58 protein-coding genes (1 of these 58 running past the window's edge) are annotated in these 55787 nt (G+C 69.6%); 32 read left to right on the top strand and 26 right to left on the bottom strand.

Annotated features, from left to right (window positions below; genetic code table 11):
• Positions 1–14: 14 nt before the first annotated feature.
• A complete protein-coding gene (locus tag ACI2JZ_RS08900) occupies positions 15–1076 on the bottom strand; it encodes an enoyl-CoA hydratase/isomerase family protein (protein ID WP_404597254.1) in 1062 nt (353 codons plus the stop codon).
• 112 nt (positions 1077–1188) lie between these two features.
• Here ACI2JZ_RS08900 and ACI2JZ_RS08895 point away from each other — a divergent pair, with 112 nt between their 5' ends.
• Positions 1189–3192 (top strand): ATP-binding cassette domain-containing protein, encoded by a 2004-nt coding sequence (locus ACI2JZ_RS08895; protein WP_404597253.1) that lies wholly within the window; start codon positions 1189–1191, stop codon positions 3190–3192.
• Positions 3193–3269: 77 nt separating this feature from the next.
• Here ACI2JZ_RS08895 and ACI2JZ_RS08890 read toward each other — a convergent pair whose 3' ends face one another.
• The 11 genes from ACI2JZ_RS08890 to ACI2JZ_RS08840 form a co-directional block, all read right to left on the bottom strand.
• Positions 3270–3719 (bottom strand): hypothetical protein, encoded by a 450-nt coding sequence (locus ACI2JZ_RS08890; RefSeq protein WP_247624416.1) that lies wholly within the window; start codon positions 3717–3719, stop codon positions 3270–3272.
• A gap of 85 nt (positions 3720–3804) precedes the next feature.
• A complete protein-coding gene (locus ACI2JZ_RS08885) occupies positions 3805–5127 on the bottom strand; it encodes a glutamate-1-semialdehyde 2,1-aminomutase (RefSeq protein ID WP_404597252.1) in 1323 nt (440 codons plus the stop codon).
• 32 nt (positions 5128–5159) lie between these two features.
• Positions 5160–6137: a porphobilinogen synthase gene (gene hemB / locus ACI2JZ_RS08880; protein WP_247633731.1), complete on the bottom strand. Its 978-nt coding sequence runs from the start codon at positions 6135–6137 to the stop codon at positions 5160–5162.
• Positions 6134–6934, bottom strand: a complete 801-nt coding sequence (locus ACI2JZ_RS08875) for a uroporphyrinogen-III synthase (RefSeq protein WP_247624413.1) — start codon at positions 6932–6934, stop codon at positions 6134–6136. The genes hemB and ACI2JZ_RS08875 overlap by 4 nt, the downstream gene beginning before the upstream one ends.
• Positions 6934–7926, bottom strand: a complete 993-nt coding sequence (gene hemC, locus ACI2JZ_RS08870) for a hydroxymethylbilane synthase (protein WP_247957005.1) — start codon at positions 7924–7926, stop codon at positions 6934–6936. The genes ACI2JZ_RS08875 and hemC overlap by 1 nt, the downstream gene beginning before the upstream one ends.
• Positions 7927–7933: 7 nt before the next feature.
• Complete coding sequence (hemQ, locus tag ACI2JZ_RS08865) at positions 7934–8611, bottom strand: hydrogen peroxide-dependent heme synthase (protein WP_404597251.1); 678 nt, start codon at positions 8609–8611, stop codon at positions 7934–7936.
• A 103-nt stretch (positions 8612–8714) separates the two neighbouring features.
• Positions 8715–8984: a hypothetical protein gene (locus ACI2JZ_RS08860; RefSeq protein WP_404597250.1), complete on the bottom strand. Its 270-nt coding sequence runs from the start codon at positions 8982–8984 to the stop codon at positions 8715–8717.
• Positions 8971–9381 (bottom strand): phage holin family protein, encoded by a 411-nt coding sequence (locus ACI2JZ_RS08855; protein ID WP_247633729.1) that lies wholly within the window; start codon positions 9379–9381, stop codon positions 8971–8973. The genes ACI2JZ_RS08860 and ACI2JZ_RS08855 overlap by 14 nt, the downstream gene beginning before the upstream one ends.
• A 2-nt stretch (positions 9382–9383) precedes the next feature.
• The gene (locus tag ACI2JZ_RS08850; protein WP_247624408.1) at positions 9384–9860 is read right to left on the bottom strand and encodes a hypothetical protein; all 477 of its coding nucleotides are present in this window, start codon (positions 9858–9860) and stop codon (positions 9384–9386) included.
• A 124-nt stretch (positions 9861–9984) separates the two neighbouring features.
• Positions 9985–11502 (bottom strand): protoporphyrinogen oxidase, encoded by a 1518-nt coding sequence (gene hemG / locus ACI2JZ_RS08845; protein WP_404597249.1) that lies wholly within the window; start codon positions 11500–11502, stop codon positions 9985–9987.
• 25 nt (positions 11503–11527) lie between these two features.
• Positions 11528–11866, bottom strand: coding sequence for a metalloregulator ArsR/SmtB family transcription factor (locus tag ACI2JZ_RS08840; protein ID WP_247624406.1), 339 nt, complete (start codon positions 11864–11866; stop codon positions 11528–11530).
• Between the two features lie 65 nt (positions 11867–11931).
• Here ACI2JZ_RS08840 and ACI2JZ_RS08835 point away from each other — a divergent pair, with 65 nt between their 5' ends.
• Positions 11932–12840 (top strand): NAD(P)H-binding protein, encoded by a 909-nt coding sequence (locus ACI2JZ_RS08835; protein WP_404597248.1) that lies wholly within the window; start codon positions 11932–11934, stop codon positions 12838–12840.
• 72 nt (positions 12841–12912) lie between these two features.
• Here the strand turns inward: ACI2JZ_RS08835 and hemE are convergent, their stop codons facing one another.
• Positions 12913–13941: a uroporphyrinogen decarboxylase gene (gene hemE / locus ACI2JZ_RS08830; RefSeq protein ID WP_404597247.1), complete on the bottom strand. Its 1029-nt coding sequence runs from the start codon at positions 13939–13941 to the stop codon at positions 12913–12915.
• A gap of 83 nt (positions 13942–14024) precedes the next feature.
• On the opposite strand from hemE, the gene ACI2JZ_RS08825 reads away from it, so the two are divergent.
• From ACI2JZ_RS08825 to ACI2JZ_RS08815, 3 genes are all read left to right on the top strand, one after another.
• Complete coding sequence (locus ACI2JZ_RS08825; protein WP_404597246.1) at positions 14025–15347, top strand: glutamyl-tRNA reductase; 1323 nt, start codon at positions 14025–14027, stop codon at positions 15345–15347.
• 63 nt (positions 15348–15410) lie between these two features.
• Positions 15411–15986 carry an HhH-GPD-type base excision DNA repair protein gene (locus ACI2JZ_RS08820; RefSeq protein WP_404597245.1) on the top strand — a complete coding sequence of 192 codons (576 nt, stop codon included), beginning with the start codon at positions 15411–15413 and terminating at the stop codon, positions 15984–15986.
• 2 nt (positions 15987–15988) lie between these two features.
• Complete coding sequence (locus tag ACI2JZ_RS08815; RefSeq protein ID WP_404597244.1) at positions 15989–16414, top strand: DUF1801 domain-containing protein; 426 nt, start codon at positions 15989–15991, stop codon at positions 16412–16414.
• Between the two features lie 37 nt (positions 16415–16451).
• Here the strand turns inward: ACI2JZ_RS08815 and ACI2JZ_RS08810 are convergent, their stop codons facing one another.
• Positions 16452–16934: a hypothetical protein gene (locus ACI2JZ_RS08810; RefSeq protein ID WP_247624399.1), complete on the bottom strand. Its 483-nt coding sequence runs from the start codon at positions 16932–16934 to the stop codon at positions 16452–16454.
• A gap of 137 nt (positions 16935–17071) precedes the next feature.
• The gene (locus ACI2JZ_RS08805; protein ID WP_247624398.1) at positions 17072–18457 is read right to left on the bottom strand and encodes a glycine--tRNA ligase; all 1386 of its coding nucleotides are present in this window, start codon (positions 18455–18457) and stop codon (positions 17072–17074) included.
• Between the two features lie 135 nt (positions 18458–18592).
• On the opposite strand from ACI2JZ_RS08805, the gene ACI2JZ_RS08800 reads away from it, so the two are divergent.
• The 3 genes from ACI2JZ_RS08800 to ACI2JZ_RS08790 all read left to right on the top strand — a co-directional run bounded on the left by ACI2JZ_RS08800 (position 18593) and on the right by ACI2JZ_RS08790 (position 22036).
• Complete coding sequence (locus tag ACI2JZ_RS08800) at positions 18593–20062, top strand: peptide MFS transporter (protein ID WP_247624397.1); 1470 nt, start codon at positions 18593–18595, stop codon at positions 20060–20062.
• Positions 20063–20132: 70 nt separating this feature from the next.
• On the top strand, positions 20133–20546 hold the full coding sequence (locus ACI2JZ_RS08795; RefSeq protein ID WP_404597243.1) for a VOC family protein: 414 nt from the start codon (positions 20133–20135) through the stop codon (positions 20544–20546).
• A 50-nt stretch (positions 20547–20596) separates the two neighbouring features.
• The gene (locus ACI2JZ_RS08790) at positions 20597–22036 is read left to right on the top strand and encodes an MFS transporter (protein ID WP_404597242.1); all 1440 of its coding nucleotides are present in this window, start codon (positions 20597–20599) and stop codon (positions 22034–22036) included.
• Positions 22037–22061: 25 nt separating this feature from the next.
• On the opposite strand, the gene ACI2JZ_RS08785 is transcribed toward ACI2JZ_RS08790, so the two are convergent.
• From ACI2JZ_RS08785 to ACI2JZ_RS08770, 4 genes are all read right to left on the bottom strand, one after another.
• Positions 22062–22457, bottom strand: coding sequence for a hypothetical protein (locus tag ACI2JZ_RS08785; RefSeq protein WP_404597241.1), 396 nt, complete (start codon positions 22455–22457; stop codon positions 22062–22064).
• A gap of 32 nt (positions 22458–22489) precedes the next feature.
• Positions 22490–23425 (bottom strand): serine hydrolase, encoded by a 936-nt coding sequence (locus ACI2JZ_RS08780; protein WP_404597240.1) that lies wholly within the window; start codon positions 23423–23425, stop codon positions 22490–22492.
• A 111-nt stretch (positions 23426–23536) separates the two neighbouring features.
• Complete coding sequence (locus ACI2JZ_RS08775; protein ID WP_404597239.1) at positions 23537–25501, bottom strand: M13 family metallopeptidase; 1965 nt, start codon at positions 25499–25501, stop codon at positions 23537–23539.
• A gap of 65 nt (positions 25502–25566) precedes the next feature.
• The gene (locus tag ACI2JZ_RS08770; protein ID WP_404597238.1) at positions 25567–26127 is read right to left on the bottom strand and encodes a DUF1992 domain-containing protein; all 561 of its coding nucleotides are present in this window, start codon (positions 26125–26127) and stop codon (positions 25567–25569) included.
• Positions 26128–26344: 217 nt separating this feature from the next.
• Between ACI2JZ_RS08770 and ACI2JZ_RS08765 the strand changes: the two genes are divergently transcribed.
• Both ACI2JZ_RS08765 and ACI2JZ_RS08760 read left to right on the top strand, forming a co-directional pair.
• A complete protein-coding gene (locus ACI2JZ_RS08765) occupies positions 26345–27667 on the top strand; it encodes an MATE family efflux transporter (RefSeq protein WP_404597237.1) in 1323 nt (440 codons plus the stop codon).
• Positions 27668–27784: 117 nt separating this feature from the next.
• A complete protein-coding gene (locus ACI2JZ_RS08760; protein ID WP_247633715.1) occupies positions 27785–27976 on the top strand; it encodes a hypothetical protein in 192 nt (63 codons plus the stop codon).
• Between the two features lie 62 nt (positions 27977–28038).
• On the opposite strand, the gene ACI2JZ_RS08755 is transcribed toward ACI2JZ_RS08760, so the two are convergent.
• Positions 28039–28668, bottom strand: coding sequence for a TrmH family RNA methyltransferase (locus ACI2JZ_RS08755; protein ID WP_404597236.1), 630 nt, complete (start codon positions 28666–28668; stop codon positions 28039–28041).
• A gap of 70 nt (positions 28669–28738) precedes the next feature.
• Here ACI2JZ_RS08755 and ACI2JZ_RS08750 point away from each other — a divergent pair, with 70 nt between their 5' ends.
• From ACI2JZ_RS08750 to ACI2JZ_RS08690, 13 genes are all read left to right on the top strand, one after another.
• On the top strand, positions 28739–30037 hold the full coding sequence (locus tag ACI2JZ_RS08750; protein ID WP_247624387.1) for an Nramp family divalent metal transporter: 1299 nt from the start codon (positions 28739–28741) through the stop codon (positions 30035–30037).
• Positions 30038–30073: 36 nt separating this feature from the next.
• A complete protein-coding gene (locus ACI2JZ_RS08745; protein WP_247624386.1) occupies positions 30074–30373 on the top strand; it encodes a hypothetical protein in 300 nt (99 codons plus the stop codon).
• Positions 30374–30568: 195 nt separating this feature from the next.
• Entirely contained in the window at positions 30569–32014 is a 1446-nt protein-coding gene (locus tag ACI2JZ_RS08740) for an LPXTG cell wall anchor domain-containing protein (RefSeq protein WP_404597235.1), read from the top strand.
• A 98-nt stretch (positions 32015–32112) separates the two neighbouring features.
• A complete protein-coding gene (locus tag ACI2JZ_RS08735) occupies positions 32113–32745 on the top strand; it encodes a metal-dependent transcriptional regulator (RefSeq protein WP_404597234.1) in 633 nt (210 codons plus the stop codon).
• 95 nt (positions 32746–32840) lie between these two features.
• The gene (locus tag ACI2JZ_RS08730; RefSeq protein WP_404597233.1) at positions 32841–33146 is read left to right on the top strand and encodes a hypothetical protein; all 306 of its coding nucleotides are present in this window, start codon (positions 32841–32843) and stop codon (positions 33144–33146) included.
• A complete protein-coding gene (locus ACI2JZ_RS08725) occupies positions 33143–34948 on the top strand; it encodes an alpha/beta hydrolase (RefSeq protein WP_404597232.1) in 1806 nt (601 codons plus the stop codon). The genes ACI2JZ_RS08730 and ACI2JZ_RS08725 overlap by 4 nt, the downstream gene beginning before the upstream one ends.
• 77 nt (positions 34949–35025) lie before the next feature.
• Entirely contained in the window at positions 35026–35616 is a 591-nt protein-coding gene (locus ACI2JZ_RS08720; RefSeq protein WP_404597231.1) for a hypothetical protein, read from the top strand.
• Between the two features lie 161 nt (positions 35617–35777).
• The gene (locus tag ACI2JZ_RS08715) at positions 35778–36287 is read left to right on the top strand and encodes a hypothetical protein (RefSeq protein ID WP_404597230.1); all 510 of its coding nucleotides are present in this window, start codon (positions 35778–35780) and stop codon (positions 36285–36287) included.
• An 87-nt stretch (positions 36288–36374) separates the two neighbouring features.
• Complete coding sequence (locus ACI2JZ_RS08710) at positions 36375–36953, top strand: hypothetical protein (protein ID WP_404597229.1); 579 nt, start codon at positions 36375–36377, stop codon at positions 36951–36953.
• Between the two features lie 35 nt (positions 36954–36988).
• Positions 36989–37615 (top strand): hypothetical protein, encoded by a 627-nt coding sequence (locus ACI2JZ_RS08705; RefSeq protein ID WP_404597228.1) that lies wholly within the window; start codon positions 36989–36991, stop codon positions 37613–37615.
• A gap of 63 nt (positions 37616–37678) precedes the next feature.
• Positions 37679–38491: an HAD-IIA family hydrolase gene (locus tag ACI2JZ_RS08700; RefSeq protein WP_247624381.1), complete on the top strand. Its 813-nt coding sequence runs from the start codon at positions 37679–37681 to the stop codon at positions 38489–38491.
• Position 38492: 1 nt separating this feature from the next.
• A complete protein-coding gene (locus ACI2JZ_RS08695; protein WP_404597227.1) occupies positions 38493–39059 on the top strand; it encodes a YdeI family protein in 567 nt (188 codons plus the stop codon).
• Entirely contained in the window at positions 39056–39223 is a 168-nt protein-coding gene (locus ACI2JZ_RS08690; RefSeq protein ID WP_404597226.1) for a hypothetical protein, read from the top strand. Before ACI2JZ_RS08695 ends, ACI2JZ_RS08690 begins: the two co-directional genes overlap by 4 nt.
• A 14-nt stretch (positions 39224–39237) precedes the next feature.
• On the opposite strand, the gene ACI2JZ_RS08685 is transcribed toward ACI2JZ_RS08690, so the two are convergent.
• The 3 genes from ACI2JZ_RS08685 to pyrE form a co-directional block, all read right to left on the bottom strand.
• Positions 39238–40398, bottom strand: coding sequence for an anhydro-N-acetylmuramic acid kinase (locus ACI2JZ_RS08685; protein ID WP_404597225.1), 1161 nt, complete (start codon positions 40396–40398; stop codon positions 39238–39240).
• Between the two features lie 187 nt (positions 40399–40585).
• Positions 40586–41488 (bottom strand): ROK family protein, encoded by a 903-nt coding sequence (locus ACI2JZ_RS08680; RefSeq protein WP_404597224.1) that lies wholly within the window; start codon positions 41486–41488, stop codon positions 40586–40588.
• On the bottom strand, positions 41485–42045 hold the full coding sequence (pyrE, locus tag ACI2JZ_RS08675) for an orotate phosphoribosyltransferase (RefSeq protein ID WP_247624376.1): 561 nt from the start codon (positions 42043–42045) through the stop codon (positions 41485–41487). The genes ACI2JZ_RS08680 and pyrE overlap by 4 nt, the downstream gene beginning before the upstream one ends.
• A gap of 114 nt (positions 42046–42159) precedes the next feature.
• Here pyrE and ACI2JZ_RS08670 point away from each other — a divergent pair, with 114 nt between their 5' ends.
• On the top strand, positions 42160–43005 hold the full coding sequence (locus tag ACI2JZ_RS08670; protein WP_247633704.1) for an exodeoxyribonuclease III: 846 nt from the start codon (positions 42160–42162) through the stop codon (positions 43003–43005).
• Between the two features lie 10 nt (positions 43006–43015).
• Entirely contained in the window at positions 43016–43828 is an 813-nt protein-coding gene (locus ACI2JZ_RS08665; protein ID WP_404597223.1) for a Cof-type HAD-IIB family hydrolase, read from the top strand.
• On the opposite strand, the gene ACI2JZ_RS08660 is transcribed toward ACI2JZ_RS08665, so the two are convergent.
• Entirely contained in the window at positions 43825–44451 is a 627-nt protein-coding gene (locus ACI2JZ_RS08660) for a dihydrofolate reductase family protein (RefSeq protein ID WP_336641618.1), read from the bottom strand. The two genes, ACI2JZ_RS08665 and ACI2JZ_RS08660, sit on opposite strands and share 4 nt — an antisense overlap.
• A 342-nt stretch (positions 44452–44793) precedes the next feature.
• Here ACI2JZ_RS08660 and ACI2JZ_RS08655 point away from each other — a divergent pair, with 342 nt between their 5' ends.
• The 7 genes from ACI2JZ_RS08655 to ACI2JZ_RS08625 all read left to right on the top strand — a co-directional run bounded on the left by ACI2JZ_RS08655 (position 44794) and on the right by ACI2JZ_RS08625 (position 52556).
• Complete coding sequence (locus ACI2JZ_RS08655; protein WP_404597222.1) at positions 44794–46083, top strand: sensor histidine kinase; 1290 nt, start codon at positions 44794–44796, stop codon at positions 46081–46083.
• A complete protein-coding gene (locus ACI2JZ_RS08650) occupies positions 46080–46781 on the top strand; it encodes a response regulator transcription factor (protein WP_247633692.1) in 702 nt (233 codons plus the stop codon). The genes ACI2JZ_RS08655 and ACI2JZ_RS08650 overlap by 4 nt, the downstream gene beginning before the upstream one ends.
• A gap of 54 nt (positions 46782–46835) precedes the next feature.
• Complete coding sequence (locus ACI2JZ_RS08645; protein ID WP_404597221.1) at positions 46836–48047, top strand: benzoate/H(+) symporter BenE family transporter; 1212 nt, start codon at positions 46836–46838, stop codon at positions 48045–48047.
• An 87-nt stretch (positions 48048–48134) separates the two neighbouring features.
• A complete protein-coding gene (locus tag ACI2JZ_RS08640) occupies positions 48135–49031 on the top strand; it encodes an ABC transporter ATP-binding protein (RefSeq protein ID WP_247624366.1) in 897 nt (298 codons plus the stop codon).
• Entirely contained in the window at positions 49028–50137 is a 1110-nt protein-coding gene (locus ACI2JZ_RS08635) for an ABC transporter permease (RefSeq protein WP_247624365.1), read from the top strand. The genes ACI2JZ_RS08640 and ACI2JZ_RS08635 overlap by 4 nt, the downstream gene beginning before the upstream one ends.
• Positions 50138–50305: 168 nt before the next feature.
• Complete coding sequence (locus tag ACI2JZ_RS08630) at positions 50306–50893, top strand: nitroreductase family protein (RefSeq protein WP_247624364.1); 588 nt, start codon at positions 50306–50308, stop codon at positions 50891–50893.
• Between the two features lie 151 nt (positions 50894–51044).
• Entirely contained in the window at positions 51045–52556 is a 1512-nt protein-coding gene (locus ACI2JZ_RS08625) for an APC family permease (protein WP_404597220.1), read from the top strand.
• Between the two features lie 95 nt (positions 52557–52651).
• Here ACI2JZ_RS08625 and ACI2JZ_RS08620 read toward each other — a convergent pair whose 3' ends face one another.
• Both ACI2JZ_RS08620 and coaBC read right to left on the bottom strand, forming a co-directional pair.
• Complete coding sequence (locus ACI2JZ_RS08620; RefSeq protein ID WP_247633688.1) at positions 52652–54865, bottom strand: ATP-dependent Clp protease ATP-binding subunit; 2214 nt, start codon at positions 54863–54865, stop codon at positions 52652–52654.
• Positions 54866–54965: 100 nt separating this feature from the next.
• Positions 54966–55787: the 3' portion of a bifunctional phosphopantothenoylcysteine decarboxylase/phosphopantothenate--cysteine ligase CoaBC gene (coaBC, locus tag ACI2JZ_RS08615; protein ID WP_404597219.1), read on the bottom strand. Its footprint extends 393 nt past the window's final position; the window shows 822 of its 1215 coding nt (coding positions 394–1215); the start codon falls outside the window, past its right edge; it ends in the stop codon at positions 54966–54968.

Below are 55787 nucleotides of genomic sequence, written 5' to 3'. Positions count from 1 at the left end.
AGCCGGGCTGGCACTCAGAACAGCGGCGTCTCCGGCACGTACGCACGGGCATCCGCCCCGGCATCCGTCCCCAGCTCGGCGAGCGAGGCGGGCTGCCACTTCGGGTTGCGGTCCTTGTCGACCAGCTGAGCCCGGATGCCCTCGACGAGATCCGGATGCTCGTGCACGAACCACAGCACCCGCCGGTACTCGCCCTCGAGCGCCTCGCGCAGCCCGGAGGCCGCCCGCGCCTCGCGCACGGCGTCGAGCGTGACGACCAACCCCGTCGGCGCGAGCCCCTCGAGCAGGTCGGCCGTGGCCGTGGCATCCGTCGTGCCCTGCGCCTGCAACCGCTCGACGATCTCGACGACCGTGTCGGCGGAGAAGGCCTCGTCGATCCACTCCGGCGACGGCGACAGCTCCGAGGGCTCCGGCGTCTCGTCGAACAGCAGCACGATCTCGCTCGGCCCGGTCGGGTCGGCGCGAAACGCGAGGGCCTCGCGCAGGGCGTCGAGATTGGCGGAGGGCACGTAGTAGTCCGCGAAACCGAGGGCGATGGCATCCGCCCCGTTCAACGAACCGCCGGTCAGAGCGAGGTACTCGCCGAGGCGACCCGGCGCACGGCCGAGCAGCCAGGTGCCGCCGACGTCGGGAGTGAAGCCGATGCGCGTCTCGGGCATCGCGAGCTTCGAGCGCTCGGTCACGATGCGGATCGCCGCGTGCCCCGCGAGCCCGATGCCGCCGCCCATCGTGATGCCGTCGGCGAAGGCGACGATCGGCTTCGGATACTCGGCGATCATGGCGTTGAGCGCGTACTCCGCGCGGAAGAACTCGGCGGTGGACTCGGGATGCCCCGACACGATCTGCGCGTGCAGGGCGCGCACGTCTCCCCCGGCGCAGAAGCCGCGGTCGCCCGCACCGTCGAGCAGCACGATCTGCACGTCGGTGTCGGTGCGCCAGGCGTCGAGCGCCGCGGTGAGCGCCTGCACCATGCCCAGGTCGAGGGCGTTGATCGCCTCGGGACGCTGCAGCGTGAGCCGCCCGAGAGCGCCTTCCGTGCGGACGAGGACGCGGTCGGAGGCAGAGGTCTCGGTCACGGGAGCCAGGCTACCCCGGTCGCCGCGAGGGCTCGCAATCCACAGGAAATACGCGATCCGGACGGTTTTCCGGCAGGATAGGGGGAATTGACCAAGCAAGGAGAGGTCGCGCATGACCGACGGACAGGTTCTCGAATTCACGGGCGTGACGAAGCGCTTCAATGAGGTGACCGCCGTTTCCGACTTCTCTGCTCGGATCGAGCCGGGTGCGGTCACCGCGTTCCTCGGCCCCAACGGGGCCGGCAAGACGACGACGCTGCGGATGCTGCTGGGCCAGGTGCGCCCGACATCCGGCACCGCGACGATCGGCGGCCAGTCGTACGCCGAGCTGCGTCAGCCGCTGCGGGTGATCGGTTCGGTGCTCGAGGAGACCGTCTACCGTCCGCGCCGCACCGCGAACCGTCAGCTCACGATCGCGGCCAAGGCCAACGACATCCCGCTCGGTCGCGTCGCCGAGGTGCTCTCCCTGGTCGGGCTCGAGAACGAGGGCGACGCCCGCATCGGCGGATTCTCGCTCGGCATGCGTCAGCGTCTGAGCGTCGCGCACGCTCTGCTCGGCGACCCCGGGGCTCTCGTGTTCGACGAACCGGCCAACGGGCTCGACCCGGAAGGCATCCGCTGGATGCGCCTGCTCATGCGCCGTCTCGCCGACGAGGGCCGCACCGTGCTGGTCTCGTCGCACGTGCTCAGCGAGGTCGAGCAGGTGGCCGACAACGTGCTCGTGCTCTCGAAGGGCCGGCTCGTGCTCGCGAGCGGCATCGAGGAGCTCGCCGATCCCTCGGCCGGTGCCGTCATCGTCGACGCGGCCGATCGTGCCGCGCTCACCGCCGCCCTCGCCGCCGCCGGGTTCGACATCGAGATCCTCCGCTCCGGGCTCACGGTGCGCGGCACCGACGCGCGCCGGGTCGGAGCGGTCGCCGCTGATGCCGGGATCGCCCTCACCACTCTCGTGCAGCGCGGTCCGACGCTCGAAGACGTCTTCATCCAGCTGACCCGTGGCGGCCGGCTCGAGCCGCACGCCGGCCTCCTCGCGACGCAGCTCGTCGCTCCCGCCGCCGCGCCGGCGGCTCCCGTCGAGGAGCCCGTGCACGCGACCGCTCCGGCCGACGCCGAGGATCAGGTCACGACGGACGACACGGCGGCGATGACCGCCTCCGCGATCGCCGCCGACGCCGCCGCAGCCGTGCCCGGCGGTCCCGTCGCGGCGGCAGTGGTCGCCTCCGGAGCAGGAGCCGCGATCGTGAACGACGGCGACGTCGTCGCGGACGAAGCGGATGCCGAGGGAGCGGTCGGCGTCTCCGTCGACGGCGCCGCTGCATCCGACGACGCGGGATCCGACACCGCTGGATCCGACGACGAGACGCCTGCGGACGAGACGCCTGCAGACGGTACGGCCACCGATGCGGATGCCGCGCAGGTCGCACCGGGCCCGGTGTCGGCCGCAGGGCTCCCCTCGTTCGACGACATCCTCTTCGGAAACGGCGACGCCGCCGAGGAGGAGGCCACCTCGTTCCCGAATGCCGAAGCTCCCGCCCACGCCATCGACGGTGAAGCCGCGGGTGTTCCGATCGGCGAGGAGGCCGGGGTCGAGGTGTTCGACGACCTGGGCCCGACCGACGGTGCATCCGATGCGTCGTCGGATGGATCCTCCGACAGCGACGAGGCGGCCGCCGACGAGGACGCCGACCCGCGCTCGGCCGCGGTGAGCTCGATGCTCGCCGACGCCGCGCGCGCCTACTTCGAGGACGAGCCGAAGGACTACCCCCTCGGCGAGGCGCCCTCCGAGTCGGAGGGCAGCGAGACGGACGATGCCGCGCGCTCCGAGCACGAAGCCGACACGCAGGCGGAAGCCGACACGGCGACCGACGAGACCCCGACCGACGAAGCATCCGACAACGAAGCATCCGACAACGAAGCATCCGACAACGAAGCATCCGACGACGAAGCATCCGACGACGCTCCCGCAGATGGCGCCCCCCGCACGACCGTGATCGAGATCATCCCGGAGATCCCGCTCACGGCGACCGACGACGAGCTCGCCAACGCCGACCACTACGACCAGAGCGGCGACGGCGACCAGCACCACGAGCACGGCGAGTACCGCCCCCGCGACTGATCGATCCGCACAGCGAGACGCCCTCCCGACCCGATGGTCGCGGAGGGCGTTTCGCTGTGGTCTGCGAGCGCGGTGGCTCAGGCGGGCCGCGGCCGGATCACCGGGCGCCGGGGTTGCTTGGTCGTGGGGATCGAGCCGGTCGAGACGATCTCCTCGACGTCGGCCGGCTCTTCGGAGACCTCGAGCCGCAGGGCCTGCGTCAGGGCGAGGCCGTGCCGGGTGGTCAGGATGAGACGGCGGTACTGTTCGTCGCCCGTGAGATCGATCACGACGCTCGGCCGGCGCTTGCGGATGAGCACGAAGTCGGTGCTGCCCGCCGCCTTCCACGTGCCGGCGGCGAGGATGCCGGGGATGTGGGTGCCGGGGTTGGGCACGCCGCGCAGCCAGGTCCAGGCGTCATCGGTGAGCTGCACCTTGGTGATCGTCTCGCGCACGATGCGGAGGTTGTCGCGGTGGAAGCTCGCGGCGCGTTCCAGCGGCGAGAGCACGATCTCGAGTTGCGTCTGATCCAACAGCAACGTCACCATGACACCCAGTCTGCCAGCGGCATCCTCCCAGTTGTCTGGATCTTGCTCACAGGAACACAACGATCCGTTGTGGGAATGCGCTCACTCAGGGACGAGCGGATGCCGCGGCGGCGGCGGCGAGGGGCAGCGCCGCCTCGATGCGCAGCAGTTCTTCGTCGCCGTGGGCGGCCGTGAGGAACCACGCCTCGAACACGCTCGGCGGCAGGGCGATCCCCTGCTCCCGCAGCGAGTGGAAGAACGGCGCGTAGCGGAACGACTGCTGCGCCTGGGCCTCGGCGTAATCGCGCGGGGCGGAGGGGCGGAACGAGGCGTTGAAGAGGTTTCCCGCCTTCGCCACCGCGTGCTCGACACCGGCATCCGTGAGCGCCGCGTCGAGCGCACGCGAGAGCCGGTCGGCCGCCGCGTCGATGGTCGCGTAGACCTCGGGCGTCGCGAGGCGCAGGGTGGCGAGGCCCGCGGCGACCGAGAGCGGGTTCCCGGAGAGCGTGCCCGCCTGGTAGACCGGCCCCAGCGGCGCCAGGAGGTCCATCACATCGGCCCGTCCGCCGAGGGCGGCCAGCGGCATCCCCCCGCCGACGACCTTGCCGAAGGTGACGATGTCGGGGAGGTAGTCCTCGCCCTCCGCGGCCTGCAGGCCCCAGAACCCGGCCGGGTGCACGCGGAACCCGGTGAGCACCTCGTCGAGGATCATCAGCGCGCCGTGCGCGTGGGCCGTGTCGGCGATGAGGCGGTTGAACCCGGGGAGCGGGGCGACGACGCCCATGTTCGCCGCGGATGCCTCGACGATGACGGCCGCGATGCGCGGGCCGTGCTCGGCGAACACCGCCGCCAGCGCCTCGGGGTCGTTGTAGTCGATCACGAGCGTCTGCGCGGCGATCGGCGCGGGCACGCCCGCGGAACCCGGCAGCGCGAGCGTCGCGACGCCCGAGCCCGCCGCGGCGAGCAGCCCGTCGGAGTGGCCGTGGTAGTGACCGGCGAACTTCACGAGCAGGTCGCGACCGGTCGCGCCGCGGGCCAGGCGGATCGCCGTCATGGTCGCTTCGGTGCCCGTCGACACCAGGCGCACGCGCTCGATCGGACGGATCTCGCCGAACCGCACGCGGTCGGCGATCAGTGCCGCGAGCTCGACCTCGCCCTCGGTGGGCGCGCCGAACGACAGGCCGCGGGTCGCGGCCTCCTGCACCGCCTGGACGACCTCCGGATGCGCGTGACCGAGCAGCGCCGGGCCCCACGAGGCCACGAGGTCGATGTACGTCGTGCCCGCGGCATCCGTCACCGTCGCACCCTGCGCGGAGGCGAGGAAGCGCGGCGTGCCCCCGACCGACCCGTAGGCGCGGACGGGAGAGTTCACGCCGCCGGGGATCACCGCGCGGGCGGCGGAGAAGAGATCATCGTTGCGATCGGACATGGTGCTTCCTCTCGAAGTGCGGCGGCGACCGATCAGTCGCGCAGCCAGCGGGCGGCCTCGGTCGCCCAGTACGTCAGAACCGCGTCGGCACCGGCGCGCCGGATCGACAGCAGCGACTCGAGGATCGCCGCACGGCGGTCGATCCATCCGTTCGCGGCGGCGGCCTCGATCATCGCGTACTCGCCGGACACCTGGTATGCCCACACCGGAATATGCACGGTGTCTCGCACCTCGCGCAGTACGTCGAGGAAGGCCATCGCCGGCTTGACCATGACGATGTCGGCGCCCTCCTGCTCGTCGACCACGGCCTCGCGCACGCCCTCGCGACGGTTGCCGGGGTCGAGCTGGTAGGTGCGGCGGTCACCGGTGAGCTGCGAGTCGACCGCCTCGCGGAAGGGACCGTAGAACGCGCTCGCGTACTTCGCCGCGTACGACATCAGGATCGTGCGCGTGAACCCCTCGGCGTCGAGCGCCCGGCGGATGGCGGCGACCTGGCCGTCCATCATGCCCGAGAGCCCGAGCAGCTGCGAACCGGCCCGCGCCTGGGCGAGAGCCATCGAGGTGTAGCGCTCGAGGGTCGCGTCGTTGTCGACGGAACCGTCGGCGGCCAGCACGCCGCAGTGGCCGTGATCGGTGAACTCGTCGAGGCACAGGTCGGTCTGCACGACGAGGGCGTCGCCCACCTCGGCCGCCAGCGCCTCGGTCGCGAGATTGAGGATGCCGTGGGGAGCGTCTGCGCCGGAGCCGCGGGCATCGCGCACCGCAGGAACGCCGAAGAGCATGACGCCGCCGACGCCGGCCTCGGCCGCCTCGACCGCCGCGGCGCGAAGCGAGTCCATCGAGTGCTGGACGACACCGGGCATCGATCCGATCGGCGCGGGGTCGGTGAGCCCTTCGCGCACGAACATCGGCAGCACGAGCTGCTGCGGCTGGAGGCTGGTCTCGCGCACGAGCTGGCGCACGGCCGGCGACTGGCGCAGTCGACGCAGGCGCACCTCGGGGAAGCTCACGGCGTGAACTCGTCGGCCGAGTGCGGGAGGGTGAAGTGCGAGACCGCGTCGATGAGCGCGTCGACCGTCTGGCGATCCGCGACCACCGAGACCGACAGTCCGGCGTTGCGGGCATCGCGCGCCGTGCGCGGCCCGATCGCCGCGAGCAGCGTGTCATCGGGGATCTCGGGGAACTGCTCGCGCACCTGCTCGGCGACCGAACCGCTCGTGATGAGGATCGCGTTGATGCGGCCGTTCTCGACGTCGCGCTTGATGCGATCCGTCACCGGTACGCCGACCGTACGGTACGCCACCACGCTGTCGACGTCGTGACCCGCCTCGGTGAGCAGCACGCTCAGCACCGGCTTCGCGATCTCGCTGCGGAGAGCGAGGATGCGGCGCGGTGCGGTCTCGAGCGAGATCATCTGCTGCGCCATGCCCTCGGCGGAGTTGTCCTGCGTGGGCACCAGCGCGACCTCGTACCCGACGGCCTGCAGCGCCGCCGCGGTGGTCTCGCCGACCGCCGCGATGCGCGTCGTGGCCGGCACCACCGCACGGTGCGCGAAGAGCACGTCGACCGTGGTCGCGCTCGTCACCGTGAGCCAGTCGTAGGCGCCGGCGGCGAGCTGCTCCAGGGCGACGTCGAGGGCCGCCTGGTCGGTCGTGGGGGCGAAGTTGATGAGGGGCGCGACGACGGGGACCGCTCCCTGCAGGCGCAGGCTCGCGGCGACGCCGTCGCCCCACGGGCCTCCGCGGGGGACGAGGATCCGCCAGCCGTCTAGAGGCTTGTCGTGCTTCGATTCGGGTGTCGTGGTCATCAGGATTGCTCTCGGGGGACGAGTTCGGCCGCCCCTTGTTCGAGCAGCCGACGGGCGACAGCCAATCCCAGCGATCGAACGGCCTGGATCGGATCTGCACCATCGGCAGCATCCGCATCATTGCCACTGCCGTTCCGTTGAATATACCCCTCGTTCAGGGGTTCGGTGACGTCGAGCCCGATCCGGCGACCGCCATCGGCCGCGTACACGACCGTCCTGACGCGGATCTCGTCGCCTTCGACGACCGCATGCGCGGCCATGGGGGCTTGACATCCGGCGTCCAGACCCTCGAGGATCGCGCGCTCCAGCGTGATCGCGAGGCGGGTGGGCGCATCGTCGAGGACGGCGAGCGCCTCACGCAGCTCGGCCGGGGCATCCGTCGTCGTCTCCACCGCCAGGGCTCCCTGGCCGGGCGCGGTCGGCCACTCGCTCAGCCCCAACTCCTCCCGGTGCAGCGGCGAGTCGGTGCCGAGCCGCGAGAGCCCCGCGGCCGCGAGGATGACGGCATCCAGCTCGCCGGATGCGACGCGCGCGAGACGCGAGTCGACGTTGCCGCGCAGGTCGACGACCGTCGAGTGCGGGGCGCGGCGACGCACCTGGGCGATGCGGCGGGGCGACCCCGTGCCGACCGTGCTGCCGGCGCGTAGCTCGTGCAGCGGAGTACCGCCGCGAGTGATGGCGACATCGCGCGCATCCTCGCGGACGGGCGTCGCCGCGATGACGAGGCCCTCGGGGACCGCGGTGGGGAGGTCCTTGAGCGAGTGCACCAGGAAGTCGCACTCCCCCGCGAGCAGCGCCTCGCGCAGACGCGTGGCGAAGATGCCCTGCCCGCCGATCTCCGACAGCGAGGCGCGATTGGTGTCGCCCTCCGACGTGATCGGGACGAGCACGACGGGGCGGCCGACGACCTTCTCGAGGGCGGCGGCGACGTGACCGGACTGGGCCTGCGCGAGAGCGCTGCGGCGAGTACCGAGGCGGATCGGGGAGCTCACGGCGGGCCTACTGCAGCACGTCCGCGATCTCGTCGAAGCGGAGCCTGCGCCCCGTGTAGAAGGGCACCTCCTCCTTCACGAACAGACGCGCCTCGGTGTAGCGGAGGTCGCGCATCATGTCGACGAGATCGGTGATGTCGTCGGCCTCCATCGGGAGGATCCACTCGTAGTCGCCGAGGGCGAAAGCGGCGACGGTGTTCGCGACGACGCCGGTGAACGCGGCGCCCTTGCGGCCGTGGTCGGCGAGCATCGCGCGACGGTCGGCCTCGGGTGCCAGGTACCACTCGGGCGTGCGCACGAACGGGTAGAGGCAGAGCCAGTCCTTGGGCTCGACCCCCCGGAGGAAGCCGGGCACGTGCGAGCGGTTGAACTCGGCGTCGCGGTGCACGCCCATCACGTTCCAGACGGGCAGGAGCGAGCGCAGCAGCTCGGTGCGGCGCAGACGACGCAGCGCCTTCTGCAGATCTTCGGCGGTGTCGCCGTGCAGCCACACCATGAGGTCGGCGTCGGCCTTGAGGCCCGAGACGTCGTAGAAGCCGCGGACCGTGACCCCGGAGTCCTCGACGTACGAGACGATCGTCTCGAGTTCGGTCGAGTCGGACTCGGTGACGGGCACATCGGGATTGCGTCGCCACACGGCCCAGAGGGTGAAGCCGGACGGGTTCTCTGCGCTCTCATCGGACATGGTCCCAGTCTGCCCCTTTTATCGGACGGCTGCGAATGCGGCCGAGCGTGCAAAAAAACGACGCCCCGGAAGCGGAGTTCCGGGGCGTCGCGAAAAGAAGTGGTCAGCGCGAGATCGCCCGGGCGATCGCCCAGACGGCGCTGCCGACGACGGCCGCCGCACCCACGGCGATCGCGATCGCGCCCGCGGGGTTGCGCTCGGAGAACAGTCGCAGACGCACGGCCGCGCGCTTCGAGGCCTTGTCGAGACGACGCGGCACGTTGCCCTTGATCTCGATCGCGGCGAGCGCCGCCTTGAGCTCTGCCCGCGCCGAGGCGACGGGGTCGACGATGCCGCCGGGGACGGCGGTGATCGGCAGGTCAGAATTCGTCATTGTCGCCGGCCTCCTTCACGATGCGAACGTCTGTGGCGACGGCCTGCGCGGGGTTCTCCCGGCGCAGCACCTTGCGGAACTTGAGAAGACCGAGCAGTGCGAAGAACAGCACGGCGAGGATCAGGATGCCGAAAACCGCCAGCGCCGAGAGCCACACGGGCCACCACGAGGCGATGCCCGCGATGGCGAAGACCAGCAGCACCGGGATCGCCCAGAACAGGAAGAACAGGGCGACGACGAACCAGACGGCGCCGAAGCCCGCGTCCTTCGCGGTGCGCGAGACCCACGCCTTGGCGGCGTTGATCTCGGCCTTGACGAGGTTCGAGACGAGTTCGGGGAGGTCGCCGATCAGCGACAGGAAGCTGTCATCGGCGCGGTCGCGATAGCCGCGGGGCATGGTCAGTTCCCGGTCTTCTTCGCGGCGGGCTTGCGCGTCGCCGGCTTCTTGGCGGCGGGCTTGCGAGCGGCACCGGTCGAGGCCGACGAGTTCGCGGAGGACGTCTTCGACGAAGAGGTCTTCGAAGTCGACGACTTCTTGGCCTCCTCGACGCGGTCCTTCACCTCTTCGGCGGCATCCTCGAGGTCTTCGGCGACGTCCTTGCCCGCGGCGATCACCGAGTCGAGCTTCTGCCCGGGCGTGCCGTCGCTGCCGACCGACTTGACGACCTTGACGGCGCCGTTCCAGAGGGCGCCCGGAACCGCGGCGGCCTTCTGGCCCACGAAGTCCTTGACCTGCTCGACGCGCTCCTGCACGGGGTCGAGATGCCAGACCTTGAGCCACTGCGTCTTGATCTGCTCGTAGCGCTCGCGTCCGGCGCGCGTTCCGAGGACGTATCCCACGCCGATTCCGACGACGAGTCCGATCTTCCCCTTCATGGGGTCTCCTCACGTTGTTCCGGTCGAGCCGCAGGCGTTCGATCCCCGTCGGCCAGGTACCCAGCGTAACCCCATATGCCGATTTCGGCATTGAGAGGGCAGGGGGTTGACAGGCGCGAGGCGCTCACTCCCAGATCAGGGTGCGGCGCAGGCGGTCCGTTTCCTCGGTCGCATCGGGGATCACCTGCGCGAGACCCGTGCCCGCGAGCCAGGCGCCGACCGCCGCGAGGCCAGGAACGGCCTGCACGGCGGAGCGGGCGGCCGCACGACGTTCCGCCGATCCGATCACCGATGCCGGCTGCGCCTGCACGTAGCGCGCACGGTGCGCGGCCACCAGCGCGGACGGTGCCAGATCGATACCCAGAAGAGCGGATGCCTCGCGCAGCGCGAGGTCCGACGCAGCCCCGTCGTCGAGCCCTGCGGTGGCCGCCGGCTCGCCCTGCGCACCGAACGACACCCGCACGACGTGACGACCACCGGCCGCCCGGCGCACCCACTCCCACTTCGCGGTGGAGTGCGTGAGCGCCTTCGCGACATGGCTGCCGGGCACCGTCAGCACGCCCGTACCGCGCGGCGCCGGGTCGAGCGCCGGAGCGTCGAGGAGCAGGGTGACGATCTCGATCTCGGGTGCCGGTACGTCGTCGGTCGGCACGAGTGCGGGCACGGCGTCGGCGAGCAGCGCACGAGCGGTGCGCTCGTCGACGGCGACGACGACGGCATCCGCCTGCCACTCCTCCGCGACCGCGACGACCTCGTCATCGGAGCCCGCGGCGTCTTCGGGCGCGGCTTCGGATGCCGGATCGACGGGCGCATCGGTGACGACGATCCAGCCGTCTCCGTCGCGGGCGATCGCGCGGACGGGCGATGCCGTGCGCACCTCGACACGGAAGTTCTCGAGGTCGGCGAGCAGGGCATCGACGAGGACGGTCATCCCGCCGTCGAGTCCCTCGACCGCGGCGCCCGGCTTCTTCGCGGCGGCGCGGGCCGCTCCCTCGTCGCGCAGCGCGGCCACTGCACCCGACAACGAACCGGTGCGCGTGAGCGCGGCATTGAGCCCCGGTGCGGCGATCTCGACGTCGATATCGGAGGGTGAAGCGGAATACACCCCCGTTGTCACGGGAGCGACGAGGCGGTCGCGCACCTTGTCGCCCATGCGCGTCGAGACGAGCTTGCCGAGGCTGTGCTCGTGGCCGATGGTCAGCGGCGGACGCACCCGATCGAGGTACGCCCTCCAGGCACCCGACCAGCCGATGATGCGGCGCACGTCGTCCTGGAACGGGTTGGCGGGGATGCCGAGCAGCCCGCCGACGGGGAGCGGTGCGGCGCCGATGCCCGGGACCCCGGCGAGCCAGGCTCCTCCGGGAGCGGGTGCGACGACGCGGTCGTCGATGCCGAGTTCGGCGAGGAGCGCGCGCACGTGTCCGCCCCGGGTCGCGAAGCTCTCGGCCCCCGCGTCGAGGGCCACCCCGTCGAGCTCGGCCCGACGGATCGCGCCGCCCACGGCATCCGACGCCTCGAGCACCGTCACGCGCATGCCGACCTTGGCGCACTCACGGGCGGCGATGAGACCGCCGATCCCACCGCCGATCACGACGACGTGCTTCTCGGCGGCGCGGGCGGCGAGTTCGGAGGGCTCGGTCATGCCTTCCATCCTCGCATCGCCCCGCTCAGGCCTCGGCCGGGGATAACCCCTCGTCGGCGCCCCCGCGCTTGCGTATCTCGCGCAGAACGATCTGCTCGGGGCACACCGTCGAGAGGAAGTCGCCGACCGAGAGGGCGAGGCGCTCACCGACCAGCGAGTACAGGATGCGGTTGGCGTCGCGACGCTCGGTCACGAGCCCGGCCTGCCGCAGCACCGCGAGATGACGGGAGATCGTCGGACCGCTCGATGAGAACTTCGCGGCGATCTCGCCGGCCGCCAGCTCGCCCTCTTTCAGGTCCTGCAGGATCTGCCGCCGGGTGGGGTGCGCCAGCGCGGCGAAGATGTCGGTCGCGCTATCTGTCATGTTTGCAATATAGCACCCTTGCTAGATAGCATTTAGCCGTAAAGCTAATGAGCGAAGGAGCAGTCATGAGAGTGGCCATCACCGGAGGCACCGGATTCGTCGGGCGTCACCTCGCCGAGCGCCTCGGCCCCGAAGCATCCGTCGTCGTGTCCCGACGCACCGGCGTCGCGCTCGACGATGTCGACGCGCTCACCGCAGCCTTCGCCGGATGCGATGCGGTCGCGCACTGCGCCGGCATCAACCGCGAGATCGGCGACCAGACGTTCCAGGGCGTGCACGTCGAGGGCACACGCGCCGTCGTCGAAGCCGCTCGTCGCGCCGGTGTGAAGCGCATCGTGATGGTGAGTTTCCTGCGCGCCCGGCCCGACTGCGGTTCGGGTTACCACGAGTCCAAGTGGGAGGCCGAAGAGATCATCCGCTCCTCCGGCATCGACCACACCATTCTCAAGTCCGGCATGATCTACGGTCGCGGCGACCACATGGTCGACCACGTGTCGCGCGCCGTGCGCACGCTGCCCTTCTTCTGGACCGTCGGGTTCCGCGAGCGCCGCGCCCGCCCCGTGCCCGTCGACGACGCGGTCGACCTGCTCGTCGCCGCTCTCGAAGGGCGCATCGCCGAGCCCACGATCGCGGTCATGGGTGCCGACGAGGTCACGCTCGGCGAGGCACTGCGCCGCATCGCTCGGGTCGACGAGCGCAGCCCGCTCTTCTTCCCCGTGCCGCTGTGGACGATCCGCATGCTCGCCCAACTGACCGAGTGGACGATGGTCACCCCTCTGGTGGCGAAGGCGCAGGCTCGGATGCTGGCCGAAGGCGTGACCGAGCCGGCTCCCTACGCGCCCGAGGCTCCCGAGGAGTTCCGACCGCGGCGCGCGTTCAGCGACGAGCGCATCCGCGCCGCGCTCCCGGACGGTCCGTTCACGCTCGACGATCTGCGGGCGGTGCGCTGGCTGCGGGCGCGGCGGGGCGCCTGAGCGCGTGAGGGGTCACAACACGCCGCGCGCGAGACCGCCGGCGCGGGGTGTCTTGACCCTTCGCGGCATCCGTCAGTCGCGCTGCGCGTGCACCAGCTCGACGATGCGCGTGAGCTGATCGGGGTCGGTCTCGGGTGGCACGCCGTGGCCGAGGTTGACGATGTGCGCCCGAGCGGTGCGGCCCCTCCGCAGCACGTCGAGCACGTGCGCCTCGAGCACCGGCCACGGGGCCGACAGCAGCGCGGGATCGATGTTGCCCTGCACCGTCGTGTCGGGGCCGAGGATCGCGGCCGCCTCGTCGAGCGGCTGCCGCCAGTCGACGCCCACACCATCGGCCGCACCGTCGAGACGCATGTCGGCGAGGAAGGGTCCGGTGCCGACGCCGAAGTGGATGGTCGGCAGCCCGATGCCCTCGAGCGCGGTCTTCGAGTGCGGGCGCACGAAGGTGCGGTAGTCGGCGGGGCTCAGACCGCCCGCCCACGAGTCGAAGAGCTGCACGACGGATGCCCCGGCGTCGCGCTGCGCCGAGAGGAAGACCCGCGACACCTGCGCCAGCCATCCGGCGAGGCGGTTCCACGAGTCGGGGTCGGCGTGCATCATGGCTCGCGCGCGCAGATGCTCCTTCGACGGGCCGCCCTCGACGAGGTAGGCCGCGAGGGTGAAGGGCGCTCCGGCGAAGCCGATCAGCGGGGTGTCGCCGAGTTCGGCGACGGTGAGGCGCACGGCCTCGGAGATCGCGGTCGAGTCGAGCGAGGCGGGATCGATCGCCGTGATGCGGTCGACGTCGGATGCCGTGCGCACCGGGTTCGCGAACACCGGGCCGCGGCCAGGCTCGATCTCGACCTCGACTCCTGCCAGGCGCAGCGGGATGACGATGTCGCTGAAGAAGACGGCCGCGTCCACCCCGTGTCGGCGAACCGGCTGCAGCGTGATCTCGGCGGCGAGGTCGGGGGTGAGGCAGGCGTCGAGCATCCGCGTGCCCACCCGCAGCTCCCGGTACTCGGGCAGCGACCTGCCGGCCTGGCGCATGAACCACACCGGGGTCTGAGCGGGGCGTTCGCCCGCGAGGGCGCGCAGGAGCGGAGCGTCGGAGAGGGCCATGCCTCCATCCTCGCATCCGCCCCCGATGCGGATGCTGTGGGCCCGGCGACCTCGGCGTCGGGAGCCTCCGGTACAATCGAAGGGTGCTGCTGTGTGTCACGGCGAGTCACAAGACCGCCAGCTTCGATCTGCTCGAACGCCTGAGCCGCACCCCCGACGACGTCGCCCCCACTCTCGTGGGCATGACGCCGTGCGTGCAGGGTGCGGTCGTTCTCGCGACGTGCAATCGCTTCGAGGCGTACGTGGAAATGGACGAACCCGTCACTGCAGCCGGTGCGATCGGCGTCGAAGCCGTGCTCGAAGCGGTCGAGGCCGCGACCGGCGTTCCCGCCGATGAACTCGACGGCGCCTACACCGTGCACTCGGGCCGCCGCGTCGCCGAGCACCTCTTCTCCGTGGCCTCCGGTCTCGAATCCGTCGTCTCCGGCGAGGGCGAGATCGCCGGCCAGGTGCGCCGCGCACTCAAGTCCGCCCGCAAGGAGGGCACGACCTCCCCCGAGCTCGAGCGCCTGTTCCAGCGCGCCAGCCAGGCGCAGCGCAAGGTCAAGAACGTCACGGCCCTCGGCCGCGCCGGCCGCTCGCTGGTGCGCCTCGCCCTCGAGCTCGCCGACTCCCGCATCGCCGACTGGTCGGCCGAGCGCGTACTGCTCGTCGGCACCGGCGCCTACGCCGCCGTCACGCTCGCCACGCTCCGCGAGCGCGGCGCCGTCGACATCTCCGTCTACTCACCGTCGGGTCGCGCCGAGATCTTCGCCGCGAAGCACGGCATCCGCCCCGTCGCCGAAGCCGACTACGCGCGCACCGCCGCCCGGTCGAGCCTGCTGATCACGTGCACCACCGCCACCGAGCCGGTGCTCGGGCCGCAGCATCTGCAGGCGCCCGCCGGGCTCGCCGCGGCCGCTGCCGCGGGCTGCCCCGTCTCCCACGGCAGCCAGCTGGTCGTCGACCTCGGCATGCCCCGCAACGTCGACCCGGCCGTCGCCACCCTCGAGGGTGTCGCGCTGCTCGACCTCGAGACCATCCGCCTGCACGCTCCGCTCGAAGAGCTGCAGGCCACGGATGCCGCGCGCACCGTCGTTCGCGAGGCCGCGGACACCTTCCACGTCGTGGGCGCCCGCCAGAGCGTGACTCCGTCGGTGATCGCCCTGCGCTCGCACATCTTCTCGCTGCTCGACTCGGAGATCGCCCGCGCCCGCGCGCGCGGCGACGAGGACGGCAAGATCGAGCAGGCACTGCGCCACCTCGCCGGCGTGCTGCTGCACGAGCCGACGACCCGTGCGCACGAGCTCGCCGCCGCCGGCCGCGCCGACGACTTCGCCGCGGCCCTCGAGACGCTCTACGGCCTCTCGCCCGAGCAGCCCGCCGTCTCGGCCATCGACCCGCTCGACGACGCCGCCTCCGCCTGACGCCGGGGGCGGGTACCCATCGCCCAGCGCCCCACAGGAACCGCCCGATGCGAGAATGAACGCATGGCCCTTCACATCACCGGAGACACCGCCGCCGACGCTCTCCTGACCGACAACCCGCTCGCCCTCCTGGTCGGGATGCTGCTGGATCAGCAGGTACCGATGGAGACCGCGTTCGCGGGTCCGTTGAAGATCGAGCAGCGCACGGGCGCGACGGATGCCTCGGCGATCGCGAGCATGGACCCCGAGGAGTTCCTCGAGGCGTTCAAGACGACGCCCGCGGTGCACCGCTTCCCGGGGTCGATGGCGACGCGCGTGCAGACGCTGTGCCAGACGATCGTCGACGACTGGGGCGGAGACGCCGCCGCCCTCTGGACGCAGGGCGAGCCGAACGGCGCCGAGGTGCTCAAGCGCCTGAAGGCGCTGCCGGGCTTCGGCGAGCAGAAGGCGAAGATCTTCCTGGCGCTGCTGGGCAAGCAGTACGGATTCACCGGCGCCGGTTGGCGCGAGGCCGCGGGCGACTACGGCGTCGACGGCTCGTTCCGCAGCGTCGCCGACATCGTCTCGCCCGAATCCCTGACGAAGGTGCGCGAGCACAAGAAGGCGATGAAGGCCGCCGCGAAGGCCGAGAAGGCCTGATCATGAAGCAGACCGGTGACGACGTCGCGGGCCTGATCGCCCGCTCCTCCCCCGCGAAGCGCCGGAGGGATGCCGAGACGCTGACCGCCCTCATGCAGGAGATCACCGGCCGCGAGCCCGCGACCTGGGGCACGATCATCGGGTTCGGGTCGTGCCACTACCGGTATCCGACCGGCACCGAGGGCGACTCCGGGCTGCTGGCCTTCGCGCCGCGCAAGGCGGCGACGACGATCTACCTGCTCGACGGCGTCGCCGCGCACGAGGAGGCCCTGGCGGCACTCGGCCCGCACACCACCGGCGTCGGATGCCTCTACATCACCGACCTCGAGGAGATCGACCTCGACGTGCTCCGGGGCGTGCTCGAACGCTCGCTCGCCTGGGTCGAGGCGGGTGGCACCCCCGAGATGCAGCTCACCGTCACGGGCTGACGCCGCGGCATCCGCTCGTTCCGGCACGGCGCGGCGCTCAGCGCAGCACTTCGACCAGTGCCACCCACGACACGACGATCGCCGAGACGATCGCGAGCAGGCATCCGGCGGCGGCGAGGTACAGCCCCGACGGATGTCCCACCCCCACCAGCACGCCGGCGACGAGATACGCGGCCAGGGGCAGGAAGCCGATCAGATACTTGAGCGGCCGCGCGCGGTCGGCCGGGTTCGGGTCGCCCGCGATGAGCCGCGTCACGTTCACCTGGAACACCGACATCAGCAGTGTCGCCACGACGATGAGCACGCCGTACCAGGTGAGGTCGAGGCCGGGAACGAGCCCGATCGCCGACACGGCGAGCGCGAGCACGAGCGCCGCGATGCCCGCGAGAAGACGTGCGGTGAGCGTGCGCGACTTCACGATCTCGGCGATGTTGACGCTCGCGGCGACGATCACGAGGCCGGCCAGGGCCGCGGTCGCGCCCGCCATCGCGACGTTGAACTCGCTCCACTCCTCGATCATGCGGTCAGCATAGCCCCGCGCCGAACCACCCCTCTAGAGACGAAACACCCCTCTGCGAACGGTGCGCAGAGGGGTGTGTCGGGCGAAGAGGGGTGGCTCTGCATCCGCCCTGGATCAAGAAGAACGGATGCCGCGGCTCACGCGCCCTTCAGGCGCTCGGCCAGGTACTCGTGCAGCTCGTCGATCGAGACGCGCTCCTGCGCCATGGTGTCGCGGTCGCGCACGGTGACGGCGCGGTCGTCGAGCGAGTCGAAGTCGACCGTGACGCAGAAGGGCGTGCCGATCTCGTCCTGGCGACGGTAGCGGCGGCCGATCGCGCCGGCGTCGTCGAAGTCGACCGCCCACGAGCTGCGCAGCGTGTCGGCGACCTCGCGGGCGAGCGGCGAGAGGCGCTCGTTGCGCGACAGCGGCAGCACCGCGGCCTTGACCGGCGCGAGGCGCGGGTCGAGCTTGAGCACGGTGCGCACGTCGGTGCCGCCCTTGGCGTTGGGCACCTCTTCTTCGCGGTACGCGTCGACGAGGAACGCCATCATGGCACGCGTCAGGCCGAACGACGGCTCGATCACGAACGGCGTGTAGCGCTCACCGGTCGCCTGGTCGAAGTAGGTCAGGCTCTGGCCCGAGGCCTCGCTGTGGCTCGACAGGTCGTAGTCGGTGCGGTTGGCCACACCCATGAGCTCGCCCCACTCCTTGCCCGCGAACCCGAACTTGTACTCGACGTCGATCGTGCCGGCCGAGTAGTGCGCGCGGTCGTCTTCGGGCACGTCGAACTGGCGCATGTTCTCGGGATCGATGCCGAGGTCGATGAACCAGTTCCAGCAGGCTTCGACCCAGTGCTCGAACCACTCCTGCGCATCTGCCGGCGGCGTGAAGAACTCGATCTCCATCTGCTCGAACTCACGGGTGCGGAAGATGAAGTTACCGGGGGTGATCTCGTTGCGGAACGCCTTGCCGACCTGACCGATGCCGAACGGCGGCTTCTTGCGGCTGGCGGTGAGCACGTTCGAGAAGTTCACGAAGATTCCCTGCGCGGTCTCGGGGCGCAGGTAGTAGAGACCCGACTCGTCGTCGACGACGCCGAGGTAGGTCTTCACGAGACCCGAGAACGACTTGGGCTCGGTGTACTGACCCTTGGTGCCGCAGTTCGGGCAGGGGATGTCGGTGAGACCGTTCTCGGCCTTGCGGCCCTTGCGCGCCTCGAAGTCCTCGATGAGGGTGTCGGCACGGAAGCGCTTGTGGCAGTGGAGGCACTCGACCAGCGGGTCGGTGAAGGTGGCGACGTGGCCGGATGCCTCCCACACGCGCTTGGGCAGGATGATGCTCGAGTCCAGGCCGACCATGTCGCCGCGACCGCGCACGAACGTCTGCCACCACTGGCGGCGGATGTTCTCCTTGAGCTCCGTGCCGAGGGGGCCGTAGTCCCAGGCCGAGCGCGAACCGCCGTAGATCTCACCCGCTTGGAACACGAACCCGCGGTGGCGGGCGAGGGCGATGACCTTATCGAGGCGGGACTGTTCGGCCATGGTGGCTCCAATGGTCGGATGCGAGTGGGATGCGGCACGCGGATGCCGCGGCATCCCCATTCTATCTGCGGGTCTACGCGAGGTCGGAGCCTTCTGCCCCTCGTGCGCACAGGCCTCGAGGACTACCGTCTAACCATGAGTTCGACCGCCCAGACCCGCCCGCCCCGCGACGAGAACACCCGCTTCTTCGGGCAACCGTGGGCGCTCGTGCACGTGTTCGGCGTGGAGATGTGGGAGCGGTTCAGCTTCTACGGCATGCAGGGCATCCTGCTCATCTACCTGTACTACTCCGTGACCGAGGGAGGCCTCGGCATCCCGCAGGCGGTCGCCGGCGGAATCGTCGGCGCGTATGGCGGCTCGGTATACCTGTCGACCATCCTCGGCGCCTGGCTCGCTGATCGTCTCTTCGGCTCGGAGCGCGTGCTCTTCGTCAGCGCGATGGTCATCGTCGCCGGGCACCTCGCCCTCGCCCTGCTGCCGGGGTTGCTCGGCGTCGGGGTCGGCCTGATCCTGGTGGCGCTCGGCTCGGGCGGGCTCAAAGCCAACGCGACCTCGGTGGTCGGCACCCTCTACGCCCCGGAGGACGTGCGCCGGGATGCCGGCTTCTCGCTCTTCTACCTCGGCATCAACCTGGGCGCGTTCCTGGGGCCCATCCTCACCGGCATCCTGCAGTCGACCCTCGGGTTCCACTACGGATTCGGGTTGGCGGCGATCGGCATGACGCTGGGTCTCGTGCAGTACGCCTTCGGCCGCCGCGCCCTGCCCGACGAGGCGCGGCGCGTGCCGAACCCGCTGCCCGCGGCGCGCTATCCGATGGTGGCCGTCGTCGGCCTCGCCGCCGTCGCCGTCATCGTCGTGCTGGTGCTGCTCGGCGTCATCCGCGCCGACAACCTCGCGCCGATCGTGATCGGTGTGACCGTCGCCGCCGCGATCGCGTACTTCGCGGTGATCCTCTCGAGCCGCCGCATCGACGCCACCGAGCGCTCGCGCGTGTGGGGCTTCCTGCCGTTGTTCGTCACGAGCGTCGCCTTCTGGTCGCTCTACCAGCAGCAGTTCACGGTGCTCACGGTCTACTCCGACGAGCGTCTGAACCGCGACCTCTTCGGCTGGGAGATGCCGGTCTCGTGGGTGCAGTCCATCAACCCCGTCTTCATCATCATCCTGTCGGGCGTCTTCGCCGCGATCTGGACCCGCCTCGGCAAGCGCCAGCCGTCGACGCCGGCGAAGTTCGGCCTCAGCGCGATCATCATGGGAGTCGCTTTCCTGCTGTTCCTCCCGTTCGCGGGCGGCGGGCCGAACTCCACGCCGCTGCTGGCCATCGTCGGCATCCTGTTCGTGTTCACCGTCGCGGAGCTGCTGCTGTCGCCTGTCGGTCTGTCGGTGACGACGAAGCTCGCCCCGAAGGTCTTCCACACGCAGATGGTGGCGCTGTTCTTCCTCTCGGTCGCGCTCGGCACGGCGATCTCGGGCTGGCTCGTCGGGTTCTACAACCCCGACGACGAGGTTCCGTACTTCTCGATCCTGGGCGGCATCGCGATCCTCGTCGGCATCGGACTGCTGCTGTCGATCAAGCCGGTGCTGAAGCTCATGAAGGACGTGCGCTGACGCGCGGGCTTCCGGATGCCGGGCGCAGACGCCGTTCCGGATGTCGGATGCCGGTGACAGACTCGCCTGCATGGAACAACGCGTCAGCTTCATCACTCTCGCCGTGTCCGATCTCGCGCGCACCCGTGCCTTCTATGTCGACGGGCTCGGCTGGGAACCGATGTTCGCCGGCGACGACGTGCTGATGCTCCCGGTCGGCGAGAGGCTCATGCTGTCGCTGTGGTCGATCGAGGGCTTCACCGCCGAGATCGGCGAGGCCCCGGCATCCGGCGTCGCCCCGATCACGCTCTCCCACAACCTCGCCACCCCGACCGAGGTCGATGCGGTCCTCGCCGAGGTCGCGCTGCTGGGCGTTCCGGTGAGTGCGGGGCGCGAGCGCGAATGGGGCGGGTACTCCGGGTACTTCTCCGACCCCGACGGCTTCCGGTGGGAGGTCGCGGTCAACCCCGGCGAGACGGGTGACTTCGTGCTGCCGCCGCTCTGAGATGCGGCACGACGGCCCTCGCCCCTCCCGGACGCCGATAGCCTGAGTCGGTGGGAGCGAACGACGACAAGGCCAGACGACGACTCTCACGGAACACCCCGCGGTGGGCGATCGTCGCGGTGCTCGCGTTCGCGGGCCTGTGCTCGTCGTTCATGTTCACCCTCGTGGTGCCGCTGCAGGCCGAGCTTCCGGCGCTGCTGAACTCTTCGCGTGAAGACACCACCTGGGTCGTCACGATCACGCTGCTCGTCGCCGCCGTCGCGACGCCGATCTCGGGCCGCCTCGGAGACATGTACGGCAAGCGCCGGGTGGCGATCGTGCTGCTCGCCCTGCTGATCGTCGGGTCGCTGATCGCCGCGCTGTCGGGCTCGATCGTCGGCGTGATCATCGGGCGCGGACTGCAGGGCGCGGTCACGGGTGTCGTCCCCCTGGGCATCGCGATCATGCGCGATGTGCTCCCTCCCGAACGCCTCGGCACCGCAGTCGCCCTCATGAGCGCGACGATGGGCGTGGGCGGTGCGCTCGGGATGCCGATCGCCGCCTACCTCGCGGTCAACGCCGACTGGCACGCCCTGTTCTGGCTCGCCGCCGCCCTCGGCGCCGTCGGGCTGCTCCTCATCTTCTTCGTCGTCCCCGAAGACGTGCTCCGCTCCCCCGGACGCCTCGACGTGCTCGGCGCGATCGGCCTCGCGATCGGCCTCACCGGCATCCTGCTCTTCGTGTCGCGCGGCGCGGAATGGGGCTGGACATCGCTCCCGACCCTCGCCTGCATCATCGGCGGCCTCGTCGTGCTGCTGGTCTGGGGCTGGTACCAGCTGCGCACGACCGAGCCCCTGCTCGACCTGCGCGTCGCCGCACGCCCCGCCGTGCTCTTCACGAACATCGCCGCGATCGGCATGGGCTTCGCGCTCTTCGCCTCGAACGTGACCTTCCCGCAGATGCTCGAGATGCCCGCCGGCACCGGCGCCGGCTTCGGCCTCGACATGATCTCGGCCTCGCTCGTGGTCATGCCGGCCGGTCTCGTGATGATGGTGATCTCGCCGCTGTCGGGCTGGCTCGAACGCACCGTCGGTCCCCGCCCGCTCTTCACGGTGGGTGCCGCGGCGATCGTGCTCGCCTACGTCTTCGTGCTGCTGTTGTCGAGCGAGGTGTGGCACATCCTCGTCGGCAACCTGCTCATCGGCGTCGGCATCGGATTCACCTTCGCCGCGATGCCGATGATCATCATGCGCTCGGTTCCGGCGAACGAGACCGGCGCCTCCAACGGCCTCAACGCGCTCTTCCGCTCGGTGGGCACGTCGAGCGCCTCGGCCGTCATGGGCGGGGTGCTCGCGGCGATGAGCATCGACGTCGACGGCGTCGCGGTGCCGACGCACGATGCGTTCCAGGTGTGCTTCTGGTTGGCGATCGCCGCCGGCATCGTGGCCCTCGTGCTGTCGCTCTTCATCCCGAAGCAGCGCGCCGCCGAACAGCATCCGTCGCTGCCCTGAGCGGGCTTCTGTCCGGGGGAGCCGGTCAGAGGGTGCGCGGATCGGGGTCGTCGGCGCGGGGCGGGCGCAGGCGGCTCGGGATCGGCCACGGCAGCTCGAACCGCTCGGTCGGCGGACGGGTGACGTCGCCGAAGTCGTCGACCTTCACCACGATGCGTCCCGGCACGCCGCCTCGATCGGGGGTCACTTCGACGATGCGCACCCGCAGCGGGCGCTCGGCTTCGCCGTCGAGCATCCACGGATCGGCGAGCCAGGCGATGCCCCGCTCTTCGAGGGCGGCCTCGGCGTCGAGCCAGTCGGTGGGAGCGGATGCCGGGCGCCCGAGCACATCGACGGCCAGCCAGTCGTCGCCCGCCGGGTGGATCCAGCCGAGCAGCTCGCCGTCGTCACGGCGGTGCGGGGTCCAGTCGGGTCGGGTCATCCGACGAGCCTAGCGAGGGGCCCTTCGCGGGGTCAGTGCGTGTACTCCATGAGTTCGACTCCGAGCACGCGGAACGCATCGTGGGCGCGCAACCGGTGGGTGATCGAGAGGTCGTCGAAGCAGACGATGAGCGAGTAGGCCACCCCTGCGCGGGGGCCGGCGAGCACGCCCGCCTCGGCGCGCACGCCGCGGTCGCGCCCGGTCTTATTGACGAAGAGGAGGCCGTGCGCGTCGTGGTCGTGCGCGAACGGATCGAGACCGGTGGATGCCGCGACCAGGCTGAGATCCTGGTTGAGGCTGAGCCACTCCGACACGCGGGCGCTGACCGCAGCGTCGACGACGGCAGAGTTCACGAGGGCCGAGAAGAGGCCCGCGAGCTCACGCGTGGAGCCGACGGCGACCTGCGGGGCGTCGTCGGGTCCGCGCTGGTCGCGGAACCGGTCGAGCACCGCGGTGCGCCGCAGCCCGAGCGCTTCGATGCGCTCGCGTACGCGGTCGTGGCCGACCTTGCGAAGCAGGGCGTTGACGGCGATCGGGTCTCCCGCGGTGGCGGCGAGCACGGCGAGGTCTTCGAGCGGCAATGCCGGGGCGTGCAGGTGCCGCCACAGCCCCGAGGACGAGACCTCGTCGACGCTCGATCGGTCGATGATCTCGAGCGGGTCGAGGGCACCGCTCTCGAAGCCGGCGGCGACCTCGATGAGGAGAGGCACGACACCGAGTCCGGCGACCGGCATGGTGACGTGGTCGTCGCCCGCGAGCACGTGCACGTGGCTGTCGAGATCGACGACGTGCACCGACACCTGGGCTCCGGAATCGACCAGATTCTCGAGGGCGCCGAGCGTCGCGGTGAAGGAGCGTCGGCCGACGGCTGTACGCCGAGGACTGCGCCTGCTGGGGCGCTGCGAGCGACGCAGCACCGCGTTCGAGCCGTCGACAGGCTCGGGAATCGAGGGTTGGGGGGAGCCCACGCGTGATCCTTACCGGGGGGATGGATGGCGGGATACCGAGGGGCTCGTCCCCCGCGGCAGGGCTATCGTAACCCCGCCGCGTGGGACGGCCTCACAGACTCCGGTGATTGGTCACCAGATCGTCACGCGTGCGTCTTCTGCGAGCCACAGAGCGTCGCCGGAGGTCACGTCGAACGCCTCGTAGAAGGCGTCGATGTTGCGCACGATCTGGTTGCAACGGAACTCGTTGGGCGAGTGCGGGTCGATCGTGAGCAGGCGCAGCGTCTCGGCATCGCGGCTCTTCTGCTGCCACACCTGCGCCCACGAGAGCAGCAGGCGCTGCACACCCGTGAGCCCGTCGATCACGGGTGCCTCGGCCCCGTTCAGCGAGAGCTCGTACGCCTTGAGCGCGATGCCGAGACCGCCGAGGTCGCCGATGTTCTCACCGATCGTGAGGGCGCCGTTGACGTGGTGCTCGGCGTCGAGCCCCTCGGGCACCAGCGCGTCGTACTGCGCGATGAGGGCCTTCGTGCGCTCTTCGAACGCCGAGCGGTCGGCATCCGTCCACCAGTCCTCGAGGCGACCGTCGCCGTCGTAACGGCTGCCCTGGTCGTCGAAGCCGTGGCCGATCTCGTGTCCGATCACGGCGCCGATGCCGCCGTAGTTGGCGGCCGCGTCGCGGGACGCGTCGAAGAACGGGTACTGCAGGATCGCGGCCGGGAACACGATCTCGTTCATCGACGGGTTGTAGTAGGCGTTGACCATCTGCGGGGGCATGTGCCACTCGGTGCGGTCGATGGGCTTGCCGACCTTATCGATGTTGCGATCGTGCTCGAAAGTCGAGGCCCGGCGCACGTTGCCGAAGAGGTCGTCGCGGTCGATCTCGAGGGTCGAGTAGTCGCGCCACACCTCGGGGTGCCCGATCTTCGGGGTGAAGGAGTCGAGCTTCGCGAGCGCACGCTCGCGCGTCTCGGCCGTCATCCACTCGAGCTCGGTGATGCTCTGCCGGTAGGCCTCGATGAGGTTCGCGACCAGCTCGTCCATCGCGGCCTTGGCCGTCGCCGGGTAGTGCCGCTCGACGTAGACCTTGCCGATCGCCTCGCCGAGGGCCCCTTCCGTGAGCGAGACGCCGCGCTTCCACCGCTCGCGGAGGGTGGGCACGCCGGTGAGCTGGGTGCCGTAGAAGGAGAAGTTCTCCTCGACCAGGTCGTCGGTGAGGTACGCCGCGGCGGCGTGCACGACCTTGGCGCGCAGCCACGCCTTCCAGTCGTCGAGGCGCTCGGCGACGAGCAGCGTGCCGAGGCCCTCGAAGAAGCTCGGCTGCGACACGACGACCTCATCGAAGGCACTCGGGTTCGACGGAGTGACCGCCTCGCGCCACGGCGTCAGGTCGACCCCGGCGAGCTCCTGCAGCTCACTCCAGGTCTTGAGGTTGTAGGTGGCGACCGCGTCGCGGCTGCGCACGTTGTCCCAGTGGTGGCCGGCGAGCTCGGTCTCGAGCGCGATCGCACGATCGGCGTTCGCCGCGGCATCCGTGATTCCCGCCAGCGCCAGCAGGCGCTCGAGGTGCGCGCGATACGCCGCACGCGTCTCGGCGAAGGTGTCGAGACGGAAGTAGCTCTCGTCGGGGAGCGACAGCCCGGCCTGCACCAGCACCGGCACGTAGCGCTCGGGGTTGCCGGGATCGCCGTCGACGTAGAGCCCGATCACGGCGGCGCGGCCGTCGCGGTCGTAGGCGCCGACGGTGCGCAGGAAGGAGGCGACATCGTCGATCGCGTCGATCTCGGCCAGGGTCTCGGCGAGGGGCGCCGTGCCGGCGGCGGCGATGCGCTCGGTGTCCATGAAGCTCGCGAAGAGGTCGCCGATCTTGCGCGCGAGGGTGCCGGGCTCGGCATCCTGCGACTCCTCGATGATGGCTCGAACGTCTTTCTCCGCCTGCTCGGCGAGCAGGTGGAACGACCCCCAGCGAGCCTTGTCGCCGGGGATCTCGGTGCGGTCGAGCCATGCGCCGTTGACGTGGCGATAGAGGTCGTCCTGCGGGCGGATGTCGGAGCTGAACTCGTCGAGGGCAAGGCCCGAAGGAAGCGCATCAGTCATACGCTCCACCCTAGGACGCACCCCCGACATCGTGTCCAGGGCAGGTGCGATTCCGTCACACCGCGTCAGCGTCTGCGCAGTCCGAATCGGCGTCGCCTCGGGGTCTCGGAGGCATTCGCCGCCGCAGCCGCCGCCCGCTCGGCACGGCGTTGCGCCCACGCCTCGACCTCGACCTCCACGTCGCGTGGCTCGGTGACGACGGGCGGTCCGCCCTGGAGCTGCCGACGCGCCTCGCGCACGCGACGGTTGAAGTCCTCGAGCACGGAGCGCACGTCGGCTTCGCGCCCGAGCAGATCGAGCTCGGCATCCAAGCCCCGATCCTCCGTGCGCAGCAGCAGCGCGGGCGGTCCGAGACCGGTGAGGTTCTCGGTCTCGATCTTCCGGCGGATCCACCAATCGGGATCGTGATGGTCGCCGAGCCCCTCGAGCGGCTTGCCGGCGCCCGGCAGATCGTCGAAGTCGCCGCGTCGGATGGCGACCTGGATCGCCGTCTCGATGAAGGCGGCGCGATCGACGGCCGCGGCGATGCCCGGCGCCGCGCCCTCCTCGTCGTCGATCTCCTGACCGTGGCGACGCGCCTGCTGCCGCGCCCGATAGCGTGCGGCCTCCTCACGGGGATCCGTCATGACGCTCCGATCTGCTGCATCCGATCTCTCCCAGCCTACGACCGGCATCCGCCCGGGTCGCGGGATCGTCGCGACCGCACGTTCGGGAGGAGATCTCCTGCAACGTAGGATGCTTCGGCGATAATGATCCTCCGTTCCGTGAGTTCTCCTCCGTCACTCGCGCGGATCGCCCCCGACCGGGCGTCACCATGTCGGCAGCGGCCAATAGGCTCGGAGGATGACCGCGCGCCGCTCCCTCAACCGAGAGATCCTGCGACTCGCCGTCCCCGCGCTCGGTGCGCTGATCGCCGAGCCGGCGTTCCTCATCGTCGACGCCGCTCTCATCGGCCACCTCGGCACGACGCCCCTCGCCGGCCTCGGCATCGCCGGCGCCGTGCTGCAGACGATCGTCGGCCTGATGGTGTTCCTCGCCTACTCCACGACGCCCGCCGTCGCCCGCCGTTTCGGGGCCGGACAGCCGGGAGAGGCCGTCAGCGTCGGCATCAACGGCATGTGGCTCGCGCTCGGACTCGGTGCGGTGCTCGCGGTGGTCGGCGCCGTGTCCTCCCCCTGGCTGGTGTCGCTCTTCGGCGCGAGCGAGGCGGTCTCCGCGCAGGCCAACGACTACCTCGTGATCTCGATGTGGGGCCTGCCGGCCATGCTCATCGTGTTCGCGGCCACGGGCCTGCTGCGCGGCCTGCAGAACACGATGACCCCGCTCTGGATCGCGGGTCTCGGCTTCGGCGCGAACGCGCTGCTCAACGTGCTCTTCATCTACGGACTCGGGTGGGGCATCGCCGGCTCCGCCGCGGGCACGGTCACGGCCCAGTGGGGCATGGTCGGCGCTTACGTACTGGTCGTGCGGCGGCTCGCCGCGAAGCACGACGCCTCGCTGCGGGCGCAGCGCGACGGTCTCACGAGCACCGCGAAGTCGGGCGGATGGCTGTTCCTGCGCACCGTGAGCCTGCGTGTCGCACTGCTCGCCACGGTCGCCGTCGCGACCGCGGTCGGCACCGACGAGCTGGCCGGTTGGCAGATCGTCTTCACGATCTTCTCGGCCGCCGCCTTCGCACTCGACGCGCTCGCCATCGCCGCACAGGCTCTGATCGGCAAGGAGCTCGGCGCCGGTGACGAGCGGCAGGTGCAACGCGTGCTCGGGAGGACGGTGGCGTGGGGTGCCTGGTTCGGGGTGGTCGTGGGCGGTGCGATCGCCGCGCTCTCGGGCGTGCTGGGGATCGTCTTCACGGGCGATGCCGAGATCGCCGCCCTCGTGCAGCCCGCGCTGCTCGTGCTCGCGGTCGCGCAGCCGATCGCCGGCGTCGTGTTCGTGCTCGACGGGGTGCTCATGGGCGCGAACGACGCCCGCTATCTCGCGCTCGCGGGCGGGCTCACCCTCGTACCGTTCCTGCCGACACTGTGGATCATCTCGGTACTCGGCGTCGATGGATCCGCAGGACTCATCTGGCTGTCCGTCGCCTTCTTCGGCGTCTATCTGCTCGCACGACTCGCCACGCTCGGCTGGCGCGTGCGCTCGGGCCGATGGATGACGGCCGGCGTCTAGTCCTGCACATCTGAGTCGTTCGACGCGTTGTCCACAGCTCGCGTTCCGCGCGAAATCTCACCCCGACCCGGCCTGGCAGTCCGAAGCTCCGCGATCGACAATGGAGGAATGCTGAGCATGAACGAACCGCAGGTCTGGGTGCTGATCGGCGTCTTCGCCGCGGCCATGTTCGGCATGATCACGATCGTGTCGACGCTGTTCATCCACGTGATGAAGACCGAGATCCGGAGCGTCCACAGCCGCATCGACGCACTCGACCGCGACGTCAGTGCCCTGTACCGGCACGTCCTCGGCATCGATCGCGACTGATTCCGCCATGACTGCGCGTGAGGGTCGGCGACGAGATCCGGGTCAGCGCTCGACTGGGGTGATCAGTCCGCGTACCGGCGGCACCACTCGTACATGATCACGGCCGCCGCGGCGCTCGCGTTGATCGAGCGCGTCGACCCGTACTGGGTGATCTCGATGTGGGCGGATGCCGCGGCGAGCGCCTCCGCCGACAACCCCGGACCTTCCTGACCGAAGAGCAGCACGCACCGTTCGGGCAATTCGGCCTTGTCGACCGGCACCGAACCCTCGACGTTGTCGACGGCGACGATCGGCATCCCCTCCGCTGCCGCCCACGCCGCGAACGTCTCGATGTCTTCGTGGTGCACGACGTGCTGATAGCGGTCGGTGACCATGGCGCCGCGCTTGTTCCACCGGCGGCGTCCGATGATGTGCACGGTGTCGGCGAGGAACGCGTTGGCGCTGCGCACGATCGATCCGATGTTCATGTCGTGCTGCCAGTTCTCGACGGCGACGTGGAACGGATGCCGATGCGTGTCGAGTTCGGCGACGATCGCCTCCATCCGCCAGTACCGGTAGCGGTCGATGACGTTGCGGGTGTCGCCGTGCTCGAGGAGCTCGGGGTCGTACTCCTCACCGGTCGGCCACTCAGAAGCCCCTCCGGGCCAGGGCCCGACGCCGTGGGTGGTGCGCTCCGGCGTCTGCTCTTCCATCCCGTCAGGCTATCCGTCGTCGGACCCGAAACAGATTTCGGTGCGCCTAAATATCCGCTAGGGTTTCGGTGTGCCTAAAAATTCCTCGCTGATCGACGCCCCGGCCACCCGCACCGCGCCTCCGCGCAGCCTCTGGTTGCTCGGCCCCGCGCTCGTCGCCGGTGTCGCCTATCTCGACCCGGGCAACGTTGCCAGCAACATGACCGCGGGCGCCCAGTACGGCTACCTGCTCGTCTGGGTCGTGGTCGCGGGAAACGTGATGGCCTGGTTGATCCAGTACCTGTCGGCCAAGCTCGGCGTCGTGACCGGCCAGAGCCTGCCCGAGGTGCTCGGGTCCCGCCTGCGCAACCGCTGGGCCCGGCGCTCCTACTGGTTGCAGGCCGAGCTCGTCGCGATGGCGACCGACCTCGCCGAGATCATCGGCGGCGCGGTCGCCCTCAACCTCCTCTTCAACGTGCCGCTGCTGCTCGGCGGGTTCATCACCGGCGCGGTCTCGATGATCCTGCTCACGGTGCAGAACCGCCGGGGCGCACGTCCCTTCGAGTTCGTGATCATCGCGCTCATGGCGATCATCACGATCGGCTTCGTCGCGGGTGTCTTCGTCGCACCGCCGGACCCGGCGGGTGTCGTCGGCGGCCTCGTCCCCCGCTTCGAGGGAACCGGATCGGTGCTGCTCGCGGCATCCATCCTGGGCGCCACGATCATGCCGCACGCCATCTACGCGCACTCCGCCCTGAGTCGCGACCGGTTCGGCGCCAATCCCCGTCTGGCACCCGCGGATGCCGCGACCGAGGCCGCGCGCACCGAGCCCTCGCGCATCCGCCGCCTGCTCACCGCCACCCGCTGGGACGTCACGATCGCGATGATCATCGCGGGCTCGGTGAACCTCGGCATCCTGCTGCTGGCCGCGGCGAACCTCGCGGGCGTGCCGGGCACCGACTCTCTCGAAGGTGCGCATGCCGCCCTGGCCGCGGGTCTCGGTCCGGTCGTCGCCACGTTCTTCGCCGTCGGCCTGCTCGCCTCCGGTCTCGCCTCGACATCCGTCGGCGCCTACGCCGGAGCGGAGATCATGCACGGTCTGCTGCACGTACGCATCCCGCTGCTCGCGCGCCGACTGATCACGCTGATCCCCGCTCTCGTGATCCTGGGACTCAACGTCGATCCGACACTCGCGCTGGTGCTCAGCCAGGTGGTGCTGTCATTCGGCATCCCGTTCGCGCTCATCCCCCTGGTGGCGCTCACGGCGCAGAAGCGCACGCTGGGAGTGTGGGCGAACCGCGCCTGGACCACCGTCGCCGGGGTCGTCGCCTCGGTGCTGCTGATCGCGCTGAACGCCGCCCTGCTCTGGCTGGTGCTCACGGGGGCCTGAACCGCAGGCGCCCGGGGCGCGGATAGGCTCGATGTCATGTCTGCCGACACCGCCCGCCGCAACGTCCGTCTCCTCAGTTGGATCGGACTCGCGACCGGACTGCTCGGGGGCGTGCTGGTCGCCTTCCCGACCGTCATCGGCCTGGCCAGCCCGTGGGTGCAGCTCGCTCTCGGCATCGCGACGCTGGTGCTGGCGTTCCGCGCCCGCAAGATCGGCATCGCCGAGGTGCCCGACTACGACGGGCGCTTGTCGCTGGCCGGGGCGATCCTCGGATTCCTCGTGATCTTCTTCGCCGGTCAGGCCGCGTTCGGCATCCTGGTCGCCGTCGCGAACTGACCCCCGCGCCGAAGGGCGCGTGCTGACGAGACCGCTGACATCGCCTCCGCCTGATTCGGGGGATCAAGACGTCAATGGAGTGAGCATTCAATGCTGCGATACCGCGGCAGATCAGCTCGCCTCACCACGTCGCTTCGTCGCGCCAACCGATGGAATCGGTTCCGTTCGCTGCGCATGAGCCAGAAAGAGATCCACATGAGTCACGCCGCAGAACGCCGAGAGCGATCGCACGCCACCGGTGTCGGGGCCATCATCAGCATCGCTGTCACGGTGCTCGCATCCGCCACGACCACAGCACCGGCGAACGCCACGGATATCGCGGGAGTCACCGACATCGAGATCATGAGCGACGCTCCGTACCTCACCGGGGCCGACTATCAGATCAGCGCGAACTGGGTCCTCCCTGCCGAGGCGTCACCTGGTGACGCTTTCACCCTCGAGCTCCCTGACGCCCTCGCCGCCGATGACGCGATGTTCGACCTGCACGATGCCGACGGCCAGGCGATCAGCAGATGCACCGTCACCAACTCCGAACTCACGTGCGTCGTCGGCCAACTCACCACTGCCTGGGGCGGCGCCACCGGGACACTCTCGTTCACCGCCCGGTTCCTCGAAGCATCGACCGCCGAATCGATCCAGTTCGGCACCGGTGACGGATCGATCAGCGCTCTCGTCCCAGGCGGCGTCCATGACCCCGCGAACGACACACTTCCGCCAGCCGACCGCACTTCTGTACCGAGTGCCGTCACGACGAACGACCAGGCAGAACGTGCGGGCGAATCGTTCACGGTGACGACCAACGTCACCGGGCGAGGAAAGGAACGCGCCGCGACAGTCGACTTCGTCCTCTCCTACACGTATGTCTTCGACTTCCAGACCTTCGACGGCAGCGTCGTGATCAGAGACGGCGCGACCGGAGGCATCGACGGGGTACCCGAGGGCGCCGCCGTCACACTCCGCGAGTATCTCCCCACGACCGTGGGCCTGAACTTCGGCACTCCCGTCTTCGCTGGTCCCGGCGTCACGAGCAACGACGACGGCAGCGCCTCGTTCACCGCCAGCGGCAGCACCACCGCGATCAGCGTCGACATTCCCGCGATCCTGATGGGACGCTACGGATTCGAGCTGGACGCCACAGGCAGCGGGGCCGATCTCGCCGCCGGCACCGCGTACACCGTGACCGCGAGCACCACCTTCGACGGCGAACCCGAAAATCATACTTTCACCATGTACCCCGCCTTCGGTTCGTTCTTCTACACGCAGGAGTACCCGGAAGGAACCGTCGTCACCCTCACCGTGAACTCACCCGCCATCGACGGCGCGACCTCCGGCATCCCGAGGTTCACAGGACCCAGCATCGTCGATCACGGCGATGGCACGGCGACATACACAGTCACATCCAACGCGGATTCCATCGTCGCCATCATTCCCGTGACGGCGGTTCCCCCCACCCCGCCAGCAACTCCGGCACCGGCACCGACGCCGACCCCCACAGCCGGTTCCCCGGTCGTTGGCCATGCGAACAGGACCACGCTTGCACAGACCGGCTCAGACTCCGCTCCTCTCATCGCCGCCGCAGTGGCGTTGCTCCTCGCGGGTGGTTTCGTTCTCCTCGCCCGCCGACGACGCACTACGGTCTGAGCGTATGGAGCCGCGCATCGGCACGGTGGTGCGCGGCTCCGAGGTCACGAACTGACCCCGGCCCGGGCCGCAGGGGTGGCCTCACCTAAACTGGTGCGGTGGCATCCCCGGCAGCAGACGACTACCTGAAGACGGTGTACGCGCACACCGAGTGGCAGGACGCCCCGATCACCCCGTCGGTGCTCGCCGGCAAGCTCGGCATCGCCCCCTCGTCGGTCACCGAGATGGTGAAGAAGCTGGCCGCGGCCGGCCTCGTCTCGCACGTGCCCTACGGCGCGGTGCGCCTGACGGATGCCGGAACCCGCCGCGCACTCGCGATGGTGCGCCGCCACCGGCTGATCGAGACGTGGCTCGTGCAGGAGTTCGGCTACGGCTGGCACGAGGTGCACGACGAGGCCGAGGTGCTGGAGCACACCATCAGCGACCGCCTGCTCGAGGGCATCGACGCCCGCCTCGGGCGCCCGCGTTTCGACCCGCACGGCGATGCGATCCCGGATGCCGACGGCCACGTCGAGCGCGTGCCGTTCGTGCTGCTGGCGGATGCTCCGACCGGTCACACCGGCACGGTGCTGCGCGTCGACGACCGCGACCCTGAGCTGCTGCGCGCCCTCGAATCACTCGGCCTCGACGTGTCGTCGACCGTGCGGGTGACGGCATCCGGCGTCGAGATCGACGGCGCCGAAGTGGAGCTGCCCGAGGGTGCGGCCGAGGTGGTCTGGCTCGGGGCGTAGGGCGCATACGTAGTTTCCACATGCTTTCGTTCGCCGAACGGAAGAGGTCTCCGAACTCGATATCGTGAATCGGTTTGAGGATCTGGGGGGATTCCGTGGCAGAAGACGTCAGCGTCACCTACTCCGTGCTGTACACGCAGCGCTTGGCACTCGAGGTGGCAGCGCGAGATGTGGCGGATGCCATGGACTCCGCGCACAGCACCGACACCGGCGTGCAGGCACCGGTCGGGCGCACCTCACTGCGCGAGATGCTCGAAGGCGCGCTCGGCGAGACGCGGGCACACGTCGAACTCGGCGAACACGACGTACAGGTGGTGATGGGCCGCATCCGGGATATCGAGACCCAGACCGAGGAACTCGATATCCGACTCGGAGCCGGCTGGGAGGACCTCCCGCTGTGACCACCTCGCCCCGCGGCTACCCGTTCGAGACGATCGCCTACGACGTCGGACAGATGAATACCCTCCATGAGCGCCTGACCACCGCGAAGGAATCGGTCGAGCAGATGCAGCTCGTGCTGAACAACCTCACCGACCACCTCGAAGGATCGGGCGCCGCCATCGACCGTGTACGGAGCAGCGCCGGCGATGTGTCCGCGGCCCTCAAGAGTCCGAGCGACCGCATCGAGCGCCTGTCGGGCATCGTGCTTCGGTACGGCATGGCCGTCGAAGCTCACGGCGGGAAAGCGAATCAGCTGATGGCCGATGTCACGGCGGCGCAGACCTCGCTCGACACCGCGCATACCGAGGTCGTTCTCGCGGAGACCGAGTTGAGTACCTGGGCGCGAAGCGACGACTATCGTTCGTGGAGCGCGGGCGAGGAGACCGAGACCTCACCCTCCACCTTGCTCTCCCGTGATGACCGCTTTCGCGAAGCCGTCACGACGGCCCAAGGTACGCGCGATCGCGCTGCCGAAGACCTCGCGGATGCCTGGACGGCGTGGGAGAAGGAATTCGAGGCCTGGGACGACGCGTACGCGCGCGCCGTCGCCTCGCTCGCCCGCGTCGACAGCGGGTACGTCAGTACCGCGGACGCCCCTCCGCTGGCGGCCTTGGCGGATGCCGACAGCCCGGAAGAGGTCGCTGCCATCTGGGACGCGATGACCGAGGCGGAGCGTGCTCGGATCGCAGCGTCCTACCCGGAGTTCATCGGGAACCTGGAGGGGATTCCGTACGAGTACCGGATCGCCGCCAACGTCGCCGTGCTCGAAGAGGCGAGTAAGACGTCGTGGGGCGAGCCTCGGGATGGGGAGATCGCCAAACTACTCGCGGAGTTGCGGAAAGGCGGGCTCCCGGTCTCCCTGAACCTCTTCGATAAGAACCAAGCAACTGCGGCAATGCTCTACGTCGATGGGTTCGAGTACGATCCTGCTCAAACAGTGGACCCGATGGACGGGGTGACGAATGTGACGGTCCTGCTCGGCGGGATGCTCACTGAACTGAGTCACGTGGGTGACTGGGGAGAAACCGCGAGCAACGTGAACAAAGGTGTCGCCCGAGACGGTGGGCGCGGAGCAACGATCGTGTGGTTCGGGTACGACACGCCTAACTATGGAACGGTGGGAAGCATGGATCAGGCCGTCACGGGAGCCGAGTCGTTCACCACCTTCTTACGTGGACTTGAATACGAAGCACCGCGGGATGCCGTCACCACCGTGATCGGGCACTCATATGGCAGCACGACCGCCTTCCTTGCCGTCGGGAGTGCCGACGACAACCTTGGAGTCGACAACCTGATCGCCGTGGGATCTGCCGGGCTGGCCGATCGGGCGTTGGGAGACGACCCGCACGCGCGCGTCGATTACTCCGGGACTCGGATATACGCTTCGACCTCCCCCGAAGACAATTGGGCGCGCAAAGGACGTTGGGCCCCCGACGGCATCAATGTGACCAGATGGGGGACCCACGCCATCGATCCAGGCAGCATCGACAACGCTGTCTCGTTCGATTCGAACGGCGGCTACGGGCCGAACCTCGATGGTTCGCAGCCGACGCCTGATCATCACGATGGCTCCCCACTGCTTCAAACTCCGGGTCATGGCACCCATGACGAGGGGGACTGGTCGATCGGAACGACTGGCCACCCGGGTGGATACCTCCAGGACGGGTCAGAGTCGTTCGCGAACATCATCGAGATCATCAACACTGGTGACCCGCTCACGACGCCCGGAGGTTATGGCAGCGACGACTGGTGGCTCTGGTGATTTCGACCACTCCTCGGCCCCAACGTCGACCACGGCTTCTCACCGGCATCGCCCTCACACTGACGGGACTCATCCTCATGACTTCGTGCCAATCTTCCGAACCCGCCCCGACCGGTGATGATCTGTTCGCGGATGCGGAGAGGACGTACATCGAGTACCGCACCCTCGTCAACGGCGTCCAATCCGTCCTCTCGTCGGGCCCGTGGATCGTTGGCCAGCTCGGCGAGTACGGCATGCAACCCAGTCATTGCGACAACGACACCGGCTATCAGTTCAGCCTCGGACGCCTCCTGCGCCTCGACGTCGCCGACAGGAACAGCAACGCCGACGCCATCGAGCAGCACCTCCTCGATATCGGTATGACACCCGGACGCCGCACGCTGGGCGAGGGAGCGAAGTCCCTCATCCAGATCGAAGCACGCGACGAACAAGGGCTCGAACAACTCCTCATCGAATTCGGTTCCAACGGCACCGCCGTCGTCTCCGCCACCACCACCTGCCGCCCCGGCGACGCAGGGGAACTCGGCGATCTCCTCTTCGGCGACGTCTACTTCCTCGGTGACTACCTCCCGATCGACACCGAATCCCCCACAGACCCCCTGTTCTTCGGCATCACCCCCGGCGACCCGCAGTTCGTCCGCGACCCCACTCCCACGCCAACACCGTGAACGCCGCTCGACGAACTCGCGGCGGTGCCCTGACAATGGCAGGAATTCAGGTCCTCACCGGCATCCTCCTCATGACTTCGTGCCAGTCTTCCGGACCCGGAGCGACTGGCGATGCGTTGTACGCGGAGGCCGAGCAGACTTACTTCGACTATCGAGGCTTGGTGAACGAGCTTCAGCTCGCTCTTCACGACGGCCCGTGGGAGATCGGCCAACTGGGCTCGTACGGCATGCAGCCGCTGCGTTGCGACGACGGAAACGGCTACTACTTCAGCTTGCACCGAAACGTGATCTCGGACGGGGACAAGCGTGAGTACTACGCAGACCTCGCGGAACAGTTTCTCGCCGAGCAGGGATTCTCCCCCGCCCGTGGAACGCTGGGGGCAGACGACCACGACGGCCAACTGATCCAAGTCGTTGTCCGCGACAAGGGTGACTTCGCGCTACTACTCGTCGAGTTCCGCAAGAATGGCAACATCGGAATAAGCGCCGACACCCGCTGCCGCCCGGGCGATTCGTTTGAGCTGGGGGACATGCTCTTCGGCGGTGAAAACCTCGGCCAGGGATATCTGCCGATCGATACCGAGTCCCCGACCGACCCCCTGTTCTTCGGCATCACCCCCGGCGAACCCCAATTCGTCCGCGAAACCCCGTCGCCGACACCTGCTCCCTGACCCGTGCGTAAGATACATCGCAACCGCGTCGTTCCTACGGCGAGTGCCCTCGCTCTCACGAGCACTCTGCTGCTGACCGGATGCACGGTGAGCGAACCCGCCCCGAGCGGGCAAGCACTGTTCGACGACGCCGAGGCGAACTATCTTCGCTATCGCGGATTCGTGAACGATCTCCAGTCGACACTTTCGACCGATGGATGGACGATCGGACAGATCGGCGTCTACGGCATGCAGCCGGTCGAATGTGACGCGCATCAGTATCGATTCGACCTCAACCGCAGCATCGCCCTCGACGGCACGCAGCGCGAGGAATATGCAGACACGGTCGAATCCTTCTTCACCGACCACGACATGTCCCCGCGACGCAGCGTCCTCGGCGGAGATGACCAAGAGGGCCAACTGATCCAAGTGACCGTACGCGACCAAGGAGACTTCTCGCTTCTCCTCGTCGAAATCCGCAGAGACGGCCAGCTCCGGATCGCCGCAGAAACCACCTGCTGGCCGGGCGACCGCGACGAACTCAGCCGCCTGATCTTCCACGGCGAACGGCTCGGCGAGGGTTACCTCCCGATCGACACCGAATCCCCCACCGACCCCCTGTTCTTCGGCATCACCCCCGGCGACCCTCAGTTCGTCCGTGAGCCCTCCCCCGCACCAACGCCGTGAACGCCGGTCGACGGACTCGCGGCGGGCCCCTGCCCATGGCAGGAATCCAGGCCCTCACCGGCATCCTCCTCTTGACCTCGTGCACTTCTCCCGCCCTCGCACCGGCCGGTGATGACCTGATCGCGGATGCGGAGAAGACGTACATCGAGTACCGAACGCTCGTCAACGGCGTCCAGTCCGTGCTCTCGTCGGGCCCGTGGATCGTGGGGCAGCTCGGCAAGTACGGCATGCAGCCCAGTCGCTGCGACAACGACACCGGCTACCAGTTCAGCCTCGGCCGCCTCCTGCGCCTCGATGTCGCCGACCGCGACAGCAACGCCGACGCGATCGAGCAGCACCTCCTCGACATCGGCATGACACCCGGACGCCGCACGCTGGGCGACGGAGCGAAGTCCCTCATCCAGATCGAAGCACGCGACCAACAAGGACTCGAACAACTCCTCATCGAATTCGGCTCCAACGGCACCGCCGTCGTCTCCGCCACCACCACCTGCCGCCCCGGCGACGCCTACGAGCTATCCAACCTCCTCTTCGGTGGGGTGTATCTCAGTGAGGGCTACCTCCCGATCGACACCGAATCCCCCACCGACCCCCTGTTCTTCGGCATCACCCCCGGCGACCCCCAGTTCGCCCGTAAGCCATCCCCCACTCCGACCCCCTGAGCGCTCGAGACCCCGGCGCAACACGCTCAGGCGCGCGCAACCCGCTGGCTCTAGGCTGAGCACATGGGACAACACCGCGACGACATCGAATGCTGGCTGACCGACATGGACGGTGTTCTCGTGCACGAGAACACGGCCATCCCCGGCGCGTCCGAGATGCTCGCCGGGTGGGAGCAGAACGAGATCCCCTACCTCGTGCTCACGAACAACTCGATCTTCACCGCGCGCGACCTCTCTGCCCGTCTGCGCGCGAGCGGCCTGGTGGTTCCCGAGGAGCGCATCTGGACCTCGGCGCTCGCGACGGCCGACTTCCTCGCCCAGCAGCTGCCCGGCGGTTCGGCGTTCGTGATCGGCGAGGCCGGCATCCTCACCGCCCTGCACGAGGCCGGGTTCATCATGACCGAGACGAACCCCGACTTCGTCGTCGTCGGCGAGACCCGCAACTACTCCTTCGAGGCGATCACCAAGGCGATCCGCCACATCATCAACGGCTCGCGCTTCATCGTCACCAACCCCGACGCGACCGGCCCTAGCGCCGACGGCGTGCTTCCCGCGACCGGGGCGATCGCGGCGCTGATCACCAAGGCCACCGGCAAGGAGCCCTACGTGGTCGGCAAGCCGAACCCGATGATGTTCCGCTCGGCGCTCAACAAGATCGGCGCGCACTCGAAGAAGACCGGCATGATCGGCGACCGCATGGACACCGACATCGTCGCCGGCATCGAGGCGGGCCTGCACACGGTGCTCGTGCTCACCGGCATCAGCGACCAGGCCGAGATCGAGAAGTACCCGTTCCGTCCCGACGAGATCGTCGACTCGGTCGCCGACCTGCTGCCCACGGTCACCTCGTCGATCCCGACGCTCGACGAGGACTGACATGGGTGTTCTCGACGACGGCGAGCGCCTCACCGCGGCGGATTCTGCGGCCTGGCGCTCCTGGCTCGAGGACAACCACGAACGGGCCGCCGGCGTCTGGCTGCTGAGCGTGCGCGGCGGTTCCGGCGACGGCCTCGGCTACGAAGACGCCGTGCGGCACGCGCTCTGCTTCGGCTGGATCGACGGACCGGTGCGCACCTTCGACGGCGTGAACGCGCAGTGGTTCTCGCCGCGCCGCCCCGGCAGCGGCTGGGCCGCGACCAACAAGGCCCGCCTCATCGAACTCGAGGCCGCGGGACTGCTCGCCCCCGCCGGCATCCGCGTGCTCGAGACCGCCAAGGCCAACGGCTCGTGGACCCTGCTCGACGGCCCCGAGGCCGGTGTCGAGCCACCCGAACTGACCGCCGCGCTCGACGCCGTACCCGCCGCACGCGCGAACTGGGACGCGTTCCCGAAGTCGGTGAAGAAGTTCGGGCTCACGCACATCGCGATGGCCAAGCGCGCCGAGACGCGCGACGCACGCATCGCCAAGATCGTGGCGGATGCCGCGGAGGGGAAGCGACCGTGAACCAGAGCGACATGCTCTTCCTGGTGCTGATCGTGATCGGGCTCAGCTCGCTCACCCTGATCATCGTGCAGTTCGTGCGATCGCGGCGACGCGGCGGGGGCGACTCCGACGAGCGCGGCGGCAACTGGTGGGAAGGACCCTGGGACGAAGACCAGCGGCGCTAGCCGGCGCTCGCCCGCTAGCCCTCCGTCGTCAGCGTCAGACTCGTCACCGCGTCGACCGGCTCCGGCATCCGCAGCGGCCCCTCGCCCGGAGTGATCGTGCCGAGGATGCGCGGCGCCCGGGCCCCCGTGCCACCCGGCACGATCGCGGCGACGCCGTGCATCGTGCACCAGCCGATCAGCGCGAAGAGGATGGCCTCCTTGCTGTCGACCGAGGCTCCCAGCTCGTCGGCGAGCACCACGTCGACGCCGGGCAGGGCGGAGCGCAGGCCGTCGAGGATCACCGGGTTGTGGCATCCGCCGCCCGACACGGCGAGGAAGCGGATGCCGGCGGCCGCGACGTCCTGCGCGACGGTGCGCACGGTGAGTTCGGTGAGCGTGCGCACGAGGTCGGCATCGCTGATCTCGCGCTCGGCGACGTGCGCCCGCACGTAGTCGAGGTGGAAGTGCTCCTTGCCGGTGCTCTTCGGCGCCGACAGCGCGTAGTACGGCTCGGCGAGGAGGTCGGCGAGCAGCGCCTCGTCGATCGTGCCGGCGCGGGCGATCGCGGCATCCTCGTCGTAGCCCTTGTCGTTGAGCCCGCGATCGACCACGACGGCGTCGACGAGCGCGTTGGCGGGGCCGATGTCGTAGGCCGAGACACGGCCGTCGGCGACGACCGTCATGTTCGCGATGCCGCCGAGGTTGAGGGCCGCGGCGACCTCACCCCGGCCGCGCAGCAGCAACTCGTCGAGGAACGACACGAGCGGAGCACCGTGCCCGCCCGCGGTGATGTCGCGGATGCGCACGTCCGACACGACCGGCGCACCGACGGCCTCGGCGATCCAGGCCGGCTGGCCGATCTGCAGGGTGCCACGGGCGTGATCGCCCTCGACCCAGTGGTAGACGGTCTGGCCATGGGTGCAGACGGCATCCACTCCCCCGACGGATGCCGCAGCCGAGGCGGCGACGTCGGCGAAGGCCTGGCCGATGAGGGTGTCGAGCTCGCACACCTCGGCGAGCGTCGTCTGCGCCGGAGGGAGGGCGGCGACGAGGCGGGCGCGGAGGTCGGCAGCGTACGGCACGCTGTCCTCGTGGAGCACGGTGCCACGCAGGGCGCCGTCGTGCTCGGCGAAGTCGACCACCACCACGTCGATCCCGTCGTGGGAGGTACCCGAGAGCAGTCCGAGTACGCGCATGCGTGCCCCTTTCGTCGTCTTGCTACGAGGGTACGCGGAATTTGTTAGGAGTGCGTACGGATGCCGCTCGCGCGTCGAGACACCGCAGTCGTCGCGAGACATCACGGCGCACGTGGTGTCTCGCGACGAATGTGGTGTCTCGGGTGGGCGCGCGTGCGAACGCCCCGATCGCTGACCGGCTCGGAAGCTAGCGCAGCACGAGCGCCGCGGCGCCGATCAGCGGCCCTTCGTCGCCCAGCCCCGAGCGCACGACGCGCGCGCGACGGGAGTACTCGTGCACGGCGCTCGCGGTGAGCGCCTCCTGCACCAGCTCGATGTAATCGTCGGAGACGCGCGAGAAGCCGCCGCCGATCGCGACCATGTCGAGGTCGACGAGCGTCGCGGCATCCGCCAGTGCCTCACCGACGGCCTTCGCCGAGCGCTCGATCGCGGCACGCGCGATCGCGTCTCCGGCGGCCGAGTCGCGCGCGAGATCCTCGCCGGTCGAACCGACCCATCCCTGCTGCTGCGCCCAGGTGACGCTCGCGGGTCCCGACGCGATCTCCTCGAGCGTCAGCCCGCCCTCCCGGCGGATCTGCCCGAGGTGCCCTGCGTTACCCGAGGCTCCCGGGATGTACGCGCCGTTCACGACGAAGCCTCCGCCGACACCGGTCGAGACGACGATCGAGAGCGAGGCCCGGGCATCCTGCGTCGCACCGCGCCACGATTCGGCGAGCGCGAGCGCGCCGCCGTCGTGACCGAGCACGGTCGGCACATCGCGACCGAGCACGGCGGATGCTTCGCGCCGAACCGCGGCGGCGAGACCGTAGCCGCGCGCCGAGGGCATGTTCACGGGCACGATCGTGCCGCTCGGGCGGTCGACGGGGCCGGCGCTTCCCGCACCCGCGCCGACGAGCTCGGCATCGGCGGGGAGAGCGGCGAGGGCGTGCTGCACGATCGCGGCCACCGCGGCGTCGAACGATTCCGGCGTCGCCTCGCGTCCGGTCGCCTGGCGGCTGCGGGAGCCGTCGACGAGCGTGCCGCCCTCGGAGACGAGGGCGGCCTCCATCTTCGTGCCGCCGACGTCGACGGCGAGGGCGTAGCGGGTCACTGGGGGTCGAGTCCGAGGTCGTCGAGGTCGAAGGCGGCGCGCCATTCGAGACCCTCGGCCTCGATGGCGGCCTGGGCTCCGGTCTTGCGGTCGACGATCACGGCGACGGCGACGACCTCGGCACCCTCCTTGCGGAGCGCTTCGACCGCCTTGAGTGCCGACTGGCCGGTGGTCGAGGTGTCTTCGAGCACGACGACGCGCTTGCCCGCGACATCCGCTCCCTCGATCTGACGACCGCGGCCGTGGTCCTTGGGCTCCTTACGCACGACGAACGCGTCGACAGGACGCTCGGCCGCGACGGAGGCGTGCAGCACCGAGTTCGCGATCGGGTCGGCGCCGAGCGTGAGCCCGCCGACGGCGACCACGTCGAGGTCGGCGATCAGGTCGAGCATGATGCGGCCGATGGCGGGGGCGGCGCGATGATCGAGCGTGAGCTTGCGCATGTCGACGTAGTAGGTCGCCTTCTTGCCACTGGAGAGGGTGAAGTCGCCGTGGAACACCGCCTCGTCCGTGATGAGGGCGAGGAGGTTCTGGCGGTCTGCGTCGAGTGCGGTCACGGCATCCAGTGTAGGAGAGTCGCGCTCTGACTGCGCTGTCAGATGTCGTCGGGGCGTCATCTGCGTGTCGCGGGCCGCAGATCGCGTGTCCGAGGCCGCAACTAGGCTGGACGCATGCGCTTGGCCACCTGGAACGTCAACTCCATCCGTACCCGTGTCGCCCGCACCGTCGAATTCGCCGTTCGCGAAGACATCGACGTGCTCGCGATGCAGGAGATCAAGTGCAAACCCGAGCAGTTCCCCTACGGGCCGTTCGAAGAGGCCGGCTACCAGGTCGAGGTGCACGGCCTCAACCAGTGGAACGGCGTCGCGATCGCGAGCCGCCTGCCGATGAGCGACGTGCGCACCGGGTTCGACGGCATGCCCGGCTTCGCGAAGGGTCACGAGGGTCCGGATGCCCCGCTCGAGGCGCGCGCGCTGGGCGTGATGGTCGACGGCGTACGGGTGTGGAGTCTCTACGTGCCCAACGGCCGCTCGCTCGACGACCCGCACTACGCCTACAAGCTGCACTGGCTCGAGGCGCTGAAGAACTCGACCGCGGCCGAGCTCGCGGCGAACCCCGCCCTGCCGCTCGCGCTGGTCGGCGACTTCAACATCATCCCGTTCGACACCGACAACGGAGACCCCGACATCGTCGAGGGCGTCTCCACCCACGTCTCGCCCGCCGAGCGCGCCGCGTTCTTCGCGATGGCGGATGCCGGGCTCACCGACGTCGTGCGCCCGATCCTCCCCGAGGGCTACACCTACTGGGACTACCAGCGCCTCAAGTTTCCTCGCAACGAGGGCATCCGCATCGACTTCATCCTCGGCTCCCGCACGCTCGCCGACGCGGTCACGGGTGCCTCGATCCATCGGGACGAGCGCAAGGGCGAGCAGCCCAGCGACCACGTGCCGGTCGTCGCCGACATCGACCTCGGGGGCGCGGACGACGACGACGACCTGCCGATGATCTTCTCGTGACGCTCCACCCATGACGCTCCGGCTGATCGCCACCGATCTCGACGGCACCCTGCTCGACCCGACCTCGTCGGTCACGCCCCGCACGCGGGCGGCTCTCGACGCGGCGCGGGCCCGCGGCATCCACGTCGTTCCGGTCACGGCGCGCCAGCCGATCGGCCTGCGTGCGATCGCCGGCGACGCCGACTTCCGCGAGTGGGCGCTCTGCAGCAACGGCGCCTACGCCACGCACCTGACCGACGGGCGGATGCTGTTCGCCGAAGAGCTCCCGGCCGAGACCATCCGCACGCTGGCCGAGGCGCTGCGCGCGAGCGTGCCCGGGCTGCTGTTCGCGAGTGTGCGCGAGGGCGGCGAGACCTTCGTCGCCCAGGAGGGGTACGCGGCGATCGCCGATCTCTCCGACCACAAGCGCGACCCGAAGACCATGGGCGGGGTGCCGCTCGACCAGGTGCTCGACGCCCCGAGTCTCAAGCTCGTGATCCGGCATCCGGAGCTCGCGCCGTCGGTCCTGTTCGACGCGCTGACCTCGCTGGGCCTCACCGGGTTCGAGGCGACGCTGTCGGGTGCACCGTTCGTCGAGGTGATGGCCGAGGGGGTCACCAAGGCCACCGGTCTCGCCCGTCTCTGCGCCCACCTCGGCGTCGACCGCGCCGACGTGATGGCTTTCGGCGATGCGCTCAACGACGTCGAGATGCTGCGCTGGGCCGGGCACGGCGTCGCGATGGCCGGCGCGGATGCCGTCGTGCAGGATGCCGCCGACGAGATCGGTGCCTCGAACGATGATGACGGGGTTGCGCGGGTGGTGGAGCGGGTGCTGTCGAGCTAGAAGGTGTCGACGGCGGGCTTGCGGCCCGTTCGCCCGTATCGGAGCAGGATGACCCCGCCGTCATCGGAGATCGGGGGCTCGATCAACTCCAGCACAGACGGCAGCGCGCCGTCGTCGAAGACCTTCTTGCCCGCGCCGAGCAGGATCGGATAGACCCAGAGGTTCAGCTCGTCGAAGAGACCCTTCTCGAGCAGGGAGTGCACGAGATCGAGGCTGCCGATCACGTGCACCTCGCGGTGATCGGTCCGCAGCCGACCGATCTCGGTCCCGAGATCGGCGCCGACCCGACTGCTGCCTTCCCAATCGAGCGCGAGCTCGGCATCGCGGGTCGCGACGTACTTCGGCACCCGGTTGAAGAGCCGCCCGATCTCTCCCTCGTCGCCATCCGTGTGGTGCGGCCAGTACGAGGCGAAGATGTCGTACGTGCGCCGCCCGAGCAGCAGCGCGTCCAACCCGCGCATCCCCTTCTCGATCTCGGGACCGACTCCCGAACTCGGATGCCCCGCCTGCCACCCGCTGAACCGGAAACCGCCGGAGGTGTCTTCGTCGACCCCACCGGGCCCCTGAGCGACGCCGTCGAGGGTCATGAAGAGATCGATGAGAATGCGGCCCTGACCGGTCATGTGCGGACTCCTTCGTCGACGGTCGAATCAGGGCGGGGATTCGTCTCGCGGCGAGATCACCCGCTCGCCCGATACTCGTCCGCCGAGGAACCGGTGTCAACGGGTGTTCGTGATCCGGCGATGAGCCTCTCGCGCGGGGTGCTTCGACAGGCTCAGCAACCCATCTAAAGCGGCATCAGCCGCGAGAAAACCCAGACGGGAGTGGTGCACTGTGAGCGTGTCGGGCCGCGACGCGCCGCAGCATCCGCTCTTCGTCTCCGTTTTCTCGCCAGGCGACCCGCATGACCGGCATCCGCCGCACGGGGGATGCCGCCGCCCTGCGTCGCGCCCTACGGTGGAGGGATGCCCGCCGAGTTCCAGCGCACCCCCACCGCGCGCGAGCGGCGCAGCGATCTGCTGCTCGCCGCCGTGCTGTTCGTGGGCGCGATCCTCAGCGCCGCGCTCTCGTCGATCTCGCAGATCTACGGCGACGAGCAGGCCGAGCTGTGGACCGCCCTCGTCTACGCCGTGATCATCACCGCTCCGCTGGCGTTCCGGCGACGCTACCCGGCCGCGGTCGCGATCGTCGTCTCGGCCGCGTACTTCGCGGCCGTCACCATCCGGGTGCCGGAGATCTACGTCGGCAACATCGCGATGTTCATCGGCATCTACACGGCGGGCGCCTGGATGAACAATCGCCGTGCGGCGATGCTCGTGCGCATCGGCATCATCGTCGGCATGTTCGCGTGGCTGCTGATCACGATGTACCGCGACGCGATCAGCCAGGCCGACGAAGCCGAGGTCATCGCAGGCGCGATGTCGCCCTACGTCGCCTTCATGATGCTGCAGATCCTGCTCAACCTCCTCTACTTCGGCGGGGCCTATTACTTCGGCGAGCGCTCGTGGATCTCGGCATCCGAACGTTCGGTTCTCGAGCAGCGCACCGCCGAACTCGAGCGCGAGCGCGAGGTGACGGCCGCGCAGGCCGTCGCGCTCGACCGCGTGCGCATCGCCCGCGAACTGCATGACGTCGTCGCCCATCACGTGTCGGTCATGGGCGTGCAGGCGGGGGCTGCGCGGCTCGTGATCGACCAGGATGCCGAACGCGCGAAGGAGCTCCTCGCCGGAGTGGAGGGATCGGCGCGCGATGCGATCGGTGAGCTGCGCCAGCTGCTCGAGACCCTGCGCGCCCCGGGCGGCGAGAGCTCCGACCCCGCCTCGACGGTCGGACTCGACGACATCCGCGAACTGGTCGAAGCGTCGACCGAGGCGGGGCTGCCGACGGATTACACCGTGATCGGCGAACCGGTCGACGTGCCCTCCCTCGTCGCGGTGAACCTCTACCGCATCACCCAGGAGTCGCTCACCAACGCCCGTCGTCACGCCGGAGTCGGCGCCACCGCCGACGTGCGCGTGCGCTACGACGACGCGGGCGTCGAGGTCGAGGTCGTCAACACCGGCCGCATGGTCGGCCAGTTGCGACCGGGCCTCGGGCAGTTGGGCATGCGCGAGCGCGCGATCGCCTCGGGCGGCACGATCGAGGTGACGCCGCGCCCCCTCGGCGGACTCCGCGTGCGGGCGCGGGTGCCGCTGAAGGTCGCACCCGCCGTCGCATCTCGCCCGACCACGAAGGCCGTGAGGATCCCCGAATGACCGACTCGCCGATCCGCGTGCTCCTCGTCGACGACCACGCGATGCTGCGCGCGGGATTCCGCACGATCCTCGGCACCCAGCCCGACATCGAGATCGTGGGCGAGGCCGCGACCGGAGCGGATGCCGTCGCCCAGGCCGCCGCGCTTCACCCCGACGTCATCACGATGGACGTGCAGATGCCCGACATGGACGGCATCGAGGCGACCCGCCGCATCGTCGCCGACCCCGACATCACCGCGGCCATCGCGATCGTGACCACCTTCGACCGCGACGACTACCTCTACCAGGCGCTGGATGCCGGAGCGAGCGGGTTCCTGCTCAAGAACGCCGGCCCCGAAGACCTCATCGCCGCCGTGCGCGCGCTGGCCGTGGGCGACGGGATGCTGGCACCCGAGGTGACCCGTCGCGTGCTCGCCCGATTCGCCGGATCGGCGCCCGCCACGGCGCCGGTCGCGATGGCCGAGCCGTCGCCCCCGCGCACCGCCCCCGCGCCCGTCGCGCTGGCCGAGCCGTTCACCGAGCGGGAGGCCGAGGTGCTGACCCTCCTCGCCGATGCCCGCAGCAACGCCGAGATCGCCGCCGCCCTCTTCATCGGCGAGGCGACCGTGAAGACCCACGTCTCGCGCATCCTGCAGAAGCTCGGAGCCCGGGATCGCGTGCAGGCCGTGGTGCTCGCGCACCGCCTCGGGCTCGCCTGAACCGCATCCTCCTGACGACGGCGCGTGTCGGCGTCGGGCGATAGCCTCGGATCCATGTCCGCCGCCGCGTCCGCAGCATCCGCCGCGCCCCCTGCCCCGCTCTCGCGCCCGATCCTCGCGGGCGTCGTCACGGCGCTCGTCGGCTTCACCAGCTCGTTCGCGGTCGTGCTCACCGGGCTCTCGGCGGTAGGAGCATCCGCCGCCCAGGCCGCCAGCGGCCTGCTCGCCGCCAGCCTCACCATGGGACTCGCGTGCATCGTGCTCGCCTGGCGCTATCGGATGCCGATCACCGTCGCGTGGTCGACGCCCGGCGCCGCCCTGCTCGCCGCGACCGGCACCACGGCGGGCGCCATCGAGGGCGGCTGGCCCGCCGCCGTCGGAGCGTTCCTCGTCACGGCGGCGCTCATCCTGCTCACCGCACTGTGGCCGGCCCTCGGCGGATTCATCGCGCGTATCCCCGCGTCGATCGCGCAGGCGATGCTCGCGGGTGTGCTGCTGCCGCTCTGCCTCGCCCCGATCACCGGAATCGTCGAGAACCCCTGGGGCGTCGTGCCGGTCGTGGTGACCTGGCTGATCGTCGCCCGGCTCGCGCCGCGCTGGGCGGTTCCGGTCGCGTTCCTCGCCGCGGCGGTGGTCGTGGCCGTCGACCTCGTGCGTCAGGGCACGGCGATCGATCCGGGCATCCTGCTCCCCCGCGTCGAACTCACCGCCCCCACCTTCACCGTCGGCGCGATCGTGGGCCTGGCGCTGCCCCTCTTCATCGTCACGATGGCGTCGCAGAACGTTCCGGGCGTCGCGATCATGCGCAGCTTCGGCTACGAGGTGCCGTGGCGGCCGGCGATGCTCGTCACCGGACTCGGCACGGCGATCGGCGCTCCCGCGGGCGGGCACGCGATCAACCTCGCCGCGATCAGCGCCGCCCTCGCCGCCTCTCCCGACGCAGACCCCGACCCGAAGCGCCGCTGGGTCGCCGGCGTCTCGACCGGGGCCTCGTATCTCGTGCTCGGTGCCGCCTCCGCCGCGTTCGCGGCCCTCGTACTGCTCGCGCCCGCCGCCGTCATCCCCGCCGTCGCGGGGCTCGCCCTCTTCGCGGCCTTCGGCTCGGCCGTGCAGCAGGCCATCGACGATCCGGGCGAGCGGCTGCCGGCCGTGGTCACCTTCCTCGTCGCGGCATCCGGCATCTCCGTGCTCGGCGTCAGCGCCGCGTTCTGGGCGCTGGTGGCCGGACTCGTCGTGCGCACGGTTCTGCACAGCGCGCGGCGGTAGCGCAGGCCGATCATCCGCGCGGTGGATGCCCGACAATCCCCCACAGGGGGGATGCCGTGGCATCGGCCCCGTCCCTAACGTGGAGGCATGACCTCAGGAAAGCTCGAACTCCACGGCATCACCAAGAGCTACGGCTCGCGGCGCGTGCTCGACGACGTCTCGTTCGACGTCGCCCCCGGCCGGCTCACCGGCTTCGTGGGCGGCAACGGTGCGGGCAAGACCACGACCATGCGCATCGTGCTCGGACTCCTCTCGTCGGACTCCGGTACCGTCACCCTCGACGGCACGGCCGTCACCGGCGACGACCGCCGCAACTTCGGGTACATGCCCGAGGAGCGCGGCCTCTACCCCAAGATGAAGGTGCTCGAGCAGATCGTCTACCTCGCCCGGCTGCACGGATTCAGCAAGACGGATGCCGCCACCCGCGCCACCGCGATCCTCACCGACCTCGGCCTCGGCGAGCGCCTGAACGACACGATCGAGTCGCTGTCGCTGGGGAACCAGCAGCGTGCGCAGATCGCCGCGGCCCTCGTGCACGACCCGAAGGTGCTCATCCTCGACGAGCCGTTCTCGGGTCTCGACCCGCTCGCGGTCGACGTCGTCGCCTCGACGCTGCAGGCCACCGCCGCCCAGGGCGCATCCATCCTGTTCTCCTCGCACCAGCTCGACGTCGTCGAGCGCCTCTGCGACGACCTCGTGATCCTCGCCGGGGGCACGATCCGCGCCGCCGGCTCCCGCGACGGGCTCCGCGCCCAGCACGCCGGCAGCCGCTACGAGCTGGTCTCGGCGGGTGACGCCGGATGGCTGCGCACCGAACCGGGCGTCACCGTCGTCGACTTCGAGGGCGGCTACGCCCTGTTCGACACCGACGGCGCGGAGACCGCGCAGCGCGTGCTGCGCACCGCCGTCGCCCACGGCGACGTCGCGAGCTTCGCCCCCAAGCATCCGTCCCTCGCCCAGATCTTCAAGGAGGTCATCCAGTGACCACGTCGACTCCCGGGGGAGGCTCCCCCATCCGCAGCTCCAGCGGGATCTGGCTCGTCGCCGAGCGCGAGATCGGTTCGAAGCTGCGCAGCAAGGCGTTCGTCATCTCGACCGTCATCCTCATGCTCATCGCCCTCGCCGGCGTGCTGATCGGCGGGTTCGCCAGCAACAACAGCGGCACCGACAAGACCCCGGTCGCCGCGACCTCCGAGACGGCATCCGCGGTGTCGGCACTGCCCGACGTCGAGGTGACCGAGGTCGCCGACGACGCGGCCGCCGAGCAGCTCGTGCGCGAAGAGAAGGTCGACGCGGCGGTCGTCTCGAGCGGCGGGCCCACCGGGTACACCGTCATCGCGCTGAAGGACGCCCCGAGCTCGCTCGTCAGCGGCCTCTCGCAGACGCCCGAGGTGCAGATCCTCGAACCCGCGACCACCAACCCGCTGCTGCGGTACTTCATCGCGCTCGCCTTCGGCATCGTCTTCCTCATGGCGGCGTCGACCTTCGGCGGCACGATCGCGCAGAGCGTCGTCGAAGAGAAGCAGACCCGCGTGGTCGAGCTGCTGCTGTCGGCGATCCCCGCCCGCACCCTCCTCGCCGGAAAGGTCATCGGCAACACGATCCTCGCGATGGCGCAGATCGTCGGCCTCGCCGCGATCGCCACCGTCGGACTCATCGTCACCGGGCAGAGAGACGTGCTGACGCTGCTCGGCGGCCCGATCCTGTGGTTCGCGGTGTTCTTCCTCTTCGGCTTCGTGCTGCTGGCCTCGCTGTTCGCCGCGGCGGCCTCGATGGTGTCGCGCCAGGAGGACATCGGTGCCACCACGACCCCGATCACGATGCTCATCATGGCGCCGTACATCCTCGTCATCGTCTTCAACGACAACGCGCTGGTGCTGACGATCATGTCGTACGTGCCGTTCTCGGCCCCGGTCGGGATGCCGATGCGCCTGTTCGTCGGCGAGGCGCAGTGGTGGGAGCCGATCCTGTCGCTGGCGATCCTGCTGGTGAGCTGCATCGCCGCGATCGCGATCGGCGCGAAGATCTACGAGAACTCGCTGCTGCGCATGGGCTCGCGGGTCAAGCTCACCGAGGCGCTGCGCGGCTGAGGCGCGCTGGGCGAGAGGGACGGATGCCGGGGCAACGGCATCCGTCCCTCTTTCGCGTCACACGACGAAACCCGCACATCCACAGGAATATCCATGCGGGCACATGCGTTCAGACACGCGTAGGCGGACGACGGAGTCCGATCGGCACCCCGTCTGAAAGGCACAACCGTGAGCATTCCCACCCTCGTCCGCACCGCACCCACCGAGCACCCCGTCCTCGAGGTGCTCGCCGAGCGCTGGAGCCCCCGCGCCTTCGACGCCGAGAACGCGATCGACGAGGCCAAGCTGGCCGCCTCCCTCGAAGCCGCCCGCTGGACGCCCTCGGCCAACAACTCGCAGCCGTGGCGCTTCATCGTCGCCCGCCGCGGAACGGCTCTGCACGCACAGGTCGTCGACGCGCTCGTCGGCTTCAACCAGGCTTGGGCCGTGAACGCCGCCGTCCTCGTCGTCGCCGTCGCCGAGACCGCCACCGAAGACGGCACGCCGATCACCCACGCCCTCTACGACCTCGGCCAGGCCGTCGCGCACTTCTCGGTGCAGGCTCACCACGAGGGACTCCTCGTGCACCAGATGAGCGGATTCGACCCGGAGGCCGTGCGCGAGTTCGCCGACCTCGAGCCCCGTTTCTCGGCCGTCACGGTCTTCGCCGTCGGCGAGTTCGGCGACGTGACCGCCCTCCCCGAGGTGCTGCAGCAGCGCGAGACCGCACCGCGCGTGCGCCGCCCGATCGCCGAGACGGTCATCCTCAGCGCCTGATCCCACCCCTCCGTTCCGGCATCCGCTCGGAATCCTTCGCTCCCGTCGCACTTCCTGTCGGTCTGACCCGGTCATTCCGACAGGAAGTGCGACGGGAGCGTTCTGTTTCGTAAGGGGTGCAGCGCGACGACCGCGACCTACAATCGTCGGCATGGCGATTCAGCGCAGAGTGAAGTCGGTCGAGCAGTCGATGGCGGAGACGCAGGACGAGAAACGCTCCCTCAAACGCTCGCTCGGCGTCTGGGACCTCGCGGTCATGGGCGTCGCCGTCGCGGTCGGCGCCGGCATCTTCTCGGTCGGAGCCGAGGCATCCGCCCGTCACGCCGGCCCGGCCGTCATCATCTCGTTCATCATCGCCGCCGCCGTGTGCGGTCTCGCGATCCTCTGCTACGCCGAGTTCGCGTCGTCGATCCCGGTCGCCGGCTCCGCCTACACGTTCACGTACTCGACGCTCGGCGAGTTCCTCGCCTGGATCATCGGCTGGGACCTCATCCTCGAGATGCTCATGGCCTCTGCCGTCATCGCGAAGTACTGGGGTGTGTACCTCGGCGACACCGTCTCGCTGTTCGACCTCGACATCCCGATGTCGGTGCAGCTCGGCGGCGTCAGCTTCGACTGGGGTCCCGTCGTCATCGTCGCGATCTTCACCCTGCTGCTCGCACTCGGCACGCGCCTGTCGAGCCGCGTCAACAGCGTCTTCACGGTCATCAAGGTCGCGATCGTGCTGTTCGTGATCGTCGTCGGACTCTTCTTCGTGAACGGTGCGAACTACTCGCCGTTCGTTCCCCCGGCGCAGGAGGGGGTGGCGTCGGAGAGCGCCTGGACCCAGTCGCTGTTCTCGTTCATGACCGGCTCCGACCCGACGATGTACGGCGTGTTCGGCATCCTCTCGGGCGCCGCACTGGTCTTCTTCGCGTTCATCGGTTTCGACGTCGTCGCCACCAGCGCCGAGGAGACCAAGGACCCGAAGCGCACGGTTCCCCGCGGCATCATCCTGGGCCTCATCATCGTGACCGTGCTCTACGTGCTCGTCGCGATCGTCATCACCGGAATGGTCTCGTACACCGAGCTCGCGAAGCTCGACGAGCCCTCGCTGTCGAGCGCCTTCGAACTCGTCGGCGCGACCTGGGCGGCGCAGGTCATCGCGATCGGCAGTCTGGTCGGCCTGACCACCGTCGTGATGGTGCTGCTCATGGGCCTCGCGCGCGTGGTGTTCGCGATGAGCCGTGACGGCCTGCTGCCCCGCGCCCTCAGCGTCACCGACAAGAAGCGCGGCACCCCGATCCGCATCCAGCTGATCGTCGGTGTGATCATCGCGATCATCGCCGGGTTCTTCGACGTGCAGGTGCTCGGCGACATGATCAACATCGGCACCCTGTCGGCGTTCGTGCTCGTGAGCATCGGTGTGCCGATCCTGCGCAAGACCCGCCCCGACCTCGAGCGGCCGTTCATGGTTCCGCTCTCGCCGTGGCTGCCGTGGATCTCGGCGCTCGCCTGCTTCTGGCTGATGCTCAACCTCAGCACCGAGACCTGGGTGCGATTCGCGATCTGGCTCGCGATCGGCATGATCATCTACTTCGCCTACTCGCGACGGCACTCGATCATCGGGCAGGGGCTCGAGAAGGACGCTCTGGGCGGGATCCGCAGCGAACGGCTGAAGTAGCGCGGGCAGCCCCTTCGTCTCGTCGCTGCGCTCCTCGCTCAGGAACCGAGTAACCGGTTCCTGAGCGAGCGCAGCGAGACGAAGGGCCGCGCTCCTCAGTCGTCGAGGAGTTCGGCCTCGATCACGTCGTCATCGTCGTCGGGAACGGATGCCGGAGCCTCGGCCGTGAGCACGAGACCCGTGCCGTCGGCCGCGACGTCGACGCGCACCGTGTCGCCGTCACGCACACCGCCCGAGAGCAGCGCGGTCGCCAGCTTGTTCTGCACCTCGCTCTGGATGAGGCGGCGCAGCGGGCGCGCACCGAACACCGGGTCGTACCCGCGCTCGGCGAGCCACGATCGCGCGTCGGGCGTGACCGCGAGGGTGAGCCGGCGATCGTGCAACCGCGTGTGCAGCTGATCGATCGACAGCTCCACGATCTGCGCGAGGTCGTCTTCGCTGAGCGCCTGGAACATCACGATGTCGTCGAGACGGTTGAGGAACTCGGGCCGGAACGCCTGCTGCACGAGCGCCATCACCTGCTCGCGCTTCTGGTCGACCGAGAGGACCGGGTCGATGAGGATCGGCGAGCCGATGTTCGACGTCAGGATCAGGATCACGTTCGAGAAGTCGACCGTGCGGCCCTGCCCGTCGGTGAGGCGGCCGTCGTCGAGCACCTGCAGCAGCACGTCGAACACCTCGGGGTGCGCCTTCTCGACCTCGTCGAGCAGGATCACGCTGTACGGGCGACGACGCACGGCCTCGGTCAGCTGACCGCCCTGCTCGTATCCGACGTACCCGGGAGGGGCTCCGACGAGACGCGACACGGAGTGCTTCTCGCCGTACTCCGACATGTCGATGCGCACCATGGCGTGCTCGTCGTCGAAGAGGAACTGGGCGAGCGCCTTCGCGAGCTCGGTCTTTCCGACACCGGTCGGCCCGAGGAACAGGAACGAACCGGTGGGGCGACCGGGATCGCTGATGCCCGCGCGCGAGCGGCGCACGGCATCCGACACGGCCTTGACGGCATCCTTCTGTCCGATCAGGCGCTTGCCCAGCTCGGACTCGAGGTGCAGCAGCTTCTCGGTCTCGCCCTGCAGCAGGCGGCCGACGGGGATGCCGGTCCACGCGGCGATGACGCCGGCGATGTCTTCATCGGTGACCTGCTCGTTGACCATGCGCCGCTCGCCGTCGGAGTCGACGGACTCCGACCGCTCAGCCTCCATGACCTCGCGCTCGAGCGCCGGGATCTCGGCGTAGAGCAGCCGGGAGGCGCGCTCGAGGTTGCCCTCGCGCTGCGCGCGCTCGGCGTCGCTGCGGGCAGCATCCAGGCGCGTCTTCAGGTCGCCGACGCGGTTGAGCGATGCGCGTTCACGCTCCCACCGGGCCTGCAGCTCGCCGAGCTTGGCCTGTTCGGTGGCGAGGTCGGCGCGGAGGGTCGCGAGGCGCTCCTTCGAGGCCGGGTCCTTCTCCTTCTTGAGCGCGAGCTCTTCGAGCTTGAGGCGGTCGACGTGTCGGCGCAGCTCGTCGATCTCGACCGGGGCCGAGTCGATCTCCATGCGCAGCCGCGAGGCGGCCTCGTCGATCAGGTCGATCGCCTTATCGGGCAGCTGCCGCGCGGGCAGGTACCGGTTCGACAGGGATGCCGCCGCCACGAGCGCACCATCGGAGATGGCGACCTTGTGGTGCGCCTCGTAGCGCTCCTTGAGCCCGCGGAGGATGGCGATCGTGTCTTCGACGGTCGGCTCGCCGACGTAGACCTGCTGGAAGCGGCGCTCGAGCGCGGCATCCTTCTCGATGAACTCGCGGTACTCGTTGAGCGTGGTGGCGCCGATGAGACGCAGCTCTCCCCGGGCGAGCATCGGCTTGAGCATGTTGGATGCCGCGACCGAGCCCTCCCCGCCGCCCGCGCCCATGAGCACGTGCAGCTCGTCGATGAACGTGATGATCTGCCCGTCGGACTCGGTGATCTCCTTGAGGACCTGCTTCAGCCGCTCCTCGAACTGCCCGCGGTACATCGCGCCGGCGACGAGCGCCGAGATGTCGAGCGTGATCAGCTCCTTGTCCTTGAGGGACTCGGCGACGTCACCCGCGACGATGCGCTGGGCGAGGCCCTCGACGACGGCGGTCTTGCCGACGCCGGGCTCGCCGATGAGCACCGGATTGTTCTTGGTGCGGCGGGTGAGCACCTGGCTCACGCGGCGGATCTCGCTGTCGCGGCCGATCACGGGGTCGAGCTTGCCCTGACGGGCGCGGTCGGTGAGGTTGATCCCGAACTGCTCGAGTGCGGACTGCTGGTCGTTCTGGGAACCGGTCTGCGGGGTGGTCATCTGTCCCTCCTGGGAGACTCCTTCTGGTCGATGAGTACTCAAAAGTTGAGTTGTATTGACTCAAGTTTAGCAGGGCGGCACCCCATCGACAATGCCCTCATCAGCGCAGCATCCGCACCGCATCCCAGATCGCGCCCGCGACCTCGCGCTTGGTCCCGGATGCCTCGGCCACGACCGCCCCGCCCTCACCGATGATCTCGACCGCGTTGTCGGTGCGCTCGAAGCCGTTCTCGGCATCCGCCAGGTTCACCGCCAGCAGGTCGACGCCCTTGCGCTCGCGCTTGCGGCGAGCGCGCTCACGGCGCTGCTCGGCATCCGTCAGCGTCTCGGCGGCGAACGCCACGATCGTCTGCCCCTCGGGGGCGCGGCCTTCGGCGCGACGAGCGGCGAGCGCGGCCACGACGTCCTCGTTCTCGACGAGGTCGACGCGATCGAGCACGCCCTCCTCCTTCGTGAGCTTGTGGTCCGCGGCGCGCACGGGACGGTAGTCGGCGACCGCGGCGGCCATGATCACGACGTCCGCCGATGCCGCGGCATCCTTCATCGCCTTCCCGAGTTCGGCCGCCGTTCCGACGCGAACGATCGCGACCGACGGATGCCGCGCCGACGCCAGGATCGCGGCATCGATGTGCGCGGCGACGAGGGTGACCTCGGCACCGCGGGCGGCGGCCTCCGCGGCGAGCGCGGTGCCCTGACGTCCGCTCGAACGGTTGCCGAGGAAGCGCACGGGGTCGATCGGCTCCCGGGTGCCGCCCGCCGAGACGGCGACACGAAGGCCCGCGAGATCGCCGGGAGCGAGCAGCGCCTGGGCCGCGGCGAAGATCTCCTCCGGCTCCGACATCCGCCCCGGCCCGCTGTCTCCGCCGGCCAACTCGCCGTCGGCGGGACCCACCAGGTGCACTCCTCGCTCGCGGAGGGTCGC

Source organism: Microbacterium sp. NPDC087868 (genome assembly GCF_044900755.1).
GTDB classification, from domain to species: Bacteria; Actinomycetota; Actinomycetes; order Actinomycetales; family Microbacteriaceae; genus Microbacterium; species Microbacterium galbinum.
Note: the sequence above shows the minus strand (reverse complement) of the source record. Positions and strands in the feature narration are given on the sequence as shown.

Coding starts and splice junctions, on each gene's coding strand:
- ACI2JZ_RS08895 (WP_404597253.1), top strand. CDS start 1,189: ATGACCGACGGACAGGTTCTCGAATTCACGGGCGTGACGAAGCGCTTC.
- ACI2JZ_RS08890 (WP_247624416.1), bottom strand. CDS start 3,719: ATGGTGACGTTGCTGTTGGATCAGACGCAACTCGAGATCGTGCTCTCG.
- ACI2JZ_RS08885 (WP_404597252.1), bottom strand. CDS start 5,127: ATGTCCGATCGCAACGATGATCTCTTCTCCGCCGCCCGCGCGGTGATC.
- ACI2JZ_RS08875 (WP_247624413.1), bottom strand. CDS start 6,934: ATGACCACGACACCCGAATCGAAGCACGACAAGCCTCTAGACGGCTGG.
- hemQ (WP_404597251.1), bottom strand. CDS start 8,611: ATGTCCGATGAGAGCGCAGAGAACCCGTCCGGCTTCACCCTCTGGGCC.
- ACI2JZ_RS08860 (WP_404597250.1), bottom strand. CDS start 8,984: ATGACGAATTCTGACCTGCCGATCACCGCCGTCCCCGGCGGCATCGTC.
- ACI2JZ_RS08855 (WP_247633729.1), bottom strand. CDS start 9,381: ATGCCCCGCGGCTATCGCGACCGCGCCGATGACAGCTTCCTGTCGCTG.
- ACI2JZ_RS08850 (WP_247624408.1), bottom strand. CDS start 9,860: ATGAAGGGGAAGATCGGACTCGTCGTCGGAATCGGCGTGGGATACGTC.
- hemG (WP_404597249.1), bottom strand. CDS start 11,502: ATGACCGAGCCCTCCGAACTCGCCGCCCGCGCCGCCGAGAAGCACGTC.
- ACI2JZ_RS08840 (WP_247624406.1), bottom strand. CDS start 11,866: ATGACAGATAGCGCGACCGACATCTTCGCCGCGCTGGCGCACCCCACC.
- ACI2JZ_RS08835 (WP_404597248.1), top strand. CDS start 11,932: ATGAGAGTGGCCATCACCGGAGGCACCGGATTCGTCGGGCGTCACCTC.
- hemE (WP_404597247.1), bottom strand. CDS start 13,941: ATGGCCCTCTCCGACGCTCCGCTCCTGCGCGCCCTCGCGGGCGAACGC.
- ACI2JZ_RS08820 (WP_404597245.1), top strand. CDS start 15,411: ATGGCCCTTCACATCACCGGAGACACCGCCGCCGACGCTCTCCTGACC.
- ACI2JZ_RS08815 (WP_404597244.1), top strand. CDS start 15,989: ATGAAGCAGACCGGTGACGACGTCGCGGGCCTGATCGCCCGCTCCTCC.
- ACI2JZ_RS08810 (WP_247624399.1), bottom strand. CDS start 16,934: ATGATCGAGGAGTGGAGCGAGTTCAACGTCGCGATGGCGGGCGCGACC.
- ACI2JZ_RS08805 (WP_247624398.1), bottom strand. CDS start 18,457: ATGGCCGAACAGTCCCGCCTCGATAAGGTCATCGCCCTCGCCCGCCAC.
- ACI2JZ_RS08800 (WP_247624397.1), top strand. CDS start 18,593: ATGAGTTCGACCGCCCAGACCCGCCCGCCCCGCGACGAGAACACCCGC.
- ACI2JZ_RS08795 (WP_404597243.1), top strand. CDS start 20,133: ATGGAACAACGCGTCAGCTTCATCACTCTCGCCGTGTCCGATCTCGCG.
- ACI2JZ_RS08785 (WP_404597241.1), bottom strand. CDS start 22,457: ATGACCCGACCCGACTGGACCCCGCACCGCCGTGACGACGGCGAGCTG.
- ACI2JZ_RS08775 (WP_404597239.1), bottom strand. CDS start 25,501: ATGACTGATGCGCTTCCTTCGGGCCTTGCCCTCGACGAGTTCAGCTCC.
- ACI2JZ_RS08770 (WP_404597238.1), bottom strand. CDS start 26,127: ATGACGGATCCCCGTGAGGAGGCCGCACGCTATCGGGCGCGGCAGCAG.
- ACI2JZ_RS08765 (WP_404597237.1), top strand. CDS start 26,345: ATGACCGCGCGCCGCTCCCTCAACCGAGAGATCCTGCGACTCGCCGTC.
- ACI2JZ_RS08760 (WP_247633715.1), top strand. CDS start 27,785: ATGAACGAACCGCAGGTCTGGGTGCTGATCGGCGTCTTCGCCGCGGCC.
- ACI2JZ_RS08755 (WP_404597236.1), bottom strand. CDS start 28,668: ATGGAAGAGCAGACGCCGGAGCGCACCACCCACGGCGTCGGGCCCTGG.
- ACI2JZ_RS08745 (WP_247624386.1), top strand. CDS start 30,074: ATGTCTGCCGACACCGCCCGCCGCAACGTCCGTCTCCTCAGTTGGATC.
- ACI2JZ_RS08740 (WP_404597235.1), top strand. CDS start 30,569: ATGAGTCACGCCGCAGAACGCCGAGAGCGATCGCACGCCACCGGTGTC.
- ACI2JZ_RS08720 (WP_404597231.1), top strand. CDS start 35,026: ATGACTTCGTGCCAATCTTCCGAACCCGCCCCGACCGGTGATGATCTG.
- ACI2JZ_RS08705 (WP_404597228.1), top strand. CDS start 36,989: ATGGCAGGAATCCAGGCCCTCACCGGCATCCTCCTCTTGACCTCGTGC.
- ACI2JZ_RS08700 (WP_247624381.1), top strand. CDS start 37,679: ATGGGACAACACCGCGACGACATCGAATGCTGGCTGACCGACATGGAC.
- ACI2JZ_RS08695 (WP_404597227.1), top strand. CDS start 38,493: ATGGGTGTTCTCGACGACGGCGAGCGCCTCACCGCGGCGGATTCTGCG.
- ACI2JZ_RS08685 (WP_404597225.1), bottom strand. CDS start 40,398: ATGCGCGTACTCGGACTGCTCTCGGGTACCTCCCACGACGGGATCGAC.
- ACI2JZ_RS08670 (WP_247633704.1), top strand. CDS start 42,160: ATGCGCTTGGCCACCTGGAACGTCAACTCCATCCGTACCCGTGTCGCC.
- ACI2JZ_RS08665 (WP_404597223.1), top strand. CDS start 43,016: ATGACGCTCCGGCTGATCGCCACCGATCTCGACGGCACCCTGCTCGAC.
- ACI2JZ_RS08660 (WP_336641618.1), bottom strand. CDS start 44,451: ATGACCGGTCAGGGCCGCATTCTCATCGATCTCTTCATGACCCTCGAC.
- ACI2JZ_RS08655 (WP_404597222.1), top strand. CDS start 44,794: ATGCCCGCCGAGTTCCAGCGCACCCCCACCGCGCGCGAGCGGCGCAGC.
- ACI2JZ_RS08650 (WP_247633692.1), top strand. CDS start 46,080: ATGACCGACTCGCCGATCCGCGTGCTCCTCGTCGACGACCACGCGATG.
- ACI2JZ_RS08645 (WP_404597221.1), top strand. CDS start 46,836: ATGTCCGCCGCCGCGTCCGCAGCATCCGCCGCGCCCCCTGCCCCGCTC.
- ACI2JZ_RS08640 (WP_247624366.1), top strand. CDS start 48,135: ATGACCTCAGGAAAGCTCGAACTCCACGGCATCACCAAGAGCTACGGC.
- ACI2JZ_RS08625 (WP_404597220.1), top strand. CDS start 51,045: ATGGCGATTCAGCGCAGAGTGAAGTCGGTCGAGCAGTCGATGGCGGAG.
- ACI2JZ_RS08620 (WP_247633688.1), bottom strand. CDS start 54,865: ATGACCACCCCGCAGACCGGTTCCCAGAACGACCAGCAGTCCGCACTC.